The organism is Streptomyces xanthophaeus (genome assembly GCF_000725805.1).
GTDB classification, from domain to species: Bacteria; Actinomycetota; Actinomycetes; order Streptomycetales; family Streptomycetaceae; genus Streptomyces; species Streptomyces xanthophaeus.
This window is the reverse complement of sequence record NZ_JOFT01000029.1, coordinates 1-57423: the sequence shown is the minus strand read 5'-3', so window position 1 is coordinate 57423 and position 57423 is coordinate 1. Positions and strand designations below refer to the sequence as shown.

The 57423-nt window shown below is 73.2% G+C and carries 48 protein-coding genes (1 of these 48 only partly in view); 21 read left to right on the top strand and 27 right to left on the bottom strand.

Annotated elements, in window-relative coordinates; all coding sequences use genetic code 11:
* A protein-coding gene (locus IO30_RS46005) for a helix-turn-helix transcriptional regulator (RefSeq protein ID WP_031144762.1) crosses the window boundary here: on the top strand, positions 1 to 113 show its final stretch. 868 nt of this gene lie to the left of the window's left edge; only the last 113 of its 981 coding nucleotides appear in the window; the start codon falls outside the window, past its left edge; it ends in the stop codon at positions 111 to 113.
* 349 nt (positions 114 to 462) lie between these two features.
* Here IO30_RS46005 and IO30_RS0119490 read toward each other — a convergent pair whose 3' ends face one another.
* Positions 463 to 1587, bottom strand: a complete 1125-nt coding sequence (locus IO30_RS0119490; RefSeq protein ID WP_051902423.1) for a phosphatase PAP2 family protein — start codon at positions 1585 to 1587, stop codon at positions 463 to 465.
* 248 nt (positions 1588 to 1835) lie between these two features.
* Positions 1836 to 2954, bottom strand: coding sequence for a glycosyltransferase family 39 protein (locus tag IO30_RS0119485; RefSeq protein WP_031144758.1), 1119 nt, complete (start codon positions 2952 to 2954; stop codon positions 1836 to 1838).
* A 280-nt stretch (positions 2955 to 3234) separates the two neighbouring features.
* On the opposite strand from IO30_RS0119485, the gene IO30_RS0119480 reads away from it, so the two are divergent.
* Positions 3235 to 4917 carry an MFS transporter gene (locus IO30_RS0119480; RefSeq protein ID WP_037894561.1) on the top strand — a complete coding sequence of 561 codons (1683 nt, stop codon included), beginning with the start codon at positions 3235 to 3237 and terminating at the stop codon, positions 4915 to 4917.
* A 201-nt stretch (positions 4918 to 5118) separates the two neighbouring features.
* Positions 5119 to 6291, top strand: coding sequence for an acyl-CoA dehydrogenase family protein (locus IO30_RS0119475; protein ID WP_031144756.1), 1173 nt, complete (start codon positions 5119 to 5121; stop codon positions 6289 to 6291).
* 36 nt (positions 6292 to 6327) lie between these two features.
* Here the strand turns inward: IO30_RS0119475 and IO30_RS0119470 are convergent, their stop codons facing one another.
* Entirely contained in the window at positions 6328 to 6780 is a 453-nt protein-coding gene (locus IO30_RS0119470) for a cell division protein SepF (RefSeq protein WP_031144755.1), read from the bottom strand.
* Positions 6781 to 7065: 285 nt separating this feature from the next.
* Here IO30_RS0119470 and IO30_RS0119465 point away from each other — a divergent pair, with 285 nt between their 5' ends.
* The 4 genes from IO30_RS0119465 (at position 7066) to IO30_RS0119450 (ending at position 10931) form a co-directional block, all read left to right on the top strand.
* A complete protein-coding gene (locus IO30_RS0119465; RefSeq protein ID WP_031144753.1) occupies positions 7066 to 8442 on the top strand; it encodes a DUF5685 family protein in 1377 nt (458 codons plus the stop codon).
* A gap of 77 nt (positions 8443 to 8519) precedes the next feature.
* Complete coding sequence (locus IO30_RS0119460; RefSeq protein ID WP_031144751.1) at positions 8520 to 9335, top strand: DUF1684 domain-containing protein; 816 nt, start codon at positions 8520 to 8522, stop codon at positions 9333 to 9335.
* 135 nt (positions 9336 to 9470) lie between these two features.
* A complete protein-coding gene (locus IO30_RS0119455; protein WP_031144750.1) occupies positions 9471 to 10355 on the top strand; it encodes a S1 family peptidase in 885 nt (294 codons plus the stop codon).
* Positions 10356 to 10451: 96 nt separating this feature from the next.
* Positions 10452 to 10931 carry an OTU domain-containing protein gene (locus IO30_RS0119450; RefSeq protein WP_031144748.1) on the top strand — a complete coding sequence of 160 codons (480 nt, stop codon included), beginning with the start codon at positions 10452 to 10454 and terminating at the stop codon, positions 10929 to 10931.
* Between the two features lie 45 nt (positions 10932 to 10976).
* Here the strand turns inward: IO30_RS0119450 and IO30_RS0119445 are convergent, their stop codons facing one another.
* The 8 genes from IO30_RS0119445 to IO30_RS0119410 all read right to left on the bottom strand — a co-directional run bounded on the left by IO30_RS0119445 (position 10977) and on the right by IO30_RS0119410 (position 22207).
* On the bottom strand, positions 10977 to 11885 hold the full coding sequence (locus tag IO30_RS0119445; RefSeq protein WP_031144746.1) for a DUF4231 domain-containing protein: 909 nt from the start codon (positions 11883 to 11885) through the stop codon (positions 10977 to 10979).
* Positions 11886 to 11957: 72 nt separating this feature from the next.
* Entirely contained in the window at positions 11958 to 15947 is a 3990-nt protein-coding gene (fxsT, locus tag IO30_RS0119440) for an FxSxx-COOH system tetratricopeptide repeat protein (RefSeq protein WP_031144744.1), read from the bottom strand.
* Positions 15931 to 17316: a TIR-like protein FxsC gene (locus IO30_RS0119435; protein WP_157853342.1), complete on the bottom strand. Its 1386-nt coding sequence runs from the start codon at positions 17314 to 17316 to the stop codon at positions 15931 to 15933. Before IO30_RS0119435 ends, fxsT begins: the two co-directional genes overlap by 17 nt.
* A 43-nt stretch (positions 17317 to 17359) precedes the next feature.
* Positions 17360 to 18169: an AAC(3) family N-acetyltransferase gene (locus IO30_RS0119430; RefSeq protein ID WP_199921071.1), complete on the bottom strand. Its 810-nt coding sequence runs from the start codon at positions 18167 to 18169 to the stop codon at positions 17360 to 17362.
* Positions 18166 to 20427 carry a radical SAM/SPASM protein FxsBH, inactivated beta-hydroxylase extension form gene (gene fxsBH, locus IO30_RS0119425; RefSeq protein ID WP_031144740.1) on the bottom strand — a complete coding sequence of 754 codons (2262 nt, stop codon included), beginning with the start codon at positions 20425 to 20427 and terminating at the stop codon, positions 18166 to 18168. The genes IO30_RS0119430 and fxsBH overlap by 4 nt, the downstream gene beginning before the upstream one ends.
* A gap of 29 nt (positions 20428 to 20456) precedes the next feature.
* Positions 20457 to 20621 (bottom strand): FxSxx-COOH cyclophane-containing RiPP peptide, encoded by a 165-nt coding sequence (gene fxsA / locus IO30_RS42655; RefSeq protein ID WP_063768202.1) that lies wholly within the window; start codon positions 20619 to 20621, stop codon positions 20457 to 20459.
* A 236-nt stretch (positions 20622 to 20857) separates the two neighbouring features.
* Positions 20858 to 21121 (bottom strand): hypothetical protein, encoded by a 264-nt coding sequence (locus IO30_RS0119415; protein WP_031144738.1) that lies wholly within the window; start codon positions 21119 to 21121, stop codon positions 20858 to 20860.
* 183 nt (positions 21122 to 21304) lie between these two features.
* Complete coding sequence (locus tag IO30_RS0119410; RefSeq protein WP_037894555.1) at positions 21305 to 22207, bottom strand: alpha/beta fold hydrolase; 903 nt, start codon at positions 22205 to 22207, stop codon at positions 21305 to 21307.
* A gap of 317 nt (positions 22208 to 22524) precedes the next feature.
* Between IO30_RS0119410 and adhE the strand changes: the two genes are divergently transcribed.
* Positions 22525 to 25176 (top strand): bifunctional acetaldehyde-CoA/alcohol dehydrogenase, encoded by a 2652-nt coding sequence (gene adhE, locus IO30_RS0119405; protein ID WP_051902421.1) that lies wholly within the window; start codon positions 22525 to 22527, stop codon positions 25174 to 25176.
* A gap of 113 nt (positions 25177 to 25289) precedes the next feature.
* Here adhE and IO30_RS40680 read toward each other — a convergent pair whose 3' ends face one another.
* The gene (locus IO30_RS40680; RefSeq protein ID WP_031144733.1) at positions 25290 to 25910 is read right to left on the bottom strand and encodes a TetR/AcrR family transcriptional regulator; all 621 of its coding nucleotides are present in this window, start codon (positions 25908 to 25910) and stop codon (positions 25290 to 25292) included.
* A 140-nt stretch (positions 25911 to 26050) separates the two neighbouring features.
* On the opposite strand from IO30_RS40680, the gene IO30_RS0119395 reads away from it, so the two are divergent.
* From IO30_RS0119395 to IO30_RS0119385, 3 genes are all read left to right on the top strand, one after another.
* Entirely contained in the window at positions 26051 to 27439 is a 1389-nt protein-coding gene (locus IO30_RS0119395; RefSeq protein WP_037894553.1) for a purine-cytosine permease family protein, read from the top strand.
* 42 nt (positions 27440 to 27481) lie between these two features.
* Complete coding sequence (locus tag IO30_RS0119390; protein WP_031144729.1) at positions 27482 to 29143, top strand: amidohydrolase; 1662 nt, start codon at positions 27482 to 27484, stop codon at positions 29141 to 29143.
* Between the two features lie 61 nt (positions 29144 to 29204).
* Positions 29205 to 29624, top strand: a complete 420-nt coding sequence (locus IO30_RS0119385; RefSeq protein WP_031144728.1) for a hypothetical protein — start codon at positions 29205 to 29207, stop codon at positions 29622 to 29624.
* A 19-nt stretch (positions 29625 to 29643) separates the two neighbouring features.
* On the opposite strand, the gene IO30_RS0119380 is transcribed toward IO30_RS0119385, so the two are convergent.
* Genes IO30_RS0119380 through IO30_RS0119370 form a run of 3 tightly spaced genes read right to left on the bottom strand, consistent with a single transcriptional unit; the run spans position 29644 to position 32634 of the window.
* The gene (locus IO30_RS0119380; protein ID WP_031144726.1) at positions 29644 to 30828 is read right to left on the bottom strand and encodes an AAA family ATPase; all 1185 of its coding nucleotides are present in this window, start codon (positions 30826 to 30828) and stop codon (positions 29644 to 29646) included.
* Positions 30829 to 30835: 7 nt separating this feature from the next.
* Positions 30836 to 31498, bottom strand: a complete 663-nt coding sequence (locus IO30_RS0119375; RefSeq protein WP_031144724.1) for an acetate uptake transporter — start codon at positions 31496 to 31498, stop codon at positions 30836 to 30838.
* On the bottom strand, positions 31495 to 32634 hold the full coding sequence (locus IO30_RS0119370) for a YhgE/Pip domain-containing protein (protein ID WP_051859435.1): 1140 nt from the start codon (positions 32632 to 32634) through the stop codon (positions 31495 to 31497). Before IO30_RS0119370 ends, IO30_RS0119375 begins: the two co-directional genes overlap by 4 nt.
* 210 nt (positions 32635 to 32844) lie before the next feature.
* Between IO30_RS0119370 and IO30_RS0119365 the strand changes: the two genes are divergently transcribed.
* The 3 genes from IO30_RS0119365 to IO30_RS0119355 all read left to right on the top strand — a co-directional run bounded on the left by IO30_RS0119365 (position 32845) and on the right by IO30_RS0119355 (position 38545).
* Positions 32845 to 36459 (top strand): DNA polymerase III subunit alpha, encoded by a 3615-nt coding sequence (locus tag IO30_RS0119365; RefSeq protein WP_031144722.1) that lies wholly within the window; start codon positions 32845 to 32847, stop codon positions 36457 to 36459.
* Positions 36456 to 37523, top strand: coding sequence for a DNA polymerase Y family protein (locus tag IO30_RS0119360; protein WP_031144720.1), 1068 nt, complete (start codon positions 36456 to 36458; stop codon positions 37521 to 37523). The genes IO30_RS0119365 and IO30_RS0119360 overlap by 4 nt, the downstream gene beginning before the upstream one ends.
* Positions 37524 to 37684: 161 nt before the next feature.
* The gene (locus IO30_RS0119355) at positions 37685 to 38545 is read left to right on the top strand and encodes an esterase/lipase family protein (RefSeq protein WP_031144718.1); all 861 of its coding nucleotides are present in this window, start codon (positions 37685 to 37687) and stop codon (positions 38543 to 38545) included.
* Positions 38546 to 38577: 32 nt separating this feature from the next.
* Here the strand turns inward: IO30_RS0119355 and IO30_RS0119350 are convergent, their stop codons facing one another.
* Positions 38578 to 39651, bottom strand: coding sequence for a lytic polysaccharide monooxygenase auxiliary activity family 9 protein (locus IO30_RS0119350; RefSeq protein ID WP_031144717.1), 1074 nt, complete (start codon positions 39649 to 39651; stop codon positions 38578 to 38580).
* Between the two features lie 323 nt (positions 39652 to 39974).
* Here IO30_RS0119350 and IO30_RS0119345 point away from each other — a divergent pair, with 323 nt between their 5' ends.
* The gene (locus tag IO30_RS0119345) at positions 39975 to 40412 is read left to right on the top strand and encodes a hypothetical protein (protein ID WP_031144716.1); all 438 of its coding nucleotides are present in this window, start codon (positions 39975 to 39977) and stop codon (positions 40410 to 40412) included.
* Positions 40413 to 40487: 75 nt separating this feature from the next.
* Here IO30_RS0119345 and IO30_RS0119340 read toward each other — a convergent pair whose 3' ends face one another.
* Positions 40488 to 40973 carry a ribonuclease FAU-1 family protein gene (locus IO30_RS0119340; RefSeq protein ID WP_031144715.1) on the bottom strand — a complete coding sequence of 162 codons (486 nt, stop codon included), beginning with the start codon at positions 40971 to 40973 and terminating at the stop codon, positions 40488 to 40490.
* A complete protein-coding gene (locus tag IO30_RS0119335) occupies positions 40970 to 41911 on the bottom strand; it encodes a GNAT family N-acetyltransferase (protein ID WP_031144714.1) in 942 nt (313 codons plus the stop codon). Before IO30_RS0119335 ends, IO30_RS0119340 begins: the two co-directional genes overlap by 4 nt.
* Before the next feature lie 71 nt (positions 41912 to 41982).
* Here IO30_RS0119335 and IO30_RS0119330 point away from each other — a divergent pair, with 71 nt between their 5' ends.
* Entirely contained in the window at positions 41983 to 42372 is a 390-nt protein-coding gene (locus IO30_RS0119330; protein ID WP_031144712.1) for a GntR family transcriptional regulator, read from the top strand.
* Positions 42373 to 42635: 263 nt separating this feature from the next.
* Here the strand turns inward: IO30_RS0119330 and IO30_RS0119325 are convergent, their stop codons facing one another.
* Together IO30_RS0119325 and IO30_RS0119320 are read right to left on the bottom strand one after the other, a co-directional pair.
* Entirely contained in the window at positions 42636 to 43043 is a 408-nt protein-coding gene (locus IO30_RS0119325) for a hypothetical protein (RefSeq protein WP_031144710.1), read from the bottom strand.
* A 15-nt stretch (positions 43044 to 43058) separates the two neighbouring features.
* Positions 43059 to 44156: a DUF5925 domain-containing protein gene (locus IO30_RS0119320; protein WP_031144709.1), complete on the bottom strand. Its 1098-nt coding sequence runs from the start codon at positions 44154 to 44156 to the stop codon at positions 43059 to 43061.
* A gap of 206 nt (positions 44157 to 44362) precedes the next feature.
* Between IO30_RS0119320 and IO30_RS0119315 the strand changes: the two genes are divergently transcribed.
* Positions 44363 to 45166, top strand: a complete 804-nt coding sequence (locus IO30_RS0119315; RefSeq protein WP_031144708.1) for an SGNH/GDSL hydrolase family protein — start codon at positions 44363 to 44365, stop codon at positions 45164 to 45166.
* Here IO30_RS0119315 and IO30_RS0119310 read toward each other — a convergent pair.
* Positions 45136 to 46893: a serine/threonine-protein kinase gene (locus IO30_RS0119310; RefSeq protein ID WP_272933184.1), complete on the bottom strand. Its 1758-nt coding sequence runs from the start codon at positions 46891 to 46893 to the stop codon at positions 45136 to 45138. The genes IO30_RS0119315 and IO30_RS0119310 overlap by 31 nt on opposite strands.
* A 270-nt stretch (positions 46894 to 47163) precedes the next feature.
* Here IO30_RS0119310 and IO30_RS0119305 point away from each other — a divergent pair, with 270 nt between their 5' ends.
* Entirely contained in the window at positions 47164 to 47433 is a 270-nt protein-coding gene (locus IO30_RS0119305) for a hypothetical protein (protein ID WP_076046471.1), read from the top strand.
* 40 nt (positions 47434 to 47473) lie between these two features.
* On the opposite strand, the gene IO30_RS0119300 is transcribed toward IO30_RS0119305, so the two are convergent.
* The 3 genes from IO30_RS0119300 to IO30_RS0119290 form a co-directional block, all read right to left on the bottom strand.
* Entirely contained in the window at positions 47474 to 48685 is a 1212-nt protein-coding gene (locus IO30_RS0119300) for a CaiB/BaiF CoA transferase family protein (RefSeq protein WP_031144705.1), read from the bottom strand.
* Between the two features lie 124 nt (positions 48686 to 48809).
* Entirely contained in the window at positions 48810 to 49598 is a 789-nt protein-coding gene (locus tag IO30_RS0119295) for an ABC transporter permease (protein ID WP_031144704.1), read from the bottom strand.
* The gene (locus IO30_RS0119290; protein ID WP_031144703.1) at positions 49595 to 50563 is read right to left on the bottom strand and encodes a daunorubicin resistance protein DrrA family ABC transporter ATP-binding protein; all 969 of its coding nucleotides are present in this window, start codon (positions 50561 to 50563) and stop codon (positions 49595 to 49597) included. The genes IO30_RS0119295 and IO30_RS0119290 overlap by 4 nt, the downstream gene beginning before the upstream one ends.
* Positions 50564 to 50636: 73 nt before the next feature.
* Here IO30_RS0119290 and IO30_RS0119285 point away from each other — a divergent pair, with 73 nt between their 5' ends.
* On the top strand, positions 50637 to 51365 hold the full coding sequence (locus IO30_RS0119285) for a TetR/AcrR family transcriptional regulator (protein WP_031144702.1): 729 nt from the start codon (positions 50637 to 50639) through the stop codon (positions 51363 to 51365).
* Positions 51366 to 51446: 81 nt separating this feature from the next.
* Here the strand turns inward: IO30_RS0119285 and IO30_RS0119280 are convergent, their stop codons facing one another.
* The gene (locus tag IO30_RS0119280; RefSeq protein WP_234321757.1) at positions 51447 to 52568 is read right to left on the bottom strand and encodes a type ISP restriction/modification enzyme; all 1122 of its coding nucleotides are present in this window, start codon (positions 52566 to 52568) and stop codon (positions 51447 to 51449) included.
* A 167-nt stretch (positions 52569 to 52735) separates the two neighbouring features.
* Here IO30_RS0119280 and IO30_RS46000 point away from each other — a divergent pair, with 167 nt between their 5' ends.
* Positions 52736 to 52897 (top strand): hypothetical protein, encoded by a 162-nt coding sequence (locus IO30_RS46000; protein ID WP_167347270.1) that lies wholly within the window; start codon positions 52736 to 52738, stop codon positions 52895 to 52897.
* A 21-nt stretch (positions 52898 to 52918) separates the two neighbouring features.
* Here the strand turns inward: IO30_RS46000 and IO30_RS0119270 are convergent, their stop codons facing one another.
* Positions 52919 to 53668 carry a GntR family transcriptional regulator gene (locus IO30_RS0119270; RefSeq protein WP_031144699.1) on the bottom strand — a complete coding sequence of 250 codons (750 nt, stop codon included), beginning with the start codon at positions 53666 to 53668 and terminating at the stop codon, positions 52919 to 52921.
* A 77-nt stretch (positions 53669 to 53745) separates the two neighbouring features.
* Positions 53746 to 55089: a homogentisate 1,2-dioxygenase gene (hmgA, locus tag IO30_RS0119265; RefSeq protein WP_031144697.1), complete on the bottom strand. Its 1344-nt coding sequence runs from the start codon at positions 55087 to 55089 to the stop codon at positions 53746 to 53748.
* A gap of 193 nt (positions 55090 to 55282) precedes the next feature.
* Here hmgA and IO30_RS0119260 point away from each other — a divergent pair.
* Positions 55283 to 57423: right-handed parallel beta-helix repeat-containing protein (locus IO30_RS0119260; RefSeq protein ID WP_107066906.1), on the top strand; the 2141-nt coding region annotated here is incomplete at its 3' end.

Sequence of the window (57423 nt, the reverse complement as noted above, 5' to 3'; positions counted from 1 at the left end):
TGCTCGGCTGTGAGTTCGAAGTCGTGGAGCCGCCGGAGCTGATCGACCGGATCCGGGCCGCGCGGGATCTCCTGACGCGGGCCGTGGAACCGGAGACGGTGAAGGATATGTAACGGATCTGAGGGGGATTCACCTGGTCTGGTCCAGGCGGCTCGTGACATTCTCCGACGGAATTCGAGGCTCCTGGGGGGATATTCCAAAGGGCCTTCAGGGAGTACGTCCCGCGGATGCGGAAAACAAATGCGCGGCACCCGGGCGGGCCGCCGGAAGTTGTCGACATTCCGTGACACAAGTGTGACCCGGGATGGACGAACGTCCGGGCGCGCCGCTGACGGCGGCCAGGGCCGGGCCAGGGGAAAGCGGAAGGCGGAACGCCGAAGGCGGGCCGGGTCGGTGACCCGGCCCGCCTTCGGCCCGTGCGATACCGCGGGGTGCGGTTGTGCGTACCGCCCCGCGGGTGGTTCAGCCGCCGGTGGCCGGGCGGGCGGCGGCCCCCCTGGTGCCGGCGGCGGTCCGGTCGGTGTGCGCCGGGCGGCGGCTGCCGGCCGGGGTGACCGGGGTCCGCTCGGAGCGGATCACGTGCGGCCGGCCGGCCAGCAGCGTGGCGGGCCGGGGTGCGGGGGAGTGTCCGGTGGGGGTGGCGGGGACGGCGCCCTGGCCCGCGGGCACGGCCACGGTCGCGACCCCGGCGGGGACGGCCGTGGCGGGCACCGGCGCGGGCTCCTCGGTGGCGGCGGGGCCGGCGGCGGGCCGGAGCCGCCACTTGCCGCCCGCGGAGAGCAGCGGGGTGAGCGCGGCCACGACCGGCGCGGGCATCCGCCCGGTCTCGGCGCGGCGGCGCAGCAGCTCGCGCAGCTCGAAGACGTACGCCTCGGCGCGGGCGATCACCGGCTCGAACCAGGGCAGCGCCAGCAGGATCAGCAGGCCCGCGGACCAGCCGAGCAGGACGTCGCTGACCCAGTGGGTGCCCAGGTACACGGTGGTGGCGCCGACGCTCAGGGAGACGACCGCGGAGACCACGGACAGCACCCGCCGGGTGACCACGGTGGAAGCCAGGTAGGCCAGGATTCCCCAGGTCACGACGGCGTTGGCGGTGTGGCCGGAGGGAAATATATCGCCGCCGGCGAAGAGTTCGGCGGATCCGATCTCGGTGGCGTAGTGCGGGCCGAGCCGGCCGAGGCCGAGCTTCACGGCCCCGACGGTCACGTTGAGCAGGAGGAGCGACACGCCGAGGGTGATCAGCGGGCGGAGGGTGTGCTGGCGCCAGGAGCGCCAGCCGAGCCAGGCCGCGACCATGACCGCGGTGGGTCCGCGCTGGCCGAGGACGACCAGGTAGTCGAGGAAGGCGTGCAGCTGCGGCCACTGCTCGTAGGGCCGGAAGAACATGACCTGCCAGTCCAGGCGGACGAGCCAGGACGTGGTCAGGACCGCCACCACGATGGCGACGTAGAAGACGAGGGTCGATCCGAGGAGCACGACGCGGTGCCGGCTCATCTGCGGGGTTTGCAGATGAGCCGGTCGCTCTGGTTCCCGGTCCAGCCGGGCGAACACCCGCTCCAGACGGGTCAGGATTTGGTCGGTACGCACTCAATCGACGTTACCGCGCGTTGCTGGGCGGCCCGGGCGAACCACGGGGTTTGTGATGACCATGTGATGTGGAGTTGGTCTCATGCGGGAGTTAATTCCCGGTATTTCCGCTCCTGTTGGACCGCGTCCGATCGGGTGTCCCCGTAATTGTTTCGCACACTTACCAGAGCTTTATCGGCGCAGCTCAATTCCTTTGCTCAAACATGGATTGGAATGATCCGTTCCGTTACGTCGTGCGGCCCGCGCGGCTACGGAGGGCCCGAGCCGTTCAGCCAGAACGCTCCGTAGACCGCCGAGACCAGGGCGAGGGCGCCCACCACGACGGCCGCCCGCCGGGTCCCCCAGCGGGCCATCGCCACCGCCGCCGGCAGCAGCAGCGGGAAGGCGGGGAGCAGCAGCCGGGGCTTGGAACCGAAGTACCCCGACGCGCACAGGGCGAGCGCCACGACGATCCCGCAGTACACCAGGAGCGCCACCGGCTGGCGCTGCCGTACGCACAGCCCGTACAGCCACAGCACCAGCACGACCCCCAGCAGCAGACCGGCCCCGGCCGCGAAGGCAGGGGAGGCCAGCTTGGCGCCGATGAACCGGGCGAAGGCCCAGCCCCCGTCGAAGCCGTTGCCCCAGCCGCCCTGCACGTCCAGGTAGCCGAACAGTCCGCCGCCCGTCCGCGCGCCGACCCACAGCACGTACGCCGCCGCCCCCAGCGGGGCCAGCAGCACGCCCGCCGCCATCCGCCAGGACCGCTCCCCGCGCCGCCAGGCGAGCACCGCCGCCACCCACACCGCGGCGACCACCGCCGCCCCGACCGGCCGGGTCAGCCCCGCCGCGGCGGCCAGCAGCCCCGCCGTCAGCCATCGGCCGCGCAGCACCCCGTACAGGGCCCACGCGGCCAGCGCGGTGAACAGAGACTCGCTGTACGCCATGGACTGCACGACGGCGACCGGCAGCGCGGCCCAGACGGCCACCGCCAGCACCCCGGCCCGGCGGCCGTGGAGCAGGTCGGCCACCGCGAACACCCCCCAGGCCGCGGCGAGCCCCGCCAGCGCCGACACCACCAGGCCCGCGGAGCCGTACGGCAGCCCGGTCACGGCGGCCACCAGCCGCTCCAGCCAGGGCAGCAGCGGGAAGAAGGCGAGGTTGGAGTGCACGTCCCCGTTCGGGAGCACCACCTCGTACCCGTATCCCTCCGCGGCGATGCGGGCGTACCAGAGCGAGTCCCAGCGGGCCGACAGCAGTGTGTGCGGGCTGCTGCCCGCCACCGCCCCCCACACGCCCAGGACGGCCAGTGCGAGCAGCCGGACCGCCGCGAAGACGGCCAGTGCGGGCGCGGCCCGTCGCAAACCGAGATGATCTTTCACGGGCATGATTATCGGTGGCGCGGCTCCGGGGCGGGTCCGAGAACCACGCGCCGTGAGCACGCGTGCACGCGGGGGAAGGGCGGAGGTGGGGCGAGTGGCGCACACCACACGGCGGCCGCCGCCGGGATGAGAGCTTGACCACGTGTCGGACAGACGAACTCGCGTACGCTGACCGTTCACTCGCGTGTCGATGCCGGACCCCGTAGGACGCCGCACTGCGCACCACCCCGTGGCTCCACATGACGCTGGTCCGCCGAGTGCGAGGGATCACCTGGGAGGTACATGCATGTCGGGGACGAACGTGGCCGGCGACAGGACCCCTTCCCCCTGGCAGCGGCTGAACGCGGCCTCCGGCGGGGCCAACCGCTGGGCGGTCCTCGCGGTCCTGTGCGTCAGCCTGGTCCTCGTCGCGCTCGACGCGACGATCCTGCACGTCGCGGTCCCCTCCGTCACCGAGGACCTGCGTCCCGGCTCCATCGAACTGCTCTGGATCGTCGACGCCTACCCCCTGGTGTGCGCCGCGCTGCTGATCCTCTTCGGCACCCTCGGCGACCGCGTCGGCCGTCGCCGGATCCTCCTCCTCGGCTACGGGCTCTTCGGCGTCGCCTCGGCGGTCGCGGCCTTCGCCGACAACGCCCAGGTGCTCATCGCCGCCCGCGCCCTGCTCGGCATCGGCGGCGCGATGATCATGCCCGCCACCCTGTCGATCCTGCGCCAGGTCTTCCCCGACCGGCGCGAGCGCGCCCTCGCCATCGGCATCTGGACGGCCGTCGCCGCGGTCGGGGCCGCCAGCGGGCCCGTGCTCGGCGGTTTCCTCGTCCAGCACTACTGGTGGGGCTCGGTCTTCCTCATCAACATCCCGCTGATGGCGCTGATCCTTCCGCTGGGCCGCTGGCTGCTGCCCGAGTCGAAGGGCTCCTCCGACGGGCCCTGGGACGTGACCGGCGCGCTGATGGCCGCCGCCGGTGTGCTCGGCGCGGTGCTCGGCATCAAGCGGTTCGGCGCCGAGCGGCAGCTCGCCGACCCCGAGGCGCTGCTCCCGCTGGTCCTCGGCGCGGCCCTGCTGATCGTCTTCGTACGGCGCCAGAAGCGGCGTACGCACCCGCTGATCGACATGCGGCTGTTCTCCCGCGCCGCCTTCTCGACCTCCGTCGGCTGCATCGTGCTCGCCATGCTGGCACTGGTCGGCCTGGAACTGATCGCCGTCCAGTACCTCCAGCTCGTGCTCCACCTCAGCCCGCTGGAGACCGGCCTGCGGCTGCTGCCGCTCACCTTCGCCGCCATGGCCGCGGGCGCCACCGGGTCCTACACCCTGGCCAGGACCGGCCCGCGCAGGATGGTCTCGCTGGGTTTCCTGCTCACCGCCTTCGCCGTGCTGCTGCTCACGCTCATGGGCCAGCAGGACCGGCCCGTGCTGCTCACCGTCGGTTTCATCCTGCTCGGCTTCGGGCTCCAGACCACGCTGTTCGCCGCGTACGAGTCGATGCTGAGCGAGGCCCCGGCGGCCAGCGCGGGCGGCGCCGCCTCGATCGGCGAGACCTCGTACCAGCTCGGCGCGGGCATGGGCATCGCCCTCCTCGGCAGCGTGATGAACGCCGCCTACGCGCCGGCGCTCATGAACGTCCCCGGCGTGTCTCGGACCGACTCCGCGGGCGCCTCGAACTCCCTCGGCGAGGCCTACAAGATCGCTGCGCAGCTCGGCGGCCCGGCGGGGGAGTCCCTCCACGCCGCCGCCCGGCACGCGTTCGTCCACGGGCTGCACGTGACGCTGGTGGTGAGCGCGGGTCTGCTCCTGGCGGGGGCGCTGATGGCGCTGAAGCTGCCGCGGACGATGGAGTGCGAGGCGCCGTCCGAGCTCGCGGACGGGGCCGCGGTGGCGCTGCCCGCACAGGGCGGCGGACGCCGGGCCACCCTGCCCGCGCAGGTCGCCGGGGACCCCTACCCGGCTCCGGTGGAACACGCGGGCTGAGCCCTCCGGGCCCCGGGTGGGGGTGGACGGGCAGGATCTTGGCGTCTAGCGTCGGCGGCGCAGCGCACGGACCGCGCTGTCAGTTCCTGCCGGCCGGGCCGGTCGCGCCGACCGCTGCCGGGACCGCAACCCCGGGCAGTTCGCGCGGCCCCGGCACATGCGGCAGGACACCGACCGTCTCAGGCCGCCGGGAGGCCCCTCGTGCCGTCATTCGTCCCCACCGATCCGCTCGGGCTCGACGAGCTCCTCGGACCCGAGGACCTCGCCGTCCGCGACACCGTCCGCAGCTGGGCCGCCGACCGGGTGCTGCCGCACATCGCCGACTGGTACGAGAAGGGCGAGCTCCCCGGCATCCGCGAGCTGGCCCGCGAACTCGGCGCGATCGGCGCCCTCGGGATGTCGCTGACGGGATACGGGTGCGCGGGCGCCACCGCCGTGCAGTACGGCCTTGCCTGCCTGGAGCTGGAGGCAGCCGACTCCGGCATCCGCTCACTGGTGTCCGTCCAGGGCTCGCTCGCCATGTACGCGATCTGGAAGTACGGCTCCGAGGAGCAGAAGCAGCGCTGGCTGCCCGGCATGGCGGCCGGTGAGCTCATCGGCTGTTTCGGACTGACCGAGCCCGACGTCGGCTCCGACCCCGCGGCCATGCGCACCCACGCCAAGCGCGACGGCGGGGACTGGGTGCTGAACGGCCGCAAGATGTGGATCACCAACGGGTCGGTCGCGGCGGTCGCGGTCGTGTGGGCGCAGACCGACGAAGGGATCCGCGGTTTCGCCGTCCCCACCGACAGCACCGGCTTCTCGGCGCCCGAGATCAAGCACAAGTGGTCGCTGCGGGCGTCCGTGACGAGCGAGCTCGTGCTGGACGACGTACGGCTTCCCGCGGACGCGGTCCTGCCGGGCGTCACCGGCCTGAAGGGGCCGCTCGGCTGTCTCAGCCACGCGCGGTACGGGATCGTCTGGGGGTCCATGGGCGCGGCGCGCGCCAGTTTCGAGTCCGCGCTCGACTACTCCAGGACGCGGGAGCAGTTCGGCAGGCCCATCGGCGGCTTCCAGCTCACCCAGGCCAAGCTCGCCGACATGGCACTGGAGCTGCACAAGGGCATCCTGCTCGCCCACCACCTGGGCCGGCGCATGGACGCGGGCACCCTGCGGCCGGAGCAGATCAGTTTCGGCAAACTCAACAACGTCCGCGAGGCCATCGAGATCTGCCGTACCGCGCGGACGATCCTGGGTGCCAACGGGATCTCCCTCGAATACCCCGTCATGCGGCACGCCACCAACCTCGAATCGGTGCTCACCTACGAGGGCACCGTCGAAATGCACCAACTGGTGCTGGGCAAGGCGCTCACCGGGCTCGACGCCTTCCGGTGAGAGTCCCCCGGCCACCGCCGGGAGGTGCCGCCGGGCTCAGCTCTGGTTGAAGAAGTCGCGCGAGCGGCCGCCGGGCTCGCCGCTCACGATCTGGGTGTCGGCCGGGGTCAGCAGGAAGACCCTGGTCGCCACCCGTTCGATCGAGCCGCGCAGTCCGAAGGTCAGCCCGGCCGCGAAGTCGACCACGCGCTTCGCGTCGCCCGGGTCCATCGACGACAGGTTGACGATGACCGGGACGCCCTCGCGGAACAGCTCGCCGATGCCGCGCGCGTCGCGGAAGCCGTCCGGGGTGACCGTGGCGATCCGGCGGCCCTGCTCCACGGCGGACTCGGAGGCCACCCGGACGCGGGGGTCGGTGACCCACTGCTCGCCGGGACCGGCCACCGAACCACCCTGGGCCGCCTCCGCGTAGTCGTCGTCGTAGTAACGCTCGTCGTCGCTGTCTTCCACGAGACCCAGCCAGGCACTCGCCTTGCGCACCGAACCCATGGACGCCTCCTTTCACCGCGGTCAGTCTTTCTTCTCCCCGTTGCCCCTATGGTCGTCCATGATGCTGACAACGCGCCAAGTGGATAGTCGCCGCGCAGGGGTTTCGTGACGGTACTGGTGCAGAACATCCGTTGCACGGTCAAGGGTCCTGGCGGCTACCGCTGCTGACTGAGTGAAAATACGACCGCTGCCTCCGTACGGGTGAGCGGCGGGGACGTACGGGTGAGTGACGGGGCTAGGTACGATGCCCGGCAAGCACGTGCACGACATCACGGGGGAATCGGTTTGTTCGGCATAGTCAGACCCTGCACGCACCGGCTGGGGGAGCGGTTCAAGACGGAGTGGATGGCCCATCTGTGCGGGCTGTGCCTGGCACTTCGCGGGGACCACGGCCAGTTCGCCCGGATCGTCACGAACTACGACGGTTTGCTCGTCTCCGTTCTGACGGAGGCTCAGTCGGGCCCCGCCCCGGGCGCCCGGCGCACCGCCGGCCCCTGTCCACTGCGCGGGATGCGCACGGCCCCCGTGGCCAACGGCGAGGGGGCGCGGCTCGCCGCCGCCGTCTCGCTCGTCCTGGCCTCCGCGAAGGTGCGGGACCACGTGGCCGACCGGGACGGGCTGTTGGCCCGCGCCCCCATCGCCCTGGCCGCCCGCAAGGTGGCCCGCGGCTGGGACCGGGCCGGAGCCCGCACCGGAGCCTCCCTCGGCTTCGACACGGCGGTCCTCGTCGACGCCGTCGACCGGCAGGCGGGCATCGAGACGCTGGCCGGCCTCGGCACGCCCGTGCTCGTGGTCACCGAGCCGACGGAGACGGCGACTGCCGCCGCCTTCGCGCATACCTCGGTCCTCGCGGGACGGCCAGGCAACGCCCCCGCCCTGGCGGAGGCCGGCCGGTACTTCGGCCGCCTCGCGCACCTGCTGGACGCGGTGGAGGACCAGGCCGCGGACGCCGCCGCGGGCGCCTGGAACCCGCTGACCGCCACCGGGACCTCCCTCACCGAGGCCAGGAGGCTGTGCGACGACGCCCTCCAGGGCATCAAGCTCGCGATGGCCGAGGTCGAGTTCGCGGACGCCGGGCTCGCGCACCGGCTGCTGGTGCACGAGCTGCGCACCTCGGTGGACCGGGCCTTCGGGACCGGCACCTGCCGGCACGGCGTGTCGAACGCCGCCGGGCAGGGCGGCGGGCCGTACGCGGGGAACCCGTACGGCAACGGCGACGCGAACCCCTACGGCAACGGCAGCGCGAACCCGTACGGCCAGGGCGCTCCCGGCCCCTACGGCGCCCAGCCCTACGGGCAGCCCGCCCCCGGCGGTCCGGCGGCCCCGCCGCCCGTGGGGCCGGGCGGACCGTGGGGTCCCGGCGGCGGCGGTCACGGCGGAGGCCACGGCGGCGGTCACGGGCAGGGGCCCGGCGGCCAGAAGCCGCGCCGCGGACTGCTGGCCGGCTGCGCGGTGGCCATCGGCCTCTTCTGCACCTGCCAGATCTGCTGCTCCGACCACGAGGGCCCCTGGTCCCGCAAGAAGCGCGACCCGTGGTGCGACGCCTGCGAGTGCTGCAACTGCTGCCAGCCGAACTCCGCCCCCACCGGCGGGAGCTCCGGTGGCGGTGGCGGCGGTGACGGCGGCTGCTGCGACTGCAACTGCTGCGGCTGCGACTGCTGAGGCCCTTTCAGATTCCGCAGGTCCGGACGGCGTACGCCCTGGTTCCCGTCCGGACCGTTGTGGAAGGGTTGAGCGGCATGAGCGATGACGCAGACGATCCGCCCGCCGCCTGGCGGAAATGGCACGAGCACCGGGTGGCCATCGTGTCCGCCCCCTACGGGCCCCTCGCGCTGACCGGTACCCACTGGCTCGCCGATTACCCGGAAGGTCGAATTCCGGCCGTTCCGGGGCGCTGGCGCACCAACGGGGCCGCAGTGACGCTGTCCGCCGCCCCCGAGGACGGCATCCTCCTCGACGGCGAGCCCCTCACCGGCGAAGTGGTCCTCGCCCCCGACGAGAGCCCGCCCGCACACTCCCGCCTGGTCGCGGGCCGGACGCGGCTGGTGCTGTTCCGGCGCGAGGGCAACTGGGCGGTACGCGTCTTCGACCCGGATTCCAAGGCCCGCAGTGCCTTCTCCGGGATCGAGGCGTCCCCCTACGATCCCGCATTCGCGCTGCCGGGCCGCTTCCGCCCGTACGGCGAGGACCGGACCGTCCAGGTGGAGAACGCCGACGGGCGGGCCCGCGGACTCGGCCTCGGCGGCGAGATCAGCTTCCGCTTCGAGGGCGTCGAGCACACCCTCCAGGTCGCCGTCGACGAGGAGGACGGCAGCCTGTGGGCCGTTTTCGGCGATGCCACCGGCGGTCGCTCCAGCTACCGGTTCCGGTTCCTGAGGCCCGGCACCCCCGACGCCTCGGGCGCCGTCACCGTGGACTTCAACCGGGCCCTGCTGCCCCCCTGCGCCTTCGCGGACCACTTCATCTGCCCCTTCCCACCGCCCGGCAACACGCTGCCCTTCGAGGTGGCCGCGGGCGAGCGACGGCTGAAAGACGCCCTTGCGACCGGTATCTGACGACAGGACACTCCCGTCAGCGCTTGTCAGGGACACGGCCAAATTTTTGTGCCGGCCGTGCCTCCGGCTGCGCCTCACGGGCAGCGGCACCCCCACATCCGCCGGGCCCCATACCCCTCTCCAGGAGGACGAGAAGTGAGGATCAAGCGCATCACCCGTACCAGGCTGCTCGCGGCGGCCACCGGCCTGGCCGCCGTCGCAGCACTCGCCGCTCCCACCGCGGCGAGCGCGGACACGCCCGACGGCGGCCTCAGCGCCGACCGGCTGGCCTCGGCCGGGGCCTCCGTCCTGCGCGCCGACGTCGCGGGCACCGCCTGGCACACCGACCCCGCCACCGGGACCCTCGTGGTCACCGCCGACTCCACGGTCTCCGCTGCGGACATCGCCAGGATCAAGCGGGAGGCCGGCACCGCTGCCGCCGCCCTGCGGATCGAGCGCACCCCCGGCAAGCTCACCAAGCTGGCCTCCGGCGGCGACGCCATCTACGCGTCGAGCTGGCGCTGCTCGCTCGGCTTCAACGTGCGCAGCGGCAGCAACTACTACGCCCTGACCGCCGGTCACTGCACCGACGGCGCGGGCACCTGGTGGACCAACTCCGCCCGCACCACGGTGCTCGGCTCCACCACCGGTTCCAGCTTCCCGACCAACGACTACGGCCTGATCAAGTACGCGAGCAACACCCCGGTCCCGCCGGGGACCGTCGGCAGCCAGGACATCACCAGCGCCGTCAACGCCACGGTCAACATGTCCGTGACCCGGCGCGGCTCCACCACCGGCACCCACAGCGGCCGGGTCACCGGCCTCAACGCCACCGTCAACTACGGCGGCGGCGACGTCGTCTACGGCATGATCCGCACCAACGTCTGCGCCGAGCCCGGCGACAGCGGTGGCCCGCTCTACTCCGGCACCCGCGCCGTGGGCCTCACCTCCGGCGGCAGCGGCAACTGCTCCTCCGGCGGCACCACGTTCTTCCAGCCCGTCGTGGAGGCCCTCAACGCCTACGGGGTCAGCGTCTACTGACGGTGACCCGTGCGCCCCTGTCGTACCCCTGGACGTCCCCCCGCCTTCTGGGAGGATGTCCAGGGGTACGCGTCCACGGGGGAGGCAGGATTCCGTATGAAGCGCATCGGCGTGACCGGGCACCGGTTCATTCCGCGTGAGGCGCTCGGCCATGTGGAGGACGCCCTGCGGGCCGTACTGGCCGGCCACCGGGGGCCCCTGGAGGCCTTCTCCAGCCTCGCGGAGGGCGCGGACCAGCTGTTCGCCTGCATCGCGCTGGAATGCGGCGCCGACCTCACCGTGGTCATCCCCAGCGGGGACTACGAGGAGGGCTTCGAGGGCGCCGAGGCGCTGGCCCGCTACCGGCGGCTCAAACGCCGGGCCGCCCAGGAGGTCCGGATGGACTTCGCCCGCTCCACGGACGAGGCCTACTACGCTGCCGGCACCTACATCGCCGACTCCTGCGACCGGATCGTCGCCGTCTGGGACGGACTGCCCGCCCGGGGGCACGGCGGCACCGCCGAGATCGTCGCCTACGCGCGGGCCCTCGGGAAACCGGTCACCGTGATCTGGCGCGAAGGCGTGACCCGGGACTGAACACCACCGCCCCCGGCCGCGCCCCCGCCGCCCGCACCGCCCGCGTCAACTGCTGTGCCGGGCCAGCCAGTCCGTGTGCTGCGGCGATACGTACCGCTCCGTCTCGTACACCGCGGACGGCCACTGCGACTCGGTGATCGTCGTCTGCATGACGACCATCATCGCCGCCAGGTCCTGCTCGATCAGGGTGTGCGCCTCGATCAGCGGATGGTGGCGGCGCACCTCGTTCCAGGCGATCCCGGCCGCCGCCGCCGCGCTCAGCAGCCCCGTGAGCTCGGGCCCCGGACCCGAACCGAAGGTGCCGAACGCCGCGAACAGCAGGGCCAGGCAGGTCAGCAGCACGATCGTCCACGACCACACCAGGGTCGCCCGCCGGGACACCTCCGTCCGCCGCCGGTACCAGTTGCGCTGCTCGATCAGCCGGTCCCGGACGTACGTCTCCCGCCGCACCTGGTAGTCCTGCCCGCGCAGCCGCTGCATCGCGCCGGTGATCTCCCCGCCCTGCGGCACCTGCCCGGCGGCCCGCGGGTCCTCCCAGCCCATCTTGCGCAGCTCGTCCAGCCCCGCCTCCAGACGCGTCCGGTAGATGTCCTGCGGCCCGTCCTCGGCACTGCCGAAGGGCGCACCGTGCACGGCGTAGCGCCAGGCCAGCGACTTGATGAACTCCGCCGCACTGCGGTTGAGCTGCCACTGCGGGCGGGCCCGGCGCCTGGTCGCCCGTACGCCCACGGCCAGCACCCCGGTGTACGCGAGCACGCTCAGCAGCCCGAACACGCGCAGCGGGCCCAGCTGCGGCCCCGAGGGCAGCGCGGCGGCCGCCGCGGCCGCGACCAGCAGCATCAGCTGGGCGCGCGTGGCCTGGGTGGACTCCCGCTGCCGGGAGACCGCCGCCTGGTCGGTGTGGTGGAAGAGGGCCGGCAGGTCCTCGTTGCGAAAGGTCGTGCTGTCGGTCACAGCGCCCCCTGCTGTCGGGTGGCGGGCGGCGGGACCCCCGTCGTGGCGAGGGCCCCGCCGCCCGCGGTCGGATCACACGGCGAGGGGCTCCAGGTCGCGGTGGACCCGCCGCTCGTCGCGGGCGTACCGGGTCAGGCCGTGGTCCTCGCCGAGCAGCCGCGTCAGCTCGGACACCGCCTCGGCCCGCACCCGGGCCGCTTCCTCCTTGCGGCCCATCATGTCCAGGCTGACCGCCATGTTGGAGGCACTGGCCAGGGTCTCGGGATGGTGCACCCCCAGCGCCTCGCGCAGCCGCCGCACCGCGAGGCGCTCCAGCTCCAGCGCCCCCTCCGGATCGCCCAGGTCCGCGCGGGCGTTGGCCAGGTTGAGGTGGGCGAAGATGGTGTGCGGATGGTTGTCGCCCAGCACCTCGCGCATGTGCAGGATCGTCTGCCGCAGCATCGGGTCGGCCGTCTCCGCCGCTCCCGTGCCCCAGTGGAAGACCGCCAGGTTGTTCACCGCGGCCAGGGTGTACGGGTGCCGCTCGCCCGGCACCTTCATGTACTCGTCCACCACCTCCTGCGCCAGGTCCCGCGCCCCGCCCGGGTCACCGGTCGCGAACAGGTCCGCGGCCAGGTTCAGTTCGCAGGCCAGCAGGTCCGGGTTGACCGAGGTGTACTTGGCCCGGTAGCGGTTGCGGGTCGCCGTGGTCAGCCGCAGCGCGTCCTCCACGTCACCGGCCCGCCGCAGCGACACCGCCAGGTTCTTCGCCGCCGACAGCGTGCCCGGGAAGGCCCGGCCCAGCTGCCGCTTGTACGTCTCGTACGCCCGGCTCAGCAGCTGCACCGAATCGTCGTACCGGCCCACCTCGCGCAGGTCGCGGGCCAGGTTCTGCGCCGAGGACAGGGTGTACGGGTGGTCCGGGCCCAGCACCTCCGTGCGCCGGTCGAAGACCTCCTGGTCGATCTCCCGGGCCCGGGAGTACTGGCCGATCATGCGCAGGTTCAGGGCCAGGTTGTTCGCGGCGGCCAGGGTGCGCGGATGCGCCTCGTGGAAGATCTGCCCGAAGCCCTCGTGCGCGGCCGTGGCCAGCTCCATCGCCTCGCCGTACCGGCCGAGCGCGCCGAGGTCCATCGCCAGACCGCTGGTGGTCATGTACGTGTGCGGGTGAGAGGGCCCGAGCGCGTTGCGCTGCCGCTCCAGCGTGCCCTCGTCCAGCTCCATCGCCTCCACGAACCGGCCCTGCGAGCGCAGGATGTTGGAGAGGTGGAACCGCAGGTACAGGTACTGCAGGTCGTGGTCGCCCAGGGTCGCCTTCCAGACCTCGCGCAGCTCCTCGCCCAGCGCGTAGGCGGCCTTGAAGTCACCGCGCTTCCACAGGTAGCGCACCCGGTCGATCAGCAGCCGGCGCGTCTCCGGCTCCTTGCAGTACCGGGCCTCGGACGGGGTCAGGTGCGGCCAGATCGTGTTGAACCGCGGCCAGGTCTCCGGATTGTCTATCGGCTCGTCGTCGTCCGGCCGCGCGCCCGCCAGGATCCGGTGCACCGCGTGCCGGGCCTGGCTCTGCTCCTCCTCCGACAGCTGTGCCCGGATCACCGCCTGGACCAGCCGGTGGACCTGGATGCTGTTGCTGACCTGGTCGACCTTGGCCAGCGCGAAGCGGCCGATCTCCCGGATCACCCGGCCCAGCACCAGCTTCTCCTGAAGGGAGGAGTCGTACGGCTTCAGCGCGTCGATCATCTCCTTGCTGTAGAGCAGGTTCGCCGAGATCGGCTCGGGCGCGAAGAAGGCGCACAGCTGCAACAGCCGTACGGCGGCGGGGGAGCGGGACTGGAGCCGCTCTATGGACACGTTCCAGGTCGCGGCCACCGGCTCCGGGTAACCGGGCGGCTGGTTCAGCGCCAGCACCCGCGCGGCCTGCTGGGCCAGCTGCTCGATGTACGCGGACACCGGGGTCGCGGTCTCCGCGATCCAGGCACCGGCCTGCTCCACCGCGAGCGGCAGGTCGCCCACCGCCACGGCCACCTGCTCGGCGTCCTCCTTGCTGAGCCCCGGGGCCCGGCGCTGGAGGTGCTCGATGGACTCCTCCCGCAGGAACACGTCCACCGGCAGCGCGTCCCCGTACTGCGACCAGGACTGGTTGCGGGAGGTCACCAGCACGTGGCCCGGCCCGCCCGGCGGGAAGAACCGCTTGAGGGTCTCCGGATCGTCGGCGTTGTCGAAGACCAGCAGCCACCGCGAGGACGGCACCCCGCGCCGCAGCAGGTCGATCGCCTCCTGCGAGGCGGCCGACATGTCCTCCCCGGTCTGCGCGCCGAGCCGTACGGCCAGCTCCGCGAGGGCCGCGACCACGTCGTCGGTCTGCTCCGAGGAGATCCACCACACCAGGTCGTAGTCCGCCATGAACCGGTGCACGTACTCCAGCGCCACCTGCGTCTTGCCGACTCCGCCCAGACCGTAGAGCGTCTGCGGCTGCGGGAGCACCACGGCCATGCCGCCGCCGAGCTGGTCGCGCATCCGCTCCAGCACGATGCTGCGCCCGGTGAAGCCGGGGTTGCGGGGCGGCGCGTTCCAGATCTTCGGGACCGTCCCGGGGAAGCGGGGGCCGGGCTGGGATGCACTGCTGACGCTGTCGGGCAGGGCCATCGGCCGTTCCACCGCGCGCAGCAGCGCCGTGGTGGCGTGCACCTCGTCGAGGCGGAAGAGGTCCACCGGGTTCCGGTCGATGTAGGGCGTGGCGAGCCGTACGTCGCCCACCCGCAGCGGCACCAGCTGGCGCCGGCCGCCCGTCGGGTCCTCGGCGGCCGCCCGGTTCCACACGTCCACGGCCCGGGCCGACTTCAGGTAGGCGCTGGAGAGCAGCACCACGGTCCGGGCGGCGGTGTCCACGCTGATGCCCGCCCCGCCGAGGGTGTCCCCGGAGCCGGAGCCGGAGGACTGCGGTTCGGCGGAGACGTCCCTGGGGACGACCCGGAACCCGGCCCGGGTCAGGACCGACTCGATCCAGTCGGCCCACATCCGGTTCTCGGCGACGTAGGAGAGGAACAGGTCGGCGGGCAGGGCCGGGCGGCGCCGGGTGAAGGCGTCCCGGATGCGCAGCCGGACCTCCTCTCCGATGGCCGGCATGGAGGTGACCTCGCCCTCGGTGACCACCGTCGTCAGCCGTTCGAAGGCGGACAGCAGGGAGTTGGTGAGCCCGGCCTCGTCGCCGAAGGTGGCCAGGGTCTCCTCGTAGGCGTAGTAGGGCCGGTACGGGATCTCCACCGCGCCCCAGTAGGAGGTGAGGTCCTCACCGACGAGGCCGCTCGGGAAGCGGTCGAACTTGATGCGGGCCAGGGCCCGGCCGGCGTCAGCCTTCTCCTTCTCGCCCTCGTCGATGCGCATCGGCACCGGGTAGATCTTGATCCCGCGGTCGTTGAACCGCTCGTCGATCTGCCGGGCGACGGAGGCGGCGCCGTCGATGGACTGGTCGGAGAGGGTGAAGCAGTCGACGAGGACGTCGGGGAGGTGCACGGTGCAGATGTCCGCGATGTCGGACAGTCCGGTGCGGCTGTCGATGAGGACGTAGTCGTAGTTCTGCTTCATGTCCGCGCGTAAGGCGTCGAAGAAGAGTCCGCCGCCGAGGCGGTCGTAGAAGTTGTCCCAGTCGAAGGTGGAGACGGTCGCGGAGTACTCGCGGTTCTGCCGCCCCGCCGAGACGAAGTCGAGGGTGCCGCCGTCCGGGAACTCCCAGCCGAGGGTCTCGGGGGTCAGGGAGACGGCGTGCGGCTGGATCCGCGCGTAGTCCTTGTGCCAGTCGTCGGCGCGCTGCACCGGGCTGGTCGCGGCCCAGGCGTACTCGCTGATCAGGTCGATGACCCCGGTGGTGGCCCCGAGGGTGGAGGGGTCCAGGAAGGGGTGGAAGAAGCGGTGCAGGCCCGGGGCCTCCAGGTCCCAGTCCACGGCGAGGACCCGCTTGCCGTTGGCGGCGAGGATCCAGGCGGTGTTGGCCAGTGCCATGGTGCGGCCCGTGCCGCCCTTGTACGAGTAGAAGGTGACGATGCGTCCGTCACGGCTGTCCCGGCTGTCACGACTCGCTGTCATCCGCGTCCCCCCGGTCGGTGTCGTTGCTGGCGTCGCTGTCGATGTGTTCCTGCTGCGCGTCGGGCGGGAAGGGGGCCGGTGGCGGTACGGGCGGCCCGCTCATCCCCATCGGCCCGAGCAGCCGCGGGCGTTCGGTGTGCGTGTTGCCTGCGGGGAGGTAGACCTGCGCATGTCTGAGGAACTGCTGGGCCGCGGCCTCGACCACCTGCGGCAGGATCTGCCCGAGGGTCTCCATGTTGGCCACGCCGTTGGCCGCGGCCCGGCACGCGGCCCGGCCCTGGCCCATCTTGACGGGCAGGGTCTCCTCCAGCCGCCGGGCCAGTTCCGCCTCCTTCGCGCGGCTCTGGTGGTCGTAGCGGTTCCACGGCACGACCACGTTGATCCAGGGCCGGGACTCCTGGTCGAAGGCGGCCAGGCGCTGGCGGCGGTGCTCGTCCTCCACCACCCAGCGGTCGACGATCAGGATCTCGGGCCGGGTCGGCGGCTGCTTGCTGTCGAAGTGCCCGGCCTCGTCGTCGAAGGAGGCCATCGTCGTGCGGTAGTTGAGGGACCGGACCAGGTCCTCGGCCACGGAGGCGATGGGCCGCTGGGAGACCGGGTGGTACGGGTTCCACTCCAGGGCGCTCTCCCCGTAGTACTCGGGGCTGCGGCCCTCGGGCAGATCGTGCCGGGAGGCGGCCGCCACGGTGACCTGGAGGGTGCGGGCGGCGCTGCCGGGGGTGCCGAAGGCGCTCGGTACGACCCGGTAGTCCACCGGGCGGGTGGACTCCAGGCGGACGGACTCGGCGACCCGGACGATCCGTTTGGCCAGTTCGTACACGGCCCGCTCGTACTGCTCGGCGTATCCGCGCAGTTTGATCAGTCCGTAGAGCCCGTCGGTGACGTACCGCTCGCCGAAGGTGTTGTGGTTGAACTGCAGGCGTTCGGCGGGGCCGGGCAGCTGCGACGGCGGGACCGGCACCCACAGGGCGGGCACGATGGCCTCGGCCGGCTCGTTGCTGACGGCGCTCTTCTGGATGAGCCGCTGGGTGAAGGCGAACCATTCCTTCCCGCACATCTCACTGGCGAAGTACCGCGGCGAGAACAGGGGGACGAAGACCCGGCAGGTGGCGAGCGCCGCCCCGAGCCGTTCCGACCAGCCCTCGCCGCTGCGTATCTCCCGGTCCATGAAGCCCGCGTCGGACCCGGCGGGCAGGTCCGTCAGCGCCATGACATGACTGCAGAGATCACGGAAGAGGCGCTCGACCCACATGTCGGGGTCGGGCCCCCCGGCCCCGAATCTCGGTGTATGCGCATAACTGAGAAAAAAATACGGCTGCACTGATGCGGGCACACGACCCCCGTCCCGAAGATGCGAGCGAAGAAACATCATTCCGGAGCTGCTTCGCCACATCCCCTCATCGTTCAGTCAATCAGCGTCTGTTTTCGGTCATCCAGTCAAGGGCGTGATCGACGGCATCCGGGATCGGGAAGAGCATGGCCGCCGCCCCTCCCACCCGCCCCCTGCGCACCCGCGAATCCGGGAACGTCCGGCCGATCTCCGCGAAATCGCTGTCGTCCAGCGCGACGTCCTCGTATGCGGTCCACTCTCCCCCCTGGCGGAGCACTTGCTGCCGCCCCGGAAGGTTCACCTTCACCACACACTCGTACATGCGCAAGGGGGGCTTCGGAATTCGATACTCCGCGAGATGGAAAGCGGTGCAAACGGAGAAGCCCACATTGATCATGAGTACCTGCCCTCCCTCCCAGCACAGCTTTCCCAGGGGCGACTCCTCGCCCAGATGGCTTTCGGTGCGGTGACCCGCACAGATCCGTTCCGCGTCCTTTCCGAGCGCTGCGAAAGAAGTCTGCGGATGGCTGCTGCGGGCGGCTCCCGGCGCGGTACGGACCGCCTCGGCGAAGGCACCCATGCCCTGACTCGGGGTGCTCGCGGGGTCGAAGGCGGGCATACGCTCGCGGAACGCCGCCACCTCGGGCCCGGACAGCCCCGCGATCCTCGCCAGATGGGCACTGGAGGTACGGGAGTTCTCCGGGGTGAACGCCGGGACCACCAGGGTCCCGCGCGGCCCCAGGACCCCCGTCAGGGCGTCGCGCAGCGCGGCGGGGGCCAGCCCGGTCCCCGCCAGGGAGGCGTGCACCAGCACCCGCGTCCCGGGGCGCAACCCGAGCAGGCGCAGGTGCACCGCCAGGGCCAGGGCGCCCGGGCGGTGCGGCGCCGTCACGCGTCGACCGCCTTCAGCTCCCAGCGCAGCTCCGCCACCAGGCGCTTGCCGGTGCTCGTCAGCTCCGCGGCCCCCGAGAGGCGGTCCAGCGCCTGGTGGATCAGGTCCGATCCGGCGGGCTGCGCGGTGCCGGTGGCCCGCAGGTACGCCTCCACCGCCACCCGCTCGTACACGTCGGCCAGCAGCCGCGACACCGGGACCGGGCGCTGCCGCCACGGCGAGGGGTGCTGCCACTGCCCGTCGAGGGCGTACAGGTCGGCCACCTCGGTCAGCGCCCGCAGCCGGGCCCGCCGGCCCCCGGTCAGCAGGGCCAGCGCGGTCTCCTCCGGCCCCGCGGAATACGGCACCCCGAGCGCCCCGGGCCCGTGCCGCCCGGCCTCGCCCCAGCCGCCGGCCCGGGGCCCGCCCGCGAGCGGGGTCAGCGTGGTCAGCCCGGCGGCGGCCGCCCGCGCGAACTCCGGGACGGACGCGTGCAGCAGGTCCCAGGCCCCCGCCAGCCGGGTCCGCCACTCATCGGCCTCCCCGGCGCCGAGCCGCAGCCGGGGCGGGCGGGCGAAGCAGTTGCGGTACGGGTCCAGGTCCTCCAGGGCCACCGGGGCCGCGTCCGGCCCGGGCGACCAGCTCCGTACGGGCTGCCAGCGGGCGTCCCCCGCCGCGGGCCCGAAGCGGTGCTCGGTGCGGCCGTCCCGTACGGCGTACCCGTCCTCGGTGACGCCCAGCGAGGCCCGGCCGTCCGTGCCGGGCTCCCCGAGCCGCAGCAGCCCCAGTGTCGGCAGGTACACCTCGCCGTCGCGGTAGGCCACCTCGGCGGGCAGCTCCAGCCGGCCCCGCAGCACGGCCGCGGCGGCGAGCGCGGTCAGCCTGCGCGCCGCTTCCGGGCCCCGGCCCCCGGGGGGCCGCTCCTCCCGGACGGCGTCCAGGGCGGCCAGCACCCAGGTCCGGGTGAAGGGGTGGTCCAGTACGGCGTCCAGCGCGTCCTGGCCGCCCTCCCCGGCCTGCTCCACGGCCGCCAGCAGCTCCCAGGCCCGCGCCCAGAGGGGATCCCCGGAGAGGTCCTCGTGCAGCCGGGCCAGCAGCACCCGGGTCAGCTCCTCCTGGCTCCGGGCGAGCGCGGCCGGGTCGGAGAGCTCCGGGGCGCTCTCCCGGGGCCCGGTGCGGCCCTCGACCCCGTCCACGAGCTCGCGCAGGTCGGCGCAGTAGACCGAGGGGTTGTCGAAGCCGTTCCCGGCCCTGTAGCGGTGGGTGTAGAGCCCGCCGCCGCACGAACGTACGACGGGGCACCGGCGGCACGAGCCGCTGACCCCGGCGAGGCCCAGCTGCCGGGCCCGTACCCCCGGATGGGCCGCGACCTGGTCAAATGCGTGGTCGAAGACGTTGAACCCGGTGGCCGCGGCCCCGTCGAAAGCGGTCTTGAGGGAGTCCACCTGCTCCAGGGCGCCGTCGGTCTCCACGACGACGAGGTCGGTGGGCGCGAGGCCCAGGGACTCGGTGAGGCTGGGCCCCCCGCGCAGGGTGGACAGCAGGGACTCGAAGAGCCTTACCGGCACCGGGCGTTCGCGGCGCTCCCAGTGGTCGTAGACCCGCAGCAGCCAGCGCGCGTACGCGTCGGGGGCGCCGTCGGGCCGCACGGGCGGGGTCTCCCAGGTGGCGTGGGGGAGCAGGAAGTCCACGCGGGGCGGTTCGAGTTCGACGAGGGCGTCCAGTACGGCGACCGGGTCGTTGGCCACGTCCACGGTGCACAGCAGGCCCTGGTAGAGGTGGCGGTAGGGCGCGGAGCGCAGCAGGGCGACGGCGGCCAGGACCAGCGGGTGGCTGGTGCGGCCGTCCGCGAAGCGGCGGTGGCGGTCGTTGGCGGTGCGGTCCCCGTCCAGGGAGATGCCGACCCGGACGCCGAACTCGTCGAAGAGGTCGAGGTACCGGGGGCTGAGCTGGAGCCCGTTCGTGTGGATCCGCAGGTCGAGCGCGGCGGTCCCGGTGAGCGCCCGGGTGAACTCCTCGCACACCAGGCGGAGCCGGGCGGTGCCCGCCAGCAGGGGTTCCCCTCCGTGGAGGATCACCGTGACGGAGGGGAGTTCATGGTCACGGGCATGTTCGGCGAGCCGCGACGCGGTCTGGGAAATGACCCCGGGGGAGATCACTTTCGGCCGGGCTCGCCAGCTCTGATCTGCATGTTCGTAGACATAGCAATGATCACAAGCAAGATCGCATCTGCTGTGAACCTTCAGGACGATCTCGCGAAATGCGATCAGGCCGGTCATTCCACCAGTCTAGAGCGGGTACTTCCGCGTCAGAGCGCAGAGTTGAAGATCGGCGCCTGGACCGAACGGCCGGATTCCGTCGGCAGTACGCGGCCGAGCCGGGCGACCGCGGAACTGCTGCGGACGTCGATCTCGGCGAGCGGGGTCCGGCGGGCCTTGACCGTGCTGGTCGCGGGGGCTGCGGAAGTGTTCACGACACCGTCCTTGAGGGGGCCATGGGGAATGGGCATGTGAATGACAACAAACGGCGCGCTGCTGTCAAGCGTGGACTTTACTCGGCCACACCCCATTGGCAACCGAGACATGACGCCTGGTCAAGCGTTCTATGGAAAGCGTGGCGGATTTCTCAAGGTGGTGGATTCGGCCGTTTGCCGTAGCGCAAGATCCTTTTCACCGCCGCGGGCGCGGACCGGCCGGGGCCGGCCGGGGCTCAGGCCGGCGGGAGGCCGCTGACCTGGGAGGACACGAGGGCGCGGCCGCTGGGCCGGGATTCGGGTTCGGCGGACTGGGTGCCGCCTCCGCCGAAGAGCAGGAAGAGGGCGGTGGCCACGGTGGCGGCGGCGCCGATCGCGCCGACGATGTCCCCCTTGGAGGCGGGCCCGGAAGTGGACCGGGTGTGCTTGTAGACGGCGTAGCCGACGAGGAGCCCGACGGCGAGTACGAGCATGCCGACGTCGTCGATGTGCAGGGTCATGGGACGGCCTTCCACGGCTCAGGGGCCCGCCCGTCGGGTGGGGGCGGACTCGGCACGCGGACTTTACTCACGCGCAGTGCGTCGGCAACGCGAACGGAGGTAAATCTTCTCCGGGCCGGCGGCCGGGCCGCAGCGGTCCGCGGCCGTGGCCGTGGCGGGGCGGCCCTCACGCCCCAACGCCCCTCAGGCGGGCTGCTGTTCGCTGAGGTCCGGGGCCGGGAGGTCGCGGAGCAGCCAGTTCAGTACGTCGGGCAGGGCGCGCAGGGCCGCGAAGTGCGCGGCGGCCGGATCGATGGTGGTGGTGGCGCCGGGGATGCGGCTGGCGAGCCAGCGGGAGTGGCCCACGGGGGAGAACACGTCGAGCTCGCCGTGCCAGATGAGCACCGGGCAGCGGATGTCGGCGGGGTCGAACCCCCAGGGCCGGCTGAAGGCCAGGACGTCGTCGATCCAGCCGTACGCCGAACGGCGCAGCCCCTCGCTGTAGTTGCGCAGCAGCATCGACCGCAGCCCGGCGTCCGAGACGATCATGCGGTCGTTGGCGGTCAGCTCCCGGCGCAGCTCGTCCAGGAGCCGTCCGGGGTCCTTGCGGATGCCGGCGGCGCGCGGGATCAGCCGGGCCTCCAGCCCCTCGGGGTCGTCGGAGGCGGCGGTGTACTCGCGGACGTTGGAGGCGGCCATCCCGGCGAACCAGTCCAGGTCCTCGGCGTCCCGGGGGGCCAGGCCCACCATCGCGGCGGTCCGGGTGACGCGCTCGGGGAGCAGTGCCGCGCAGGCCAGGGCCCCCGGGGCGCCGCCGGAGCGGCCGGCCACGGCGAAGGTCTCCAGGCCCAGGGCGTCGGCGACGGCGGCCACGTCCTGGGCCACGTCGGCCACGCTGCGGCCCGGGTGGCGGTCGGAGCCGCCGTAGCCGGGCCGGTCGTAGGCGATGAGCTGCATCCGGCGCTGGTAGAGGACCATGCCCCGGGGGGCCGGGCCCAGGCGGCTGCCGGGCATGCCGTGGAGAAGGAAGACCGGTCTGCCGTCCGGATCGCCCCAGCGCTCCACCGTCAGAGCGCGTCCGTCCGGGGCGCGCACCTCGATGCGCACGCGTTCCTCCCTCACCGTCGGCTTGGGTCGTCACGGTGATTGTGCGCGCTGGGGGAGGAGTGCGGTAGGGCGCACTTCGCGCGCAATTCTTGTGAAAGTTTTCACAAGCTCACAGGGGTCTTTGGTCCTTTGATGTACCTGCAGGTCAGGCCGGGGATCGAGGAGGTGTGAACGGGTGTGAACGGCCCTTCGTCCTGCCGGGAAAGGCCCTTTTCGGCACGGCGGCTTCCGCTTTTGGGTGTCGAATTGAGGCATCAGGAAAACGCGACTGAGTCGGCATCGGGTCGAGCCGGCGTCGAAAAAAAGGAGTTCCTGCCATGCAGGCCAACGAGATGGTGGACGGACTGGTCCGGGGCGCGCTCGTGGCGCTCGACCGGTTCGCGTCGTTCAATCAGGAGCAGGTCGACCACATCGTCAAGAAGGCCTCGCTGGCGGCACTGGGCGCGCACGGCGAACTCGCCCGGCTCGCCGTCGAGGAGACCGGCCGCGGCCTCTTCGAGGACAAGGCCGTCAAGAACCTCTTCGCCTGCGAGCACGTCGTGAACTCGATGCGCGGGCTGAAGACCGCGGGCGTCATCCGCCGCGACGAACTGAACGGCATCACCGAGATCGCCGAGCCCGTCGGCGTGGTCTGCGCGATGACCCCGGTCACCAACCCGACCTCGACCACCGTCTTCAAGGCGCTCATCGCCCTCAAGACCCGCAACCCGATCATCTTCGCCTTCCACCCCTCCGCGCAGAACTGCTCCGCCGAGGCCGCCCGCATCGTGCGCGACGCCGCCGTCGCGGCCGGCGCCCCGCAGGACTGCGTGCAGTGGGTGACCGAGCCCTCGATGGAGGCCACCGGCGCCCTGATGAACCACCCGGGCGTCTCCACCATCCTGGCCACCGGCGGCAACGCCATGGTCAAGGCCGCCTACTCCTGCGGCAAGCCGGCCCTGGGCGTCGGTGCGGGCAACGTCCCGGCGTACGTCCACAAGAGCGCCAAGCTGGGCCGCGCGATCCACGACATCGTGCTCTCCAAGGCCTTCGACAACGGCATGATCTGCGCCTCCGAGCAGGCCGTCATCCTGGACGAGGAGGTCTACGAGCAGGGCATCGCCGAGTTCGAGCGGCTCGGCGCGCACGTGGTCAGCGCCTCCGAGAAGACCAAGCTGGAGCAGTTCGTCTTCGGCACGACGGCCTTCGCCGCCGACTGCCCGGGCGCCCGGCTCAACCCGGCGGTCGTCGGCAGGTCCCCGCAGTGGATAGCGGAGCAGGCAGGCTTCACCGTGCCCGAGGGCACCTCCCTCCTGCTCGCCGAGTGCAGCGAGGTCGGCGAGGGCGAGCCGCTGACCCGCGAGAAGCTCTCCCCGGTCCTGGCCGCCCTGAAGGCCTCCGGCACCGGCCACGGCCTCGAACTGTCCGCCGCCATGGTCGAGTTCCACGGCCTGGGGCACAGCGCCGCCGTGCACGCCGAGGACGAGGCCCTCGTCGAGGAGTTCGGCCGGAGGGTCAAGGCGGTCCGCGTCATCGCCAACGCGCCCTCCACCTTCGGCGGCATCGGCGACGTCTACAACGCCTTCCTCCCGTCGCTGACCCTCGGCTGCGGCTCGTACGGCCACAACTCGGTGTCGAACAACGTGACCGCGGTGAACCTGATCAACGTCAAGCGGATCGGACGGCGCAACAACAACATGCAGTGGTTCAAGGTCCCGCCGAAGATCTACTTCGAGCGCAACTCCATCCGCTACCTCGGTGAGATGGAGGGCATCAGCCGGGTCTCGATCGTCACCGACAAGACGATGGTCGCCCTCGGCTTCGTGCAGAAGGTCACCGACATCCTCCAGGCCCGCGAAGGCTCGGTGGCCGTCCAGGTCATCGACAGCGTCGAGCCCAACCCGGAGCTCTCCACCGTGCAGGCCGGCGCCGCGCTGATGCGCGAGTTCCGCCCCGACACGATCATCGGCCTCGGCGGCGGCTCCCCGATGGACGCCGCGAAGATCATGTGGCTGATGTACGAGCGGCCTGAGGTCGAGTTCGCCGACACGAAGGAGAAGTTCTTCGACGTCCGCAAGCGGGCCTACACCTTCCCCCCGCTCGGCGAGAAGGCGAAGATGGTGGCGATCCCGACCACCTCCGGCACCGGCTCCGAGGTCACCCCGTTCGCCGTCATCTCCGACCCGGCCGCGGCCCAGAAGTACCCGCTCGCCGACTACGCGCTGACCCCGGACGTAGCCATCGTGGACCCGGTCCTGCCGATGAACCTGCCGCCCACCGTGACCGCGGACTCCGGCTTCGACGCCCTGACCCACGCCACCGAGGCCTACGTCTCCGCGTACTCCAACGACTACACCGACGGGCTCTGCCTCCAGGCGATCAAGCTGATCTTCGAGAACCTCCAGCGCTGCGTCGTCGACGGGCCGAACGACCCCGAGGCCCGCGAGAAGATGCACAACGCCTCGACGGTGGCGGGCATGGCCTTCGCCAATGCCTTCCTCGGCCTGGTGCACGCCATGGCGCACACCCTGGGCAACACCTTCAAGGTGGCCCACGGCCGCACCAACGCGATCCTGCTGCCCCACGTGATCCGCCACAACGGCACGGTCTCGCACAAGGCCACCCCGTGGCCGAAGGCCGAGGTCTACCGGGCCCCGGAACGCTTCCAGGAGATCGCGCGGATGCTGGGCCTGCCGGCCGCCACGGCCGCCGAGGGCGTCGAGTCCTACGCCCGGGCCGTCGAGGAACTCCGTACCCGGTGCGGGATCCCCGCTTCCTTCGCCGAGCAGGGCGTGGACGAGCGGGCCTTCATCGAGGCCCTGCCGGCCCAGGCCATGAACGCCTACGCCGACCAGTGCGCCCCCGCCAACCCGCGGATGCCGATGATCGACGACATGCAGCAGCTGATGCGCCAGGCGTACTACGGCACCCCCGAGGGCGCCCCGGCCGCGCAGGCCGCCGCCGGGAAGGCCGCCGCCGGGAAGGACTGACACCCACCGTCGGGAAGGACCGACACCCACCGCCGTCCGCCGAGGACGGGGAAGGCCCGCCCGGGGCGATGCGACCCGGGCGGGCCTTCCGCACGCCGGGCCCGCCCCCCCGCTCAGGCGGACGGGACCCTGGGCAGGACCGGGACCAGCAGGGCCGCCGCGGAGCGGGCCCGCTCCAGGGCCACGGCCCGGTCCGCGCCGCGCTGGCCCAGCACCACGCGGGTGCTCAGCCCGTCCAGGAGGGCGAGCAGCTCCGAGGCCCGGCCGGGCACGTCCAGCGGGGCGAAGCGGCCCTGGTCCACGCCCCTGGCCAGCAGGTCCTCCAGATCGCGCTGCCAGCCGTCGTCGATCTCCTGCTGGGCGGCGCGCAGCGGTTCGTTGGAGGCGGTGCGGGCCCACAGCTCGATCCACAGGGTCCAGCGGGGGTCGCGGGGGCCGAGCGGCAGGTACAGCTCGGTGAAGAGGGCGAGCTTGCGCGGGGCCGTGACCCGACGGGCCATCAGTTCGGTTCGCTCGGCGGTGAGTTGGGCTTCGCTCCAGCGCAGGGCCTCCAGCAGGAGCCGGTCCTTGCTGCCGAAGTAGTAGAGGATGTGGCCGCCGCTGGTGCCGAGCCGCTCGGCGAGCGCGGACATCGTGAGCGAAGCCAGTCCGTCCTCGGCGATCGCCGCCATGGCCTCTTCCAGCATCCGCTCCTGGGCGATCTGCCCGTCGCGCCGCCGCGCCGCTCCCGCCACCGGTCCGCCTTCCTGATCTTCCTGGTCCCGACCTTATCCCGGACAGGGTCTTGACGGGGCCGCGGTCCAGCGCGCATCTTGAATGCCATTCAAGAACTTAGAACGTCATTCAAGGTTCGTAGCCAAGTCAGGGGCCCGTCATGAGACAGCAGGAGACCGCCGACGTCGACGAGGTGTTCCGGGTCGAGACCCACGGGATCGACCCCATCCCCGACGATGAACGCCACGGCAGCGCCAAGGACCTCTTCTGGCTCTGGTTCGGCTCGAACCTCACCTTCACCTACGTGATCAACGGCGCCCTCGCCGTGGCCTTCGGGCTCTCCTTCTGGCAGGCCACCGCCGTGGTCGTGATCAGCGGACTGTCCTTCTTCGCCGTCAGCGCCGCCGGACTCAGCGGCATCCGCACCGGCACCGCCACCCTGGTCATCTCCCGCGCCGCCTTCGGCGTCCGCGGGAACTTCCCGGCCGGGGTCCTGAACTGGGTGGTGAGCATCGGCTACACCGTCGTCAACACCGTGGTCGGGACGCTCGCCCTGGAGGTCTTCTGCGCCGAGGTGGGCCTCGGCAGCGGCACCGCGGTACGCGCCCTGTCGCTCACCGTCACCCTCGCGCTGACCTTCGCCGTGGCCATGTGGGGACACGCCACCGTGCAGTTCGCCGAACGCTGGATGGCCTACGTCCTCGCCGCCGGCTTCGGCGTCCTGCTGCTCTTCGTCCTGCCCGGCGCCGACACCTCCGCCCCCGCCGCCGCCCCCGGGCTGTCCGGCTGGAGCCTGGCCTTCGTCGTGATGCTGGCCGGCCCGTTCTCGTACCTGCCGATGCCCGCCGACTACACCCGCTACCTGCCCCGGACCACCTCCCTGAAGTCGATCACCTGGACGGGCGCGCTGGGCGGGTTCGTCTCCTCCGTGGCCCTCGGCGTCGCGGGCGTCGCCGCCGCCACCCAGACCGACATGACCGACGCGGTCGCCGGGGCCGAGGGCCTGCTGCCCGGCTGGTTCCAGCCCCTGTTCCTGGCGCTCGTCCTCGGCGGCTCCGTCACCAACTCGATCATCACCCTCTACTCCTCCAGCCTGAACCTCCAGGTCCTCGGCATCCCCTGGAGCCGCGCCCGCGCCATCGTGATCAGCGCCGCCGTCACCGCCGCGGGCTCGCTGGCCGCGCTTTTCCTCACCGACTTCACCACCACCCTGCTCTCCTTCCTCTCCCTGCTGATCATCGTGTTCGCCCCCTGGGGCGGAGTCTTCCTCGCCGACATGCTGCTGCGCCGCTGCCGCTACGACTCCGACGCGCTGCACGCCGGGAGCGCGGGCGCCTACTGGTACCGCGCCGGCTACCACCCGGCCGGCCTGGCCGCCCTCCTCGCCGGAATGGTCTTCGCCGCCCTGACCTGCGACTCCGCACTGTGGACCGGGCCGCTGGTGGCCCCGCTCGGCGGCGCCGACCTCACCCTGCTCGGCGCACTGGTCTCCGGGCTCACCTACTGGGCCCTGGCCCGCCGCATCCCCTCGTACGCCGCGGCCGCCTGACCCCCTCCGCACCCCCACCTCTCTGCACAGGAGCACCACCCCATGCCCGGCACAGCACAGCCCTTCCCCGCCGACCTGCTCCTCACCGGAGCCCGCATCCACACCGTGGACCCGGACCTGCCCGAGGCCGAGGCCCTCGCCGTGCACGACGGCCGCATCGTCTGGGTCGGCCCCGACGCCGGGGCGGACGCCTGGGCCGGACCCGCCACCGAGCGGATCGACGCGGCCGGGAAGCTGGTGCTGCCCGGCTTCGTCGACGCGCACAACCACGTCCGGCTGGGCTCCGACGGCGCCTGCGTACAGCTCGCCGGGGTGCACACCCTGGAGGGCATCCACGAGCAGATATGGGCCTGGCACGTGGCGCACCCGGACGCCGAGTGGATCGAGGCCGAGGCCTTCGACTACTCCGCGATCCCCGGCGGCCGGATGCCCACCGCCGCCGACCTCGACCCCGTCACCGGGGACACCCCCGCGATCGTGCTCTCGTACGACGTCCACACGGCCTGGCTGAACACGGCCGCCATGCGCCGCCTCGGCGTCACCCGGGACCGTACCGACCTGCCCTTCGGCACTGCCGCGACGGACCCGGAGACCGGCGAGCCCACCGGGTTCGTCAAGGACTTCGCCGTCAAGGGGCTCTCGCAGGCGGGCCACCGGGCCCTGCGCGACCTGGGCGTGCCGTGGGCCTCGCCGGAGCGGCAGTACGGGCGCCTCGCCAAGAGCCTCGACGACGCGATCGGCTTCGGCATCACCACGGTGGTGGAGCCGCAGAACTCCCTCGACGACCTGGAGCTGTACGACCGGGCCCGCGCCGAGGGGCGGCTGCGCTCGCGCATCGTCGCCGCGCTGTTCCACCCGCGGGGCACCACGGAGGAGGAGCTCGACGCCTTCGAGGAGGCCTCCCGCCGGTACGCGGGGGACCGGCTGCGGGTGGGTCCGCTCAAGCTGTACATCGACGACGTGGTGGAGCCGCGCACGGCCGCGCTGCTGGAGCCGTACGCAGGCTGCGGCCACCACCGGGGCGAGACCTTCTACCCGGCCGAGGAGTTCGCGGAGCTGCTGGCGGGGCTCGACGCGCGGGGCTTCCAGTGCTTCGTGCACGCCACCGGGGACCGGGGCATCCGCACCGTCCTGGACGCGGTGGAGCACGCCCGCGCGGTGAACGGCCCGCGCGACGCCCGCCACCAGGTGGTGCACGTGGAGTGCCTGGACCCGGCGGACGTCCCGCGCTTCCGGGACCTGGGCGTGGTCGCCTGCATGCAGCCGAGGCACTGCGCGCCGGAGATCGCCGGTCCCGGCCAGGACTGGGCCGAGAACGTGGGCGAGGACCGCTGGCACAAGGCCTGGCCGATGCGGAGCCTGCACGAGGCCGGTGCCGTGCTGGCGTTCTCCAGCGACTGGAACGTGGCCGAGATGGACCCCATGGTCGGCATCTACACGGCGGTGACGCGCCGTCCCCTGGGCGGCGGCGAGCCGTGGCAGCCGGGCGAGACGGTGGACGTGCAGACGGCCGTGTACGGCTACACGATGGGCTCCGCGTACGCCAACTTCCTGGAGGCGGACCGGGGTTCGCTGACGGTGGGCAAGGCGGCCGACTTCGTGGTGCTGTCCCGGGACATCCTCGCCGTCCCGGCGGAGCAGATCCCCGGCACGGTCGCGGAAACGGTGGTCGTGGCGGGCGAGGTCGTCCACCAGGTCTGCTGATGCGAGCGGTAACGGCCTCGTAGGGTGATCCCTCTGCGGACCGTTCCGCGGAGGGGGAGGGGTGGACGTGCTCGTCGAGGTGGTCGTGTACGCGCTCGTCGCGCTGCCGGTGGCGGCGCTCACGCGCAAGGTGGTGGCCCGCCGGGCCGCCGGGCGCAACGCCTCCGCGGCCGCGGGCGCCGTCGTGGCCGTCCCCTGCCAGGCGCGTTGGCGGCAGGGCGCACGGCGTCGGACCTTCGTCCCCGGGAAGCTGCGCCCCGGACCGGACGGAACGGGTGCGGTCTTCAAGGCCCCGCTGCGCAGGGCGGTCGTGCTGCCCGTGGGCGGCAGGGCCGCCGTCCGGGAGAGCTGGCGGCCGGGCATGCGGGTGCTGGAGTACCGGGCCCCGGGCGGCGAGCGCATCGACTTCCAGGTCTACGACGCCGAAGCGGACCGGACGGCCCGCCTCCTGGGCATCCCGGACCCGGCCGACTACGCCTGAGCCCGGGGCGGGCGCGGGCTCAGCGCTGGGGCCAGTACCAGAGCGGCTCGTCCAGGGGCCCCTCGCGGCCGGCCACCTCCGTGCTGCCGAACTCCTTGACCAGTTCCACCGTCCGCAGGTCCACCCGGTGCCGCCGGGTGCCCGCGGCCAGGGCCTCGGCCAAGGGGCCCGCGTGGGTGACCACCACCGTCTGGGTGTCCCGGCTCACCGTGAGGATCAGGTCGGCGAGCGGGGCCAGCAGGTCCGGGTGGAGGCTGGTCTCCGGCTCGTTGAGGACCATCAGTGCGGGCGGGCGCGGGGTCAGCAGGGCCGCCGTCCACAGCAGGTAGCGCAGGGTGCCGTCGGAGAGTTCCGCCGCGCCCAGCGGGCGCAGCAGGCCGTGCTGGTGGAGCTCCAGCCCGAACCGGCCGTCGCGGTCGGTGACGGAGACCCGGGTCCCGGGGAAGGCCGCGTCGACGGCGGCGTCCAGCGCGGCGTGGTCGCCGGTCTCCCGGATCGTCTGGAGCGCCGCTGGCAGGTCGGCGCCGTCGGCGCTGAGCACGGGCGTACGGGTGCCGACCTGCGGGGTCCGGGCGGGGGCCCCGGCGTCGGTGCGGACGTGGTCGTAGAACCGCCAGGACCGCATGAGCTCCCGCAGCGCGAGGAGGTCGGGGGCCAGCTGCGGGTCGGCGAGCTCGCTGAGCATGGAGTCGTACGGGCGCAGGGCGTTCTGCGTCCGGTGCCAGCCGCCGTCCGCCGTGCGCGTGCGTACGGCGGGCCCGGCGCGGTCGGACAGCAGGGCCGCGGGGCGCAGCACCGGCCCTGCCCAGGTGCACTCGCGCTTGATCTCGGGATCCAGCGCGAAGAGGGAGCCGGCGACCGGTACGGGGTGGCCGAAGTCCACGGCGTAGCCGAACTCGTCGCCCGCGAAGCCCAGCCGCAGGCTGACCGGCTCGGTGCGGACCGTCCCCTGGAGCGGCTGGTGCCCCTCGCGCACGGCCCGGGCGAGCTTCTCCGGGCCCGCCCACAGGGTGGACGGCAGTCCGCCCTCCCGGGCCAGCGCGGCGACGGCGCCGCCCCGGGCGGAGTCGGCCAGCAGGCGCAGCGAGCGGTAGAGGCTGGACTTCCCGGTGCCGTTCGCGCCCGTCACGACGGTGAGGCGGCCCAGCGGGAGGACCAGTCTGCGCAGGGAGCGGTAGTTCTCGACGGCCAGCGTGGTGATCACGTGACGATCATGCCTCGGGGTGTTCCTCGGGGGCCAGGAACCGGCCCATGGGCAGCACCTGACGGCCCCAGGTGCTCGCCATGATCTGTCCGGCGAGCAGGTACGTGGCTCCGAGCGCGGCCAGCAGCCCGCTCCAGCCGGTGATCCGGTTCCAGAGCACCGATCCGGTGAAGCCGCTGACCGTCATCGCGACGAAGACGACGAGGACGCAGGTGAAGGTGGACAGCAGCACCAGATGGATCCGGAAGCTGCCGATCCACAGCACGAACACCACGAAGACCCAGGGGAGGGTGAACAGCCCGCTCACGTCGCCGCGCAGTGCGGGGTCGGTGGCGGGCAGCACCCACTGGAGCAGACAGGCCTTCGCCATCCAGAAGAGCCCGAAGCCGCTGAAGACGGTGGCGTGCCAGGTGTCACCGCGCTGGGCCTGGAAGAGCCCGGCCAGCAGCTGGGCGAGACCGCCGATGAAGAAGCCGACCAGCGGCAGCACCGAGTGGCCGAGCTTCTCGGGGAAGATGCCCGCGTCGATGCCGGTGGCGATGACGGTGACCACGATGAAGCCGGTGAGCCCGAGAGCGCCCAGCTGCGCCTGGGCGCTGGGCTCCATCCGCTTGACGGAGACGGCCTGTTCGGCCGGTCCCTGGCGGTTGCGCAGGACGGGGTCGTTCACCGGCCGTCCGTCTCCTTGGTGCCCTCGGTGCTCCCGGTGGCGGCGAAGCGGGGGACGGAGGGTGCGTCGTCGGGGAGCCCGCTGCCCACGGCGGCACCGGGCCGGCCCCGGCGGGACATCGCGCAGACCAGCGTGACCGCGGACCCCAGGACCGCCCAGGCGGCCAGCACCAGCATGGGTCCGCCCGCACCGTTGCCCCGGAAGTACGCGATGGAGCGCGCGGCGTACGTACCGGCACCCGGCGGCAGGGCGGGCCCGATGGTGCTCCAGAACGGCGGCAGCAGCGGATACGGGTAGGCGCCGCCCGCGCTCGGATTGCCGAGCACCACCACCAGCAGGATCGCGAGGCCGATGCCGACCACGCCCGCCAGCCCCTGGAAGGCCAGGGTGATCGCACCGACCGCGAAGACGACCAGGGTGCCGAGCCCCCACAGACCCATGAGGGAGCCGGGCAGGGCGTCCAGGACCGGGCCCGCGATGACGGCGCCGAGGAGCCCGGCGGTGATGGAGTACGCGAGCAGCGCACCGAGCCGGATGACGGCGCGGGCGGCGTTCGCGGGCCGGGCGCCGGCGCTGATCGCGAGGATCGCGGCGCACAGGTAGCCGCCCACGCACCAGCCCACGACCAGGTAGAAGGAGCTCAGGCCGCGCGCGTCGCCGGTGGCGACCGGGGCCACGTCGGTGACCGTGACGGCGCGTCCCTGGCTCCGCTCGACCTTGACGACGACCTCTTCGATGGCCTGGGAGAGCGAGGCCCCGGCGCCGCCCGCGACCAGCAGCCGGTCGGTGCGGCCGGCCGGGTCGACGATCAGCGCGCCGTCCACGTCCCGGTTCAGGACCTGGGTGCGGGCCGTGGCCTCGTCCGCGACCGCGCGCGGGTCGAGCGGCTTGCCCGGCAGGCCGGCGAGCTGCTGGGCGGACTGTTCGGCGACCCGGGCCACGGGGGCGGCCACGGCGAGCGGGATCTCGCTGGGCTTGGGGTGGTGGAAGGCGCCGATGTACGAGGTGATGAAGGCGAGCTGGAGCGCCAGCACCCCCAGGACCAGCAGCGCGGCCCGGGTGGTCACGGCGTCCTTGATCTCGGCGAGGAAGCCGCCGGACGGATCTGCGTCGTTGCTCTGGGTGGGCTGGGTCATGCCCCCACGCTCGGTGTGGGGGCGGCGGGCCGCAGCAGGGGCGGGCCGAATGGATGACCGGGGCGGCCGGGGAGGGCCGGGGGCGGCGGGGGACGGCCGGTGGCGCGAGCGGCCCCAGGTCAGCGATCGAACTAGTGTTTCGCACGGATATTCGAATTGCTCTATGGTGGATGACGGGGGGAGGTTCATCGACGAAGCAGGAGGCCGCGGGTGCCTGGTTTTACGCATCTGCACACCGTTTCGGGGTTCTCCGTGCGCTACGGAGGCTCCCACCCGGAACGGCTGGCGGAACGCGCCGCGGAGCGGGGCATGGACGCCCTCGCCCTGACCGACCGCGACACCCTGGCGGGCGCGGTGCGGTTCGCGAAGGCGTGTGCGAAGGCCGGGATCAGGCCGCTGTTCGGGGTGGACCTGGCCGTGTCGCCCTCCGCCGTACCGCCCGCGGCGGGTGCGGGGGGTCGCGGCGCCGGCTCCTCCGGCCCCGGCTTCTCCGGCCCCGGCTCCTCCGGCTCCGGGCCGGGCTCCGCCGAGGCCTCGTACCGGCGGCGCAGCCCCGTCAAGGGCGGGGCCTTCGTCGACGAGTCCTCCCCGCGCGCCGTCTTCCTGGCCCGCGACGGGGCCGCCGGATGGGCCGAGCTGTGCCGGATGGTCACCGCCGCCCACGCCGCGGCTGCGGCCGAGGCCGGCTCCGGTTCCGCGGCCGGGCCCGGGCAGCCGGTGCTCCCCTGGAGCGGCCTGCGCGGCGAGGCCGTCTTCGTCCTGCTCGGGCCCGGCTCCGAGGTGGGCCGGGCGCTCTCCGCGGGCCGCCCCGACCGGGCCGCCCGGCTGCTCGCACCCTGGCGGGAGGTCTACGGGGACTCCCTGCGCCTGGAGGCCGTCCACCACGGCCGCACCGGCACCGGCCCCGGCTCGCTCCGGCTGGCCGCCCGTACCGTCGGCTTCGCCGCCGAACAGGGGGTCGTGGCCGTACTGACCAACGCCGTCCGCTACGCCGACCCAGGCCAGGGTCCGGTCGCCGACATCCTCGACGCGTCCCGCCGCCTGGTCCCCATCGACCCCCGGGGCCCCCTGGACAGCGGCGAACGCTGGCTCAAGGACCCCGCGGCCATGGCCGGGGCCGCCGACCGGATCGCCCAGGCGGCCGGACTGCGCCCCGCCGACGCCCGCCGCCTCCTCGCGGAGACCCGGCGGACGGCCGAGGCCTGCGCGGTGGACCCCGAGGACGACCTCGGCATGGGCTCCGTGCACTTCCCCGAGGCCCGGCTCGTCGGCGCCGCCCACCGCAGCGCCCAGCGGGTCCTCACCTCCCGCGCCTCGGCGGGCATGGTGCTGCGCGGCTACGCGGACGACCGTGCGTACTGGGACCGGATGCACCACGAGCTCGACATCATCGCCTTCCACGGCTATGCCTCGTACTTCCTGACGGTCGCTCAAGTGGTGGACGACGTACGGGAGATGGGCATCCGGGTGGCCGCACGCGGCTCCGGGGCCGGCTCCCTCGTCAACCACCTCCTCGGCATCGCGCACGCCGACCCCGTCGCGCACGGCCTGCTGATGGAGCGCTTCCTGTCCAAGCGCCGGCGCGTGCTGCCCGACATCGACATCGACGTGGAGTCCGCGCGGCGGCTGGAGGTCTACCGGCGGATCATCGGCCGGTTCGGCACCGAACGCGTCGCCACCGTCTCCATGGCCGAGACCTACCGGGTCAGGCACGCCGTCCGCGACGTCGGCGCCGCCCTGTCCATGGACCCGGCCGTCGTCGACCGGCTCGCCAAGGCCTTCCCGCACATCCGGGCCCGCGACGCCCGCGCCGCACTGGAGGAACTGCCGGAACTGCGCGACGTACGGGGGGAGTCGTACGGGCGGCTGTGGGAACTCGTCGAGGCACTGGACGCGCTGCCGCGCGGGATCGCCATGCATCCGTGCGGGGTGCTGCTGTCCGACGCCTCGCTGCTCGCCCGTACGCCCGTGGTGGCGACCAGCGGCGAGGGCTTCCCCATGTCCCAGTTCGACAAGGACGACGTGGAGGAGCTCGGGCTGCTCAAGCTCGACGTGCTGGGCGTGCGGATGCAGTCCGCGATGGCGCACGCGGTCGCGGAGGTCCGGCGCGGCACGGGGGAGGAGCTCGACCTGGACGACCCGGCGCAGGTGCCGCCGGGGGACCGGGCCACGTACGAACTGATCCGCTCTGCGCAGACGCTGGGCTGCTTCCAGATCGAGTCGCCGGGCCAGCGCGACCTGGTGGGGCGGCTCCAGCCGTCGACCTTCGGCGACCTGGTGGTCGACATCTCGCTGTTCCGGCCGGGGCCGGTTGCCGCCGACATGGTGCGGCCCTTCATCGAGGCCCGGCACGGGCGGGCGCCGGTGCGCTTCCCGCACCCGGACCTGGCCGACGCGCTGCGCGAGACGTACGGGGTGGTGGTCTTCCACGAGCAGGTCATCGAGATCGTGAACGTCATGACCGGCTGCGGGCGGGACGAGGCGGACCGGGTGCGGCGCGGGCTGTCCGACCCGCAGTCGCAGGGGCGGATCAAGGTCTGGTTCGCGGCGAAGGCGGGTGAGCGCGGCTACCCGCTGGAGGTGATCGGCCGGACCTGGGAAATCGTGGAGGCCTTCGGCAGCTACGGCTTCTGCAAGGCGCACGCGGTGGCCTTCGCGGTGCCCACGTACCAGTCGGCGTGGCTGAAGGCGCACCACCCGGCGGCCTTCTACGCCGGCCTGCTCACCCACGATCCGGGCATGTACCCGAAGCGGCTGCTGCTGGCGGACGCGCGGCGGCGGGGCGTGCCGGTGCTGCCGCTGGACGTGAACCGGTCGGCGGTCGCCCATCGCATCGAACTGGTGTCTGATTCGCCCCGTGTGTGGGGGCTGCGGCTCGGGCTGTCCGACGTGCACGGCATCAGCGAGGCCGAGGCGGGGCGGATCGAGGCCGGGCGGCCGTACGCGTCCCTGCGCGACTTCTGGGACCGTGCGCACCCCGGCCGGCCGGTGGCCGAACGGCTGGCGCAGGTCGGTGCGTTGGACGCCTTCGGCGCCAACCGGCGTGACCTCCTGCTGCACTTGACGGAACTGCACGGGGCGCAGCGGGCCGCCGGGGCGCGCGGCGCGGCCCAGCTCCCGCTGGAGGGCGGCCGGTCCACGGCCGCCGTCGGGCTGCCCGACCTGACCGACACGGAACGGCTCAGCGCCGAACTGGGCGTCCTGGGGATGGACACCTCCCGGCACCTGATGGAGGACCACCACGGCTTCCTGGCCGAGCTGGGGGTGATCCCGGCGCGGCGGCTGCGGGAGGTCGAGCACGGGCGGACGGTGCTGGTCGCGGGGGCCAAGGCGGCCACCCAGACCCCGCCGATCCGCTCCGGGAAGCGGGTCATCTTCACCACGCTGGACGACGGGACGGGCCTGGTGGACCTGGCCTTCTTCGACGACAGCCACGAGGCCTGCGCGCACACCGTCTTCCACTCCTTCCTGCTGCTGGTGCGGGGCGTCGTGCAGCGGCGTGGCCCGCAGAGCCTGAGCGTGGTCGGGGCGGCGGCCTGGAACCTGGCGGAGCTGGTGGAACTGCGCGGGACGGGCGGCCTGGACGCGGTCGCGACCCGCCTGGCCGCCGGTGCCGACACCCATGGCAGCGGCAGCGGCAGCGACGGCAACGGCGCCGACGGCGGCTCCGGCTCCGGCTCCGGCTCCGGCGGGAAGGGACCCGGGCGCCGGATCCGCCTCTCCACGGGGTACGAGCTGAACCCCTGGGCCGACCTCCAGCCGCCGGGCGAGGGCCCCGCGACCGGGCGCAAGCTGTGGCACTCCAGCCCGGGGAGCGCGGGATGAGCGCCGCACCGGAACGGGTCGTGGCCTGCCTGCGGATGCACCCCGCGGACGGGAGCCCGCTCGGCGCGGAGCAGTACGCCGGGGTGCTCGCGCTGCTCGGCGGGCTCACACCGCAGGTGCAGGCCCTGCCCCCCGAGGCCGCCCTCGCCGATGTCCGCAGCGCGCTGCGGTACTTCGGGTGCGACGCCGCCCGGCTGGCCGCCGTGATCCGGGTCCGGGCCCTCGCCCTGTACGGCGTCGACTGCACCGTCGGCGTCGCGGGCAACCCGATGCTGGCCCGGGCGGCCGTCCGCGAGGCCCGGCCCGGGGGGACCCTGGTGGTCCGCGACGAACCCGCCGCCGTAAGGGAGTTCCTGTCGGGCAAGCCCGTCGGCGCCCTCGACGGCGTCGGACCCAAGGCCGCCCGCACCCTGTGCTCGTACGGCCTCGATTCCGTGGGCAAGGTCGCCGCCGCCCCGCCCGCGGCCCTGCGGCGGATCCTCGGCGCCCGGCTCGGCCGCGAGGTGCACGAACGCGCCCTGGGCATCGACCCGACCGCCGTCCGGCCGGGCGCGTCCGCCCGGTCCATCGCCGCCGAACGGCCCTTCGACCGGGACGAGCTGGATCCCGTGGAGCACCGGCGCGCCCTGCTCTCGCTGACCGAGGAGCTCGGCGCGAGGCTCCGTACGCAGGGGCCGGACGGAAGCGCGGGGCGCGACCGGGGGCAGGATCAGGGACAAGGGCAGGAGCAGGAGCAGGGGCAGGTCTGCCGCGCCCTCTCCCTCACCGTCCGCTGCGCCGACCGCACCACGCTCACCCGGACCCGCACCCTGCCCGAACCCACCGCGCACTCCGCCGCGTTGACCGCCACGGCCTACGCCCTGTACGCCGGGCTGGGCCTCCAGCGGGCCCGGGTGCGCGCGCTGTCGCTGCGGGCCGAGGACCTGACCGCGGCCGAACGGGCCGCGCGGCAGCTCAGTTTCGACCCGGAGGACGAGAAGGCCCGCCGCCTGGAAGCCGTCACGGACCGCGTCCGCGCCCGCTTCGGCGCCCACGTCATCGCCCGCGGCACGCTCGCCGCGTAGCAGCCGCTCCACCGACACGCGAGTTTTTTACCGACGCGTAACTTCCCAGATTTGCTACTCGCCCGTAATTTAGCGGTCAGCAGCACCCCTTGTGATCCGGATCACGGGATGAACCCCCCCCGCTCCATCCCCTTGAGTCGCAACCGCAAGGAGATCACACGATGCTGCCCTGGAGACGCCTGGTCCGCCAGCTGGCCGTCCTCATCCTCGCCGCCGCCGCGCTCGTCGCCCCCACCGGCACCGCGCAGGCCGCGTCCGCACCCAGCAGCGGCTGGAACAACTGGTCCTGCAAACCGTCCGCGGCGCACCCGCGCCCCGTCGTGCTCGTACACGGCACCTTCGGCAACTCCGTGGACAACTGGCTCGGCCTCGCGCCGTACCTCGTGCACCGCGGGTACTGCGTCTACTCCCTCGACTACGGGCAACTGCCCGGCGTGCCCTTCTTCAACGGGCTCGGTCCCATCGACAAGTCGGCCGGCCAGCTCGACGTCTTCGTGGACAAGGTGCTCGCCGCCACCGGCTCCGCCAAGACCGACATCATCGGGCACTCGCAGGGCGGCATGATGCCGCGCTACTACCTGAAGTTCCTCGGCGGCGCCCCCAAGGTCAACGCCCTGATCGGGCTCGCCCCCGACAACCACGGCACCACCCTGCTCGGACTGACCAAGCTGCTCCCGTTCTTCCCCGGGGCCGAGGACCTGATCAGCACCGCCACCCCGGGCCTCGCCGACCAGATCGCCGGATCCGCCTTCCTGAACAAGCTCAACGCGGGCGGGGACACCGTGCCCGGGGTGAAGTACACGGTGATCGCCACCAAGTACGACCAGGTGGTCACGCCGTACCCGAGCCAGTTCCTCAGCGGATCCGACGTCCGCAACGTCGTGCTCCAGGACCTGTGCCTCCTGGACTTCTCCGAGCACGTCGCCATCGGGCTCACCGACCGGATCGCCTGGCACGAGGCGCTCAACGCCCTCGACCCGGCCCATGCCGAACGGACCACCTGCGCATCGGTCTTCGACTGACGCACGGGCGGTCCGCAGCGGGCTCAGCAGGACTAGAGCCCGTGCCGGCCCGTCGTCGCACGGCGGCGGGCGATGGTGAACAGCACGGCCGCGCCCACGGCCAGGGCGCCGGCCCCGGCGATCGCGATCGCCGGGGTGGCGCCGCTTCCGCCCGTCTGCGCGAGGTTGTCGGCGGTGGCCGAGGGCTCGGCCGACACGGGCAGCGGGGCCCCCGAGGCGGCGTTCGTCTTCGGGTCGTTGTCGCCGTGGCCGTTGTGCTCGACGCTGGACTTGTCCGCGCCGTCGGCGATCTGCTGGTCCGTCGGGACCTTGGCGGGCGGGGCGCTGGGCTCCTCGGCGGGCTTCCCGGAGGGCTTGGAGCCCGGCTTCGTGCCCGAGGTGGCGGTGGCCCCGGCGGTCGGCTCGGCGCCCGTTGCGCCGCTGCTGCCGTTCCCGGACCCGCCGCCGCTGCCGTTGTCCTTGCCGAAGACCACGTCGGAGCAGGTGTAGAAGGCCTCCGGGCTGTCCGAGCGCTGCCAGATGCTGTAGATCAGGTGGCGGCCGGTCTTGTTCGGGACCGTGCCCGAGAAGACGTAGTCACCGTTCTGCATGCCCGGGTCGGTGGTCTTGGCGAACGGGGCGGGCTCCAGGTCGGACCACTTCAGCGGCTTCGACGGGTCGTAGCCGTCCTTCGTCACGTACAGCTCGAAGGAACCCTTGTGCGGGGCGGTCCCCTTGTAGCGGAAGGTGTGCGCGCCGGCCGTCATCGGGCTGGCAGGCCAGTCGCCGCGGGCCAGGTCCAGGCCCCGGTACTTGTCGTTGCCCGCGGAGCAGAGCTGGCCGTTGGGGATCAGCGAGCGGTGGTTGCCGGCCGCGTTGGCGATGTTCACCGCGTTCCAGTCGTAGAACGCCTGGGCCCCGCTCTCCTTCACCGCCGCCTTGCACGCGGCCGACTTGGGGGACTCCGGCCCCTCCGCGTAGCACGCCGCGACCCGGCTGACCGGGTCCGTCATCGAGCCGTGGGCCACCGCCGGAGCGGCGGCGTACGCGGCCACCGCGAGCGGGGCGAGGCCGGCGGCGGCGATGCGGGTCACGGTGCGGGCGGTGGCCGTGCTGCGTGCGGACATGGGTGGATCTCCTTCGGGCGCAAGGCAGGGGTGCGCCAGTGGAACCGGGCTGTGCGGCGCCGCCCCCGTGGGGTCCCGGCGCCGCATCCGGCCCTCCCTGGCCCCGCCAAGCTAACCGCCCGGACCCCGGCTTCCGGCTGCTTCGGCACCCGGGAAGGGATCTTTAGGGTCGGCTTAAGGAAGGGGTAAGAAGGGGCTCAGGAAGCGGCCCCGCGAAGCCCTTTCGCGAGGCGGGAGGCGGTCCTTGGGGCACCGGAAATCCGGATGCCGGGTACGGACGGTCCTCGTAACGTGTCCCCAGCAGGCCGGGCAGCGGAGCGGGAGTGATCACCATGCAGCTGTGGGAGGAGGCGCTGACACGGCTGTGTTCGGTGCGGTTGCCGCAGGACGACTCCGCCGAACTGCCGGACGCCCTCTTCGACGCCGTGGACGCCCTCATCGAGGCCTACGGCGCGGACGATGTCGCCGAGATCGTCGCCCTGGCCGTGCACGCGGGACGGGCCACGCCCGGGCAGGCCGCCACGTTCCTGAACGTCGCGGCATGGTCCGGCACCGACAACGGGGCCTCCATGACGCGCACCTTGACCGACTGGGTGCGGCGGGCCGACGACACCGTCCGGCTGCACCTCGCCCTGCACCACGAGGTGTACCTCCTGCCGACCGCCGAAGAGATGAAGACCGCCCTCACCGCGATCGCTGCCCGTTACCCCGAGCACCGGGCCCGCTGCGAGACCCTGATCGCGGGACGCCGCGCCGACTGAACCCCGGACGACCGCGGCCGGCACGGCGCCCCCGCGGAAGACGTCCGCCGGGGGCGCAGCCGTACGGAGCGGGGGTCAGGCCAGGAGCGCCGGCAGCCCGGCCTGCGTGCGGGCCTGGTCGTCGAGGGCGTCCAGGGCGCGTACGGCCTGTCCCGCCGCCTCCGGGTCGCTGGCGGCGAGGCCGCTCGCCTCGAACTCGTCCTCGTCCAGCCGCAGTACGGAGCTCCCGTCCGCCGACACCCACAGGTCGAGGTCCAGGTCCTCCACCAGGATCTCCCCGGCGCGCACCACGGCGGGGCGGGTGATGTCGCAGTACCAGCCCTTGAGGACCCCGTCGCCGGTCCACACCTCCTTGACCGCGTACCAGCGCGTCCGCCAGAAGTGCTCGACGAACACGTCGCCCGGCTCGAAGCGCACGAAGCCGAAGTCCCGTACGCCCTCGGCCGCCCAGGGGGCGCGTACGGAGATCCGGTCGCCGTCGTCGGCCACCTGCGCCGCCGGGTAGCGGATCTTGGTCCGTCCGGCCTTGGTCAGGACCACGGTCAGCTGCGGGCTGTTCACACTGTCTCCAGTCTCTTCGTGTAGCGCGTCTCGGTCGCGCAGATGGCGTAGCCGAACCCGTTGTTGACGGCCAGCATCGGGAGGTTCCCCGCGTCGTTGCCGGTGAAGGCCTCCGTGTACCCGGCCGCGCGGGCCCGGTGCAGGGAGACGGTCTTGGCCAGTTTGGCCAGGCCCCGGCCGCGGAAGGCGCGCAGGGTGCCGGTCATCGCCGAGCCGTAGCGGGTCGCGCCGTCCGTCTGGGCGGCGGTGAAGGCGGCCACCACGCCGTCGACGAGGACGACGGTCGTCAGGTCCTTGTCGAGCGACGGGCTGTTCCAGACCTGCGCCAGCCAGTCCTCGTAGTCGCCGAGCTCCACGGGCACGTCACCCGGCTCGTCGGCGGTCGTCTGCGTGTCGGCCTCGAACAGCGGCCGCGGATCGGCGGCGAAGTCGGTGGCGGTGCGCAGCTCGGTCCCGGCCGGGAGGGCCTGCGGGAGCGGAGGCAGGTCGGCCGCGGCCAGGTCCAGGCGCAGGAAGTGCGCGGACCGGCTGGACCGGTAGCCGCGCCGCTCCGCGAAGGCGCGGTGGGCCGGCTCGTCGAGGACCCAGGCGTACGCGTCCACCGCGCCGTGTGCGGTGAGGTGCTCCTCGGCCGCGCGCAGCAGGAGGCCGCCCGCGCCGAGGCCGCGGTGCGCGGGGTCGACGTACGGGTTGACGTACGCCTGGCCGGGTTCCTGGCCGTCGTGGACGACGCCGACCTGGGCGGTGCCGATGACGAGCCCGTCGCCGGTTTCGGCCACCAGGATGCGGTGGGCCCTGGCCGGATGGGCCGAGGCCAGCTCGAAGGCCACGCCCTGAGCCGTGGTGATCATGAAGGGGAGGGCGGCCCGGCGCACGCGGACGACGGCCTCCGCGTCCGAGGGGTCACCGGGCCGCAGATCGCGGATGAGAACGTTCATGGCGCCGACGCTACGGGCGCAGCCGATGCGGGCGCCTCCGAATTACCCGGCGGTGGGAGACAATCGGCCACGTGACCTCGACGAACCTGAAGATCTCCATCGACGCCTCGGCCGGTTCGGCCGCCCCGTACGAACAGCTGCGCGCGCAGATCGCGGACCGGGCCCGGACGGGGAAGCTGCCGGCGGGCTTCAAGCTGCCGACGGTACGGGGGCTCGCGGAGGAGCTGGGCCTCGCCGCCAACACCGTTGCGAAGGCGTACCGGGCGCTGGAGGGCGACGGGGTGATCGAGACGCGGGGCCGGCACGGGACGTTCGTCGCGGCGTCGGGCGAGGGTCCGGCCCGCGAGGCCGCGGCGGCCGCCCAGGTGTTCGCCGAGCGGGCCCGGCGCCTGGGCCTGACGGAGGCCGAGGCCCTCACCGCCGCCACGGACGCCCTCCGGGCCCGGTACGCGACGGGCTGACGCCGTCGTCCGGCGGGGCCCGGGCTGTCCGCCGGTGCGTCCGCCCGCGCGTCTGGCCCGCGTCCGCCGGCCTGTTCGTCCGGGCCGTTCGTCCGGGCCGGTGCGTCCGCCCGCGCGTCTGGCCCGTGCGCTTCCCCCCCCGCCCGTTCGTCCGGGCCGGCGTTTCGTCCGCCCGCCGTCCCGGCAGCCCGCCGTCCCGGCAGCCCGCCGTCCCGGCAGCCCGCCGTCCCGGCAGCCCGCCGTCCCGGCAGCATGGCGTGCCGTCAGCGTGCCGTGCCGTCCGTCCACGTCAGGATCTCCGCGGCGCCCCGGCGGACGGCCGGCTCCGGGTCCCGGGCGAGCTGCGCGCAGACGGCCGCGAGGTCCGGCGCGTCGTCGTCCGGTTCCACGAGCGCGTCGTGCACCCCGGTCTGCAGCCAGTTGACCTGGTTGTCGTCGGCTCCGCCGAGCGCGCGGGCGATGAGTCGTACGGCGGCCACCGTACCCACCTGGGCCAGGGCCTGCGCCGTGCGCCGCGTCACGGCCGTGTCCTCGGCGTCGAGCAGCAGATCCGCCAGCGCCCCGGCCGCCGCCGGGACGTCGGCGAAGGGGGCGAGCTCGCTCCCGGCGCGCTCGCGGTCCGACCGCGAGGGGGACGAAGCCCCGTCCAGGGACGCCTGCAAACCGCTCATGACACTGCACACTTCCTAGAGGTAGAGGCCCGGCTCCGCACCGTGTGGCTGGAGGGGGAGGACCGCGGCCGGGCCCGTGCCGCGGCGCAGGGCGAACAGCTCCGCCAGGGTGGCGCCTTCGCGGGAGACGCCCTCGTCCGTGCCCAGCCAGTCCACCGCCTCGCGGTGCGTCAGCTTGCCCACCTCGATGCGAGCCAGGCAGCGGCCCGGCCTGACCACTGCCGGGTGCAGGCGCTCCAGGTCCTCGTTGGTGGTCACGCCGACCAGGACGTTGCGGCCCTGCCCCAGGAGTCCGTCGGTCAGGTTCAGCAGCCGGGACAGGGCCTGGCCCGCGGTGTGCCGGGCCTCGCCGCGGATCAGCTCGTCGCAGTCCTCCAGGAGCAGCAGCCGCCAGCGGCCCTTCGCCGTGCCCTCGTCCTCGCCGATCGCGATGTCCATCAGGTAGCCCACGTCGTTGAAGAGCCGCTCCGGGTCCAGTACGCAGTCCACCTGGCACCAGTCCCGCCAGGAGCGGGCCAGCGTGCGCAGCGCGGAGGTCTTGCCCGTGCCGGGCGGGCCGTGCAGCAGGAGCAGCCGGCCCGCGATGTCGTCGGGGGTCACCTTCATCAGCCGGTCCATCGCCCCGGCCACCGGCGCGGTGTAGTTGGGCCGCACCTCGGGCCAGGTGCCCGCCGCGATCTGGCGGGTCGTCCGGTACGGGCCGCGGCGCGGGGAGACGTACCAGAAGCCCATCGTGACGTTCTCCGGCTGCGGTTCGGGTTCGTCCTGCACCCCCTCCGTGGCCACGTCGAGGACCTCGGCGGCGAGTTCGTCGCTCACCGCCGTCACCGTCACGTCCGCACCCCGGCTCCACCGGGAGACGAGCATGGTCCAGCCCTCGCCCTCGGCGAGGGTGGCGCTGCGGTCGGTGTCGCGCGCGGAGCGCAACACGGTGGCTCCGGGCGGCAGCAGGGTCGAACCCGCCTTCACCCGCTCGATGGTCACGCTCTGCGAGTACGGCTGCTCGCCGGACGCGAACCGGCCGAGGAACAGCGCGTCGACGACGTCCGACGGTGAGTCGCTGTCGTCGACGTTGAGCCGGATCGGCAGCGCGTCATGCGGGTTGGCTGGCATGGCGCCCATGATCCGGCACGGGAACGGCCCGTGCACCCGTGTTTCGCCGGATCGGGTGTCCGGGTTCCCCCTTCAAACGTACTGGTGGTGAAGATTCGGGCGGCGATCCTGCCCCGAACATTCTTGGCATGAACACTTCCAGCCAAGCCTGGCTCCTTGTACCACGGACTCAGGAGTAACCCCCACAAGGAGCCGCACACATGAGCATGAGACTGTCGCGCTTCGCTGCTTTGACCTCCTCCCTGCTGCTCGCCGCCGGCGCCACGCTCTTCGGCGCAGGCCAGGCGGCCGCCGCCCAGGCCGACTTCGGCTACGTAGCCCTCGGTGACTCGTACTCCTCCGGCGTCGGCGCCGGCAACTACGACAGCGCGAGCGGCAACTGCAAACGCACCAGCCGCGCCTACCCGGCCCTGTGGGCCGCCGCACACTCCCCCCAGACCTTCTCCTTCACCGCCTGCTCGGGTGCCCGAACGGGTGATGTGCTCTCCGGCCAGCTCGGTCCGCTGAACTCCGGCACCGACCTCGTCAGCATCACCATCGGCGGCAACGACGCAGGATTCGCCGACGTCATGACGACCTGTGTGCTCCAGTCCGAGTCCACCTGCGTCAGTCGCGTCAACTCCGCCAAGGCCTACGTCACCTCCACCCTCCCCGGCCTGCTCGACCAGGTCTACAACGCCATCGAGAGCCGCTCGCCCAACGCCCGCGTCGTCGTCATCGGCTATCCCCGCTTCTACAAGCTGAACGGCACCTGCACCACCGGCCTGACCGAGGGGGAGCGCACCGCCATCAACGGCGCGTCCGACCACCTCAACGCCGCCATCGCCAAGCGCGCCGCCGACCACGGCTTCACCTTCGCCTCGGTCGCCGGCGCCTTCACGGGCCACGAGATCTGTTCCGGCGCCGCGTGGCTGCACAGCGTCAACTGGCTCAACATCGGTGAGTCCTACCACCCCACGGCCGCCGGACAGTCCGGCGGCTACCTGCCGGTCTTCACCAGCGCCGCCTGACCGGCGACGCCCTGCGCCGACGGGGCCGGTGACCCGTCCGGGGACGCGTCGGGGGACGCGCTCGCGGACGGGCTCGGCGACGGGCTCGGCGACGCACTCGCACCGGGGGAGGAGGGCCCGCCCGTCGGGGTCCTCCGCTCGCAGCTCACGGTGATCCCCACCCAGTCCGTGGCCACCTCGGCGGGTCCCCGCACCTCCAGCCGCACCGCGTCGTCGAAGACCGCGTCCGGGACGTGCGTCAGCTCGGTGTGCTCCAGCCGCCGGCTGCGCGGCCCGCCCCTCTCGTAGGTGACGGGCTGCCAGCCCGGGCCGGTGGTCCGCCCGCTCCGGGTCGCCCAGCGGTACTCCAGCACCGCCGGGACCCGCTCCACCTCCAGGGTGGCCGTGAAGGCGGGCGCACGCTCCGCGGGCGGCGGGCAGCTACCGGTGTAGGAGGTGCGCACGGCGTCCACGTACGCGACCACCTGCTGGCCGCCGGACGAGGCGGAGGCCGAGACCGGCGCCGAGGCGGGGGCCGAGGGGCCAGGGCCGGTGGACGCAGCCGCCCCGGGGGTCGTCGCCGCCCCCGTGGGACCGCCGCCGCGGCCGTCGTCCCCGTCCCCGCGGTCCCTGATCAGCAGCCAGGCCAGCGCGGCCACCGCCAGCAGCAGGAAGACGATCCCGGCCGCCAGCACCAGACCGGCCCGCCCCCGGGGCGGCACCGGCCCGGCGCCCGGCAGCGGTGACGTGGGCCCTCCGTACGCCGCCCCCTGCGCCCCGGGCACCCAGGCGGCCCCGCCGCCCTGCGGCCCGTGACCCTGCCCGGGCCCCTGCCCGTGGTGCGCGGCGGCCGTCGGCGTGCCGGGCCCCGACTCCGGGCCGCCCGAATCCCGTACGGTCCCGCCCGCGCCCACCACGCGCAGCATCCGGGCCGCCTCGGCCGCGGACAGCCGCTCGGCGGGGTCCTTGCGCAGCAGCCCCTCCAGCACGGGCTCCAGCGGCCCGGCCCGGCGCGGGCGCGCGGGCTCCTCCTCCACGACCGCCCGCAGGGTGTCGAGCGGGGTGGCCCGGCGGAAGGGGGTGACCCCCTCGACGGCCGCGTACAGCATCACCCCGAGCGCCCACAGGTCCGCCCCGGCGCCGGGGTCCCGCCCCAACGCCCGCTCGGGCGCCAGGAATTCGGGGGAGCCGACGACCTCGCCCGTCATGGTGATCGCCGAGGAGCCCTCCAGGCTCGCGATCCCGAAGTCGCTCAGCACCACCCGCCCGTCGTTGGCGATCAGCACGTTGCCGGGCTTGACGTCCCGGTGCAGCACCCCCGCCTCGTGCGCCGACCGCAGCGCGGCCAGGACCTGCTCCCCGAGGTGGGCCGCCCGCTGCGGGCCGAGCGTGCCCTCGGCCTCCAGGACGTCGGCCAGCGAGAGGCCGCGGATCAGCTCCATCACGATCCAGGGCCGGCCGTCCTCGGAGGCCACGTCGTAGACCGTGACGACCCCGCGGTGCGAGATCCGGGCCGCCGCCCAGGCCTCGCGCTCCAGCCGCCGGTACATCCGCTGGAGTTCGGCGGCCTCCAGGCCGGCGGGGGCCCGTACCTCCTTGACGGCCACCTCGCGGGCCAGCACCTCGTCCCGGGCCCGCCACACGACGCCCATGCCGCCGCGTCCGATCGGATCCAGCAGCCGGTACCGGCCCGAGATGACTCGATCGGCGCTCGATTCCCCGCCCACGTCACCCACGTTCCCACTCACGCGAGCCCCCCATGTGCATCCATGTGTTACAGGGTGATCACTCCAAGTTAGCGCAGTGGGCGCGAAGTGGCCCCTGTTGTGACGTGACTCGGCGCGAGGGGCTCCGAACCCGGCGCGTCTGTGCGGAGAGTGACGGTCGACTCCACTGAGTAGTCGTCAACCTCCGTCGCCACAGGGGTAATTCACACCACCGGGATACCCGAGCGCGACGCGGGGGCGATAGGGTTAACCTGCCCGGGCCGGGTGCCCTCGTACGGGTGGGGAGAGAACATGGAACAAATAGCAATGCGCAGCAGGCCGCCACGCGTGCCTGCCATCACGTGCGGAAGCAGCGCGACCAGCTCGCGCCTCGACCGTCATCTCGCCGTGCTGGGCGGTCCCGCCGTGCCGCACCGCGAGACCGCCGAGGCGACGCTGCTGATGCGCGAGCTGACGTCGCGCGACCACACGCACCGCCTGCGGAGCCGGAGCGCGCGCGTCTCGCTCTTCGCGCCGCTGCGCCGTCTGCGTCGCACGCTCTTCGGCAGCCGCCGCTCGTAACTGTCCCCCGTACCGCGGGCCGTCCGCCCTCCGGCACCCTCTACGCGACGACACCGTCCCGGCGCAGGTCCGCGATCTGCGCGCCCGTCATCCCCAGGGCGCGCAGCAGGGCCTCGGTGTGTTCGCCGAGCGCGGGCACCGCGCCCATCCGCGGTGCCGCACCACCCGGCAGCCCGATCGGCGGCAGCAACGCCCGCAGCGGGCCCACCGGTGACCCCACCTCCCGCCAGCGGTCCCGGGCCGCCAGCTGCGGGTGCCCGGCCAGCTGGTGCACCGAGTTCAGCCGGGCGCAGGCGATGCCCGCCTCCTCCAGCCGCCCCACCGCCTCGTCCGTGGTCAGCTGCACCAGGGCGTCCGTCACCACCGCGTCGGTCTTCTCCCGGTGGGCCGTGCGCGCCGCGTTCGTCGCGTACTGCGGGTCGTCGGCCAGCTCCGGCCGCCCCAGCACCAGCTCCGCCAGCCGCCGCCACTCGCGGTCGTTCTGCACGGACAGCAGCACCTGGTCCCCGTCGGCCGTCGGGTAGGCGTCGTAGGGCGCGATCACGGCATGCGCCAGACCGGTGCGCGCGGGCTGCTCCCCGCCGTGCATCGTGTGGTGCAGCGGGTGCCCCATCCACTCGGCGAGCGCGTCCAGCATGGACACCTCCACCCGGCCGCCGCGGCCGGTGGTACCGCGCCGCAGCAGCGCCGCGAGGACGCCCGAGAAGGCGTACATGGCGGCTGCGATGTCCGCGGCCGGGATCCCCGCCTTGACGGGCGTCCGAGGGGTCCCGGTGACCGAGACCAGCCCCGCCTCGCACTGGACGAGCATGTCGTAGGCCCGCTTGTGGGCGTACGGGCCCTCGGGGCCGTAGCCGGAGACGTCCACGGCGACCAGCCGGGGGTAACGCGCGCACAGTGACGCCGAGTCGAGGCCGAGCCGGGCGGCCGCCCCGTGCGCGAGGTTCTGGACGAAGACGTCGGCGTCCGCGAGCAGGCCGTGCAGGACCTCCCGTCCGCGCGGGTCCTTCAGGTCGAGCGCGAGCGACTCCTTGCCGCGGTTGGCCCAGACGAAGTGCGAGGCGAGGCCGTGCGCGGCGGTGTCGTAGGCGCGCGCGAAGTCGCCCCCGTCGGGCCGCTCGACCTTGATCACCCGGGCGCCGAGGTCGGCGAGCTGGCGGGTGGCGAAGGGGGCCGAGACGGCCTGTTCGACGGAGACCACGGTGAGGCCGGCGAGGGGGAGGGGTTCGGGCTGGTGCGCTTCGCGGTTCATGACACCCGTGCCTACCGCCTCGGACCCCCCTGTGTCACCAGGATCCGGGCGGGAGTTCGTGCGCCGGGCCCCGGCCGGGGCCGTGGGCCGGGTTCCGGCCGCTCGTTCGGCTCCGGTCCGGTGCTCAGCCCCGGCCCCGTGCGAACCGCCGGGTGGCCAGCGGTACGAACACCGCGAGGAGCAGCGCCGACCAGAGCAGGGCTCCCGCGACCGGATGTGCGGCGGGCCAGGCGGCGCCCGGCGCCGCTTCGGCCCCGGCGTTCCCGCACAGCGCGCGCACCGCGCCGGCGACCGCGCTGATCGGGTTCCACTCGGCGACCGTACGCAGCCACCCGGGCAGCCCGGCGGTCGGCAGGTACGCGCTGGACAGCATCGGCAGCACGAAGGTGGCGGCGCCCAGCTGGCCCGCCGCCTCCTCGCTCCGGCTCAGCAGGCCGAGGTAGGTGCCCACCCAGGCGGTGGCGAAGCGGAACAGCATCAGTACGCCGAAGGCCCCCACGGCGCCGGGTACCCCGGTCTCGATCCGCCAGCCCATCGCCAGTCCCACCAGCATCAGCGGCACCATCGACACCGCCGTGGTCAGCAGGTCGGCGGCCGTCTGGCCCAGGGGGACGGCGGTCCGGCTCATCGGCAGGGTCCGGAACCGGTCGGTCACCCCTCGGTGCGCGTCCTGCGCGGCGGTGAACAGGCCGGTCATCAGCCCGCTCGCGGCGGTGGCGGCGAGCATGCCGGGGACGAGGAACTCCCGGTACCGGGCCCCCGGCATGGCCAGCGCACTGCCGAACACGTAGCCGAAGAACAGCAGCATCGTGATCGGCATGGTCTGCGTGAGGATCAGCAGGGCCGGGGCGTGCCGGGCCTTCTGGAGCTGGCGGACGACCACCGCTCCGCCGTCGGACAGCAGGGTGCTCATGCGGCGTGCTCCTTGTCGGATCCGGCCTCGCGGACCTGGGTGAGACGCAGGAAGACCTGGTCGAGGGTGGGCGGGCGCAGGCTCGCATCGGTGACGGGGACCCCGTGGGCGTCGAGCTCGCGGATGATCCGGGGCAGGGTGAGGCCCGCGTCGAGCACGGTCACGCCGACGGTGAGCCGCTCCGTGTCGAGGACGGGCCGGCCGCCGGTGAGCCGGTCGAGCACCGCGGCGGCGTCCGCGAGGGATTCGGGTCCGGGGACGCAGACCTCGGCGCGGGCCCCGATCCGGGCCTTCAGCCCGGCCGGGGTGCCGTGCGCGACGGCCCTGCCGCCGTCGACGACCACGATGTCGTCGGCGAGCCGGTCGGCCTCCTCCAGGTACTGGGTGGTGAGCAGCACGGTGGCGCCCTCGTCGGCGAGTTCCCGTACCGCCGTCCAGATGTGCTCGCGGGCGGCGGGGTCGAGTCCGGTGGTGGGTTCGTCGAGGAACAGCACGCGGGGGCGGGCGATCAGCCCGGCGGCCAGGTCGAGGCGCCGGCGCATGCCGCCCGACCAGGTGGCGGCCACCCGGTCGGCGGCCTCGTCGAGCCCGAAGCGCCGGAGCAGTCCGTCGGCGCGGTCCCGGCCCGCGGAGCCGCGCAGTCCGGCGAGCCGGGCGAAGAGCCGGAGGTTCTCACGGCCGGTCAGTTCCCCGTCGACGGAGGCGTACTGGCCGGTGACCCCGATGGCGCGGCGGACGGCGCCGGGGTCCCGGGTGACGTCGTGACCGGCGACGAGGGCGCGGCCGCCGGTGGGAGCGGTCAGGGTGGTGAGGATCCGGACGGCGGTGGTCTTGCCCGCTCCGTTGGGGCCGAGGAGCCCGCAGACCGTGCCCTCGGGGACGGCCAGATCGAGGCCCCGCAGCGCGCGGACCGCGCCGTAGTTCTTCTCCAGACCCTCACTAAGTACGGCGTACGTAGTAGTCATGGGCGGCACCCTACAGGACTACGTACGCTGTACGTAACTAGGATGGGGGACGAGACGGACGAGGTGATGAGCGATGACACCCAGCGGGCGCCCCGCTGAACCCGAAGTGATCTGGGCCCGCCCGCAGCGGGCCGGTCGCGGACCCCGGCCCGCGCACAGCCGCGAGTCGATCGCCGCCGAGGCGGTGCGGATCGCCGACGCGGAGGGGATCGAGGCCGTCTCCATGCGGCGCGTCGCGGCCGGGATCGGCGCCGGGACCATGTCCCTGTACAACTACGTGCCGCGCAAGGAGGACCTGTACGAGCTGATGGTCGACGCGGTCAGCGGCGAGTACGAGCTGACCCCGCCCACCGGCGACTGGCAGGCCGACCTGCTCGCCCTCTCCCGCCAGACGCGGGCGCTGATGCACCGCCACCCGTGGCTGCCGCGGCTGCTGAGCCCCGTCTACGGCTTCGGCCCCAACGCCCTGCGGTACCTGGAGCACAGCCTGGACTGCCTGGTCCCGCTGGAGGCGGCGGACGGCGAGAAGCTGGAGCTCGTCGCCGCGGTCAACGGCATGGTCGCGACCTTCGTGTCGGGCGAACTGGCCCTGGCCGAGCGGGCCCGGACGCTGCCCTGGTCGGCGGCCGAGGAGCGCGGCGTACGGGCGGCGTGGATCGGCTCGCGGCTGGCCACCGGGCAGTACCCGCTGCTGACGGCGGCCCTGACGGGAGGCGCCGCCCCGGTCACGGAGGCGGGGCCGGAGCTGGGGGAGGCCTTCGACCGCTCGATGGCCCGGCTGCTGGGGGCGTGGCAGGCGTAGCGGACGCCGCGCCCCGGGCCCCGGGGCTCAGGGCGGGGCGGACTGCCTGAACGCCGCGCCCCGAGCCCCGGGCCCCGGGGTTCAGAGCAGGGCGAACTGCCCGCCCGGGCCCTCCTCCTGGTGGTCCAGCACCGAAGCCGGGCGTCGGGCCCACCGGGGCGGCGGCAGCACCCCGGCCGCGCGCAGCTCGGCCGCAGCGAGGCCCGGGCCCGCCTCGAACGCGGCCCGCTCCGGGGCCAGGTCGGCCAGCAGGGCCAGGGTCGTCACCAGGGCCAGCAGTTCCGAGGTCCAGCCCTGGGGCCACTCGGCCGGACCCAGCGCCTCCAGGCCGTCGGCCCCGGGGAGCAGGTGCGCGGTGCGGGCGGCGAACCAGGCCTCCAGCACCCGTACGCCCTGTACCTCGAACTCCCAGGCTGCCGCAGGCACGGGCGAGACGGTCCCGGCGCCGAGACCCAGCGTCTGCGTGGCGGCGTCGTACGACAGCCCCTGCGGCCAGGCCGGGACCGCCGAGCGGATGTACGGGCGGCGTCCGCCCGGCAGCCGCGGCGGCTCGCCCCCGCGGGCGCCGCGCAACTGGACGCCGAGGAGCCGGTGCCCGAGCTCCAGCCCGGCCCGCCAGCGCCCGGGGTCTGTGGTGAGCGGGACCCCGTACCCCCGCGGCCCGGGCCGGCCCGCCGCGAGGATCCAGCACAGCACGTCCTCGGGCGTGACCCAGCCCCCGTAGCGCTCGCCGAGCAGGTTCAGCAGGCCGGGGGCGAGGTTCGGTTCGGCGCCGCCGGGGCGCCGGTGCAGCGGCCGGACCCGGCCGAGCCGACCCGCCGGGAGGTGCGCGGTCACCAGCAGGTCCGGGGTCTCCAGCAGGAACAGCTGGTGCTCGTCACGGACCCGCCACAGCTCCGGACGGGCCGCGTCGATGAGCCGCTGGTCGGGGAGCAGCCACTGCTCGTCGAAGGGCTCGCGGAGCACCCGTACGGGATCGGGGCAGGGCCCGGGCGCATCGGCGAACCTGGCAGTGCCCGAGCGCTGGCCGGGCAGTGCTGCCGCCCCGGCGGCGGGGGTACGGCTGCGGCTGGGCCGGAAGAGCCGCTCCCGCTCTGCCCCTTCGGCGCCGGTCAGGGCGGCCCAGCGGGTGCGCAGGACGGCCGGGTCGGGCGCCGCCACCCAGTCGCGGCCCAGGCGCAGTCCGCCCGCGGCCCAGGGCATCAGATCGTCCAGCAACAGGTCCGGCAACGATGCGTCAACGCTCACCCGGCCGATGGTAGCGACGGCTCCCGGCCGCCGGGCCCCGCCCGGGCCGCACCGGGGAGGAAGGGCTACGCTCCTTGTGTACGCATACATACGGATACGTACCATCGACCGAGGAGACGGTCATGAGTCAGTACGACGAATACTCGACTCCCTCGCAGGCCGAAGGCGAACGGCTCGACGAGGACATGGACGACACCCAGAAGAAGCAGCAGCACCCGCAGACGATGCGCACCACCCCCTCCCAGGCCGAGGGCGAGCGCGCCACGGACGACGAGGAGAAGTAGCCGCCGTCCCCGCACCTGCGGTCAGTGGGCGTCCACGGTCACCGTGAAGGAGAACCGGTCGCCGCGGTACCGGATCCGGGCCACGTCCACCACCCGGCCTTCCTCGTCGTAGGTCACGCCCGTGTAGTGCAGGATCGGGCTCAGCAGGGGGACCTGGAGCAGCTCGGCGGTCTCCGGGTCGGCCAGGCGCGCCTCCACGGTGTCCGTGATCCGGCTGATCCGCACCCCGACGACGTCCCGCAGCACCTTGGTCATCGGCCAGCGTTCGAGATCGGCCAGGGCGACCGACTCGGCGAACTCCGGAAGGACCGCGTTCTCGGCCCAGTTGGTCGGCTCGCCGCTCTCCCGGTCGTGGCGCAGACGCCGGTACGTGACCACTTCGGGCGTGTCCGGGAAGTGCTCCAGCAGCTCCCCGGCGACGGTCGTCCGGGCCTGGCCGAGAACCGTCGTACGGTCACCCGACTGCTGGGCCACGATCGCGTCGACCGAGCCCAGCAGCCGGACCGGGGCGCCCCGCAGGGCCCCCGGCTCGATGAACGTGCCGCGCCGCCGGTGCCGGCTGATCAGCCCCTCGCCCTCCAGCTCCTTGAGCGCCTGCCGCATGGTCAGCACGCTGACCCCGTAGTGCTCGGCGAGCTGCTCCTCGGTGGGCAGGCGCAGCGAGGCGTCCGGGGTGCGCCCCAGTATCGAGGCGCGCAGCGACTGCGAGACCTGGTACCAGAGCGGCAGCTTCCGGTTCAGCACCAGGGAATCGGGGGCGAAGGCGGTCACGGCGGGTTCTCCGAACGGCTGGACGGGTGGACGGCGTGCGGCGTCGCTCGCGGCACACGCAGCGTATGCAGCGCAGGTCAGGGGCGGAAGTGCCGCTCCAGACCCTGCCAGACGTCGTCGTAGGCCCGCTGGAGGTGGTCCGCGGAGGCCGCCTGGGCGGTGGCGGTGATCGGCCAGCGGGTCTCGAACATGAAGGCCAGACCGTCGTCGATCTTCTGCGGCTTCAGCTCGGCGGCGCTCGCCCGGTCGAAGGTCTCCCGGTCCGGGCCGTGCGCGGACATCATGTTGTGCAGCGAGCCGCCGCCGGGGACGAATCCCTCGGCCTTGGCGTCGTACGCGCCCTCGATCAGGCCCATGTACTCGCTCATGACGTTGCGGTGGAAGTACGGCGGGCGGAAGGTGTCCTCGCCGACCAGCCAGCGCGGCGCGAAGACCACGAAGTCCACGCCCGCCAGCCCCGGGGTGTCGGAGGGCGAGGTCAGCACGGTGAAGATCGACGGGTCGGGGTGGTCGTAGCTGATCGTCCCCAGGACGTTGAAGCGCCGCAGGTCGTACACGTACGGCACGTGGCTGCCGTACCAGGCGACCACGTCCAGGGGGGAGTGGTCGTAGGTGGCGGACCAGAGGTTGCCGCAGAACTTGTTGACCACCTCGGTCGGGCGCCCCTCGGCGCCCGCGTCCTCGTACGCGGCCACCGGGGCCCGGAAGTCACGGACGGCGGCGAGACCGTTGGCGCCGATCGGGCCCAGGTCGGGGAGGGCGAAGGGCTGCCCGTAGTTCTCGCAGACGTAGCCGCGGGCCTCGGGGTCGAGGAGCTCGACGCGGAAACGGACCCCGCGCGGGATCAGGGCCACCTCGCCCGGCCGGGCGGCGAGCAGGCCGAGCTCGGTGCGCAGGAGCAGCCCGCCGCGCTCGGGGACGATCAGGAGCTCGCCGTCGGAGTCGCTGAAGACCCGGTCGGTCATCGGCGCGTTGGCGGCGTAGAGGTGGATGGCCATGCCGGTGCGCTGGGCCGCGTCGCCGTTGCCGCCGAGCGTCCAGAGCCCGGCCAGGAAGTCGGTGCCGGGGGCCGGGTCGGGCAGCGGGTTCCAGCGCAGGCGGTTGGGGTCGGCCGGGACCTCGGTGAAGGGCGCGGTGCGCAGGTTCCCGTTGTCGGTCCGGGTGAAGGGCGGGTGCGCGGCCGAGGGGTGGATCCGGTAGAGCCAGGAGCGGCGGTTGTGGCTGCGCGGCTCGGTGAAGGCGCTGCCGCTGAGCTGCTCGGCGTAGAGGCCGAGGGGAGCGCGCTGGGGCGAGTTCCTGCCGAGGGGCAGCGCGCCGGGGACGGCCTCCGAGCTGTGTTCGTTGCCGAAGCCGGTGAGGTACTCCAGTGCCTCCGCCGTCTTCCTGGCCTGCTCGATGCCGCCGGCCTGCTGCTCGCTCATCGCTGCGCTCCCGCTCCTTCGAAGGAATCCTATGGCTGACAGTAGGATTCCGTGGCCCGTGCGTCAACGGCCCGTCCCGGCCGCCTGGCCGGTTTCGCGGCCGCGGGGGCGGTCCGGGCCGTGAGCGGCCCCTCTCGGCGGATTCGTGCGGAGGGGGCTCACAAAAGATGAACATTGCTCTACTCTCACGCGCATGTCGTGGACCCGCAGGTTCCCTGCCGCGCCCGGGGGCACTCCCGGCCGAACCCTGGGGGTGGCGCTCCTCACCGCCCTCCTCGCCCTCCTGTCCCTCCTCGCCACCGCGCCCGCCGCCCGCGCGCACGAGGAGCGCCCCGTCACCTTCCCCGACGGCTCCGGATCCGTGCCCCAGTACCGCACCGGGGAGCCCGACCTGCTGGTCTGCAAGACCGACCGGCCCGCCTTCGAACGCCGCACGGCCGGCTTCCCGGACGAACTCAGGCAGCGCAACCTCGCCCTCTACGAGCGCTGCGAGAAGAGCGGCTACCGCCACCTCCAGGAGGCCGTCGACGCCGTCGACCGCCCCGGGATGAGCATCGCGATCCTCCCCGGCCTGTACGAGGAGGAGCCCTCGCTGCCCGCCCCCACCGGCGAATGCGCGGCGCTGAAGGCCCCCAACTCCTCGCTGGGCTACCAGATCCTCAGCTACGAGCAGCAGGTCCAGTGCCGCCACAACCAGAACCTCGTCGCGATCCTCGGCAAGACGAACCTCCAGATCGAGGGCACCGGAGCCACCCGGCAGGACGTGGTCATCGACGCCAAGTACCAGAAGCTCAACGGCATCCGGGCCGACCGCTCCAACGGCATCTACTTCCGCAACTTCACCGCGCAGCGCACCACCTTCAACTCCCTTTACGTACTGGCGGGCGACGGCTTCGTCATCGACGACGTACTCACCCGCTGGAACGACGAGTACGGCTTCCTGACCTTCGCCAGCGACCACGGCCTCTACAAGAACTGCGAGTCGTACGGGAACGGCGACTCCGGCATCTACCCCGGCAGCGCCTCCGACATCAACAACGGCCGCGGCTACGAGGTCCCGCGCTACTCCATCGAGATCACCGGCTGCCGCAGCCACCACAACATGGTCGGCTACTCCGGCACCGCGGGGGACTCGGTGTGGGTCCACGACAACGAGTTCGACCAGAACATGGGCGGCGCCTCGATGGACAGCGCCTTCCCCGGACACCCCGGACTCCCGCAGAACCACGCCAAGTTCGAGCGGAACCTGATCCACGACAACAACCAGGACTACTACGGGTACGTCGCCGACGGCACCTGCGCCAAACCGCCGATCGAGCGCGGCTACGAGCGGGGAGTCGTCTGCCCGCAGATATCCATGCCCCCGGGCACCGGCATCATCACCGCGGGCGGCAACTGGAACATCTACGAGGACAACTGGGTCTACGGCCACCGGCGCGCGGGCTTCTTCCTCAGCGCGGTACCCGCCTTCATCCGCGGGGAGGAGGCGTGGTCGAAGCAGACCGACACCTCCCACCACAACCGGTACGCCGGGAACGTCATGGGCAAGGACAAGTCCGGCGCGACCCGGCCGAACGGCATGGACGTGTGGTGGGACGGCCAGGGACGCGGCAACTGCTGGCAGGACCCCGCCGACGGCTCCACCCCGGGCACGCTGCCGCAGTGCGGTGACCGGCGGGGCGCCGTCTCCGGGGCATCGGCCCGCCTGGTCGGCGAACCGGTGAAGCTGGTCCAGCTCCTCGTCTGCGCCGACTACAGCGTGCAGGCGCGCAAGCTCCCGGCCGGCTGCGACTGGTACGGGGCCCGCGGCCTGGAACGCGTGGAGACCCAGATCGCCCTCGCCGTGGCGGCCGTCCTGCTCCTGGTCGGCGGCGTCCTGTGGGCGCGCCGCCTGCGGGGCTCCCGGCTGGGCACCGCGGCCTCCGCCCTGGGCCTCGCGGGGCTGGCCCTGGACGTGGCCGGCTCCACCACCTCCCTGACCCCGACCCCCGTCCCCGCGCTGGCCCTGCTCCTGCTCGGGCTCTGGTGGACGGGCGTCGGCCTGGCCCTGCGGCCGACCCGCCCCTGGCTCGCCCGCCTGACCCTCCTGCTGGCCGGTCTCACCCTGCTGGACGCCTTCGACAAGGCCGTCCTGATGATCCCGTGGACCCCTTTGAGCCCCGCCTGGCTACGAGCCCTGGTGGCCGTGGTCTGGCTCCTCTGGGCAGCCATAGCCTCAGCCCGCCCCACACCCCCACCCACCGCGACCCCGGCCCCGCGGGCGCGCCCCCCCGCCGGTCCCCGCACTGCGGCGGCGTGCCCGGGGTGGAGCCGTCGGCGGGGTCCTGCCAGCAG

Coding starts and splice junctions, on each gene's coding strand:
- IO30_RS0119485 (WP_031144758.1), bottom strand. CDS start 2,954: ATGCCCGTGAAAGATCATCTCGGTTTGCGACGGGCCGCGCCCGCACTG.
- IO30_RS0119480 (WP_037894561.1), top strand. CDS start 3,235: ATGTCGGGGACGAACGTGGCCGGCGACAGGACCCCTTCCCCCTGGCAG.
- IO30_RS0119470 (WP_031144755.1), bottom strand. CDS start 6,780: ATGGGTTCGGTGCGCAAGGCGAGTGCCTGGCTGGGTCTCGTGGAAGAC.
- IO30_RS0119460 (WP_031144751.1), top strand. CDS start 8,520: ATGAGCGATGACGCAGACGATCCGCCCGCCGCCTGGCGGAAATGGCAC.
- IO30_RS0119450 (WP_031144748.1), top strand. CDS start 10,452: ATGAAGCGCATCGGCGTGACCGGGCACCGGTTCATTCCGCGTGAGGCG.
- fxsT (WP_031144744.1), bottom strand. CDS start 15,947: ATGACAGCGAGTCGTGACAGCCGGGACAGCCGTGACGGACGCATCGTC.
- IO30_RS0119435 (WP_157853342.1), bottom strand. CDS start 17,316: ATGTTTCTTCGCTCGCATCTTCGGGACGGGGGTCGTGTGCCCGCATCA.
- fxsBH (WP_031144740.1), bottom strand. CDS start 20,427: ATGACCGGCCTGATCGCATTTCGCGAGATCGTCCTGAAGGTTCACAGC.
- IO30_RS0119415 (WP_031144738.1), bottom strand. CDS start 21,121: ATGACCCTGCACATCGACGACGTCGGCATGCTCGTACTCGCCGTCGGG.
- adhE (WP_051902421.1), top strand. CDS start 22,525: ATGCAGGCCAACGAGATGGTGGACGGACTGGTCCGGGGCGCGCTCGTG.
- IO30_RS0119395 (WP_037894553.1), top strand. CDS start 26,051: ATGAGACAGCAGGAGACCGCCGACGTCGACGAGGTGTTCCGGGTCGAG.
- IO30_RS0119390 (WP_031144729.1), top strand. CDS start 27,482: ATGCCCGGCACAGCACAGCCCTTCCCCGCCGACCTGCTCCTCACCGGA.
- IO30_RS0119370 (WP_051859435.1), bottom strand. CDS start 32,634: ATGACCCAGCCCACCCAGAGCAACGACGCAGATCCGTCCGGCGGCTTC.
- IO30_RS0119360 (WP_031144720.1), top strand. CDS start 36,456: ATGAGCGCCGCACCGGAACGGGTCGTGGCCTGCCTGCGGATGCACCCC.
- IO30_RS0119355 (WP_031144718.1), top strand. CDS start 37,685: ATGCTGCCCTGGAGACGCCTGGTCCGCCAGCTGGCCGTCCTCATCCTC.
- IO30_RS0119350 (WP_031144717.1), bottom strand. CDS start 39,651: ATGTCCGCACGCAGCACGGCCACCGCCCGCACCGTGACCCGCATCGCC.
- IO30_RS0119335 (WP_031144714.1), bottom strand. CDS start 41,911: ATGAACGTTCTCATCCGCGATCTGCGGCCCGGTGACCCCTCGGACGCG.
- IO30_RS0119325 (WP_031144710.1), bottom strand. CDS start 43,043: ATGAGCGGTTTGCAGGCGTCCCTGGACGGGGCTTCGTCCCCCTCGCGG.
- IO30_RS0119320 (WP_031144709.1), bottom strand. CDS start 44,156: ATGCCAGCCAACCCGCATGACGCGCTGCCGATCCGGCTCAACGTCGAC.
- IO30_RS0119315 (WP_031144708.1), top strand. CDS start 44,363: ATGAGACTGTCGCGCTTCGCTGCTTTGACCTCCTCCCTGCTGCTCGCC.
- IO30_RS0119305 (WP_076046471.1), top strand. CDS start 47,164: ATGGAACAAATAGCAATGCGCAGCAGGCCGCCACGCGTGCCTGCCATC.
- IO30_RS0119300 (WP_031144705.1), bottom strand. CDS start 48,685: ATGAACCGCGAAGCGCACCAGCCCGAACCCCTCCCCCTCGCCGGCCTC.
- IO30_RS0119295 (WP_031144704.1), bottom strand. CDS start 49,598: ATGAGCACCCTGCTGTCCGACGGCGGAGCGGTGGTCGTCCGCCAGCTC.
- IO30_RS0119290 (WP_031144703.1), bottom strand. CDS start 50,563: ATGACTACTACGTACGCCGTACTTAGTGAGGGTCTGGAGAAGAACTAC.
- IO30_RS0119285 (WP_031144702.1), top strand. CDS start 50,637: ATGACACCCAGCGGGCGCCCCGCTGAACCCGAAGTGATCTGGGCCCGC.
- IO30_RS0119280 (WP_234321757.1), bottom strand. CDS start 52,568: ATGCCCTGGGCCGCGGGCGGACTGCGCCTGGGCCGCGACTGGGTGGCG.
- IO30_RS46000 (WP_167347270.1), top strand. CDS start 52,736: ATGAGTCAGTACGACGAATACTCGACTCCCTCGCAGGCCGAAGGCGAA.
- hmgA (WP_031144697.1), bottom strand. CDS start 55,089: ATGAGCGAGCAGCAGGCCGGCGGCATCGAGCAGGCCAGGAAGACGGCG.